The organism is Mesobacillus subterraneus (genome assembly GCF_000934845.1).
In the GTDB taxonomy this organism is placed as follows: domain Bacteria; phylum Bacillota; class Bacilli; order Bacillales; family Cytobacillaceae; genus Mesobacillus; species Mesobacillus stamsii.
This window is the reverse complement of the sequence record NZ_JXIQ01000078.1, coordinates 1-57,671: the sequence shown is the minus strand read 5'-3', so window position 1 is coordinate 57,671 and position 57,671 is coordinate 1. Positions and strand designations below refer to the sequence as shown.

Below are 57,671 nucleotides of genomic sequence, written 5' to 3'. Positions count from 1 at the left end.
TTATATGTCGGACTCAATGTTTCGACATCAAATTCGACGCTCGCATTGGTGACTCCTTCACGATTGTATCCGTATGCTTTTAACTCTGGGTAATGCGTTGTCGCAATTACCCTTGCCCCGCGTTTGTATACTTCATCCAGAATAGCGATTGCCAGCGCTGCCCCTTCCTGTGGATCCGTACCTGCGCCAAGTTCGTCGAAAAGAACAAGGCTGTGATCGTCCGCTTTCTCGAGGATTTCCACGATATGGACCATATGCGACGAAAAAGTACTCAAGCTTTGCTCGATGGACTGTTCATCGCCAATGTCCGCATATACCGATCCAAAAACAGCAACCTCCGACCCGTCTAGCGCTGGGATCTGCAATCCAGCCTGGGCCATTAACGTACAAAGCCCTACTGTTTTCAGCGTAACCGTTTTCCCTCCTGTATTCGGACCTGTAATGACAATGGTTGTATAATCACTCCCCAAACTGACACTATTTGGGACAACCTCCTCTATGGAAATCAACGGATGCCTTGCCTGAAAAAGGTTGATGCGGCCTTCGTCATTGACGATTGGCTTCGAACCCTTGATTTTGCTACCGTATCGAGCCTTGGCAAACATAAAATCCAGTTCACCCATGATGCTTACCATCACCAGTAGTTCATCATGGTGCTCGGCTGTCAGTGCAGAAAGCTCTGACAGGATTCGTTCTATTTCCTGCTGCTCTTTTACTTTTATCGTTTGAAGCTCATTATTCAACTGTACAATCGACTGTGGCTCAATGAACAGTGTCTGGCCGGAAGAACTTTGGTCATGGATGATGCCGCCGTAATGGGAGCGGTATTCCTGTTTGACGGGAATGACAAATCGTTCATTCCTGATAGTGATGATCGCATCCGATAGCATTTTTGAAGCATTGGATGAGCGAATCATGCTTTCTAATTTTTCACGTACTCTTGCTTCCCTTGCGCGTATTTGCTGTCTCAGCGACCTCAGCGCTTCACTTGCACCATCAAGTACTTCTCCGCCTTCATCGATTGCGTTCCTGATCGATTCCTCCAGATTTGCAAGGACGACGATGCCTTCAGTGTAGCTCAGCAAAATCGGCACTTCGATCAATTCCTGAAGATCTTCGATGAAACGCTTTATCTGTCTACTAGCATGCACCGTACTTGCGACCTGCACCAGTTCGTGCGAGCTAAGCATGCCGCCGATCTGAGCTCTTTTTACATGAGGCCGGATATCGTGTATGCCGCCTAATGGGATATTTCCTTTTCGTCTTAGAACCTTTGCTGCTTCATCCGTTTCTTCCTGCAAACGAAAAACCTCGGAAAAATCGACCGATGGCAATAAAGCGACTGCCTTTTCACGCCCTAATGAGGATGAAGTATGTTCCATCAGCTGGTTCCTGATTTTATCAAATTCTAATGTTTTCAAAACTCGTTGCTGCACAAAATTTCCTCCTTCTTCTTAATCGAAGAACCCCCTTATTGATTACGGTCGTGCAGGAAATCAACCAATCCATCGAGCCCAAGAGCATTCAGGACGGATGATTCCTGAATCCAGCCTTTTCTGGCGGTCGTTACGCCAATTCCCATATGTTCCAGTGTATCTACTTTGTGGGCGTCTGTATTAATGACAATTTTCACACCCTCATCCTGAGCTTTTCTTAAATATTCCGCCGCTAGATCAAGTCTGTTAGGATTGGCATTCAGTTCAAGCGCTGTATTCGTTTCCTTCGCAAGCTTGATCAGCATATCGATATCAACCGAGTATCCCTCTCTGCGGCCAATCAGTCGTCCCGTTGGATGGGCGATGATATCAACATGTGCATTCTCCAACGCTGTCTTCAGCCGAGTCATGATTTTTTCGGTCGGCTGTGAAAACGAAGAATGAATCGATGCGATGACCAAGTCCAGCTCAGCGAGCAATTCATCTTCAAAGTCCAGGGTGCCATCCGGTAAAATATCCATTTCGATACCTGTCAAAATCGTGAAGTCATCGAATTTCTTATTCAGTTCTTTCACTTCTTCTATTTGTTTTCGCAAGCGTTCAGGCGTTAATCCGTTCGCAACCTTAAGGAATTGAGAATGGTCGGTGATAGCCATGTATGTATAGCCTTTTGCTATACATTCCCTGGCCATTTCTTCCATTGAATGCCCGCCATCGCTCCATGTTGAATGCATATGAAGATCGCCCTTTATCGCGTCAAGAGTGATCAGTTTCAAATCCTTATTGTATAACTCAACCTCCGAGCCGTCTTCTCGTAATTCTGGCGGAATAAACGGAAGGCCGAAATATTGATAAAATTCCTCTTCCGACTTAAAAGTGGTGACTTTACCCGTCTCTACATTCTCCACACCATATTCGCTGATTTTCTCTCCCTTTTCCTTCGCAAGCTGCCTCATTCTCACATTGTGCTCCTTCGACCCAGTAAAATGATGGAGTGCGGTTGCAAATTCCTCTGGTTCGACAAGCCGAAAATCCACATTCACATCGTAGTCAAGCGCGAGAGTGACAGAGACTTTTGTGTCGCCTGAAGCAATGATTTCTTTGATTTTCGGGAGTTTGACCAATTCGTCCTTCACTGCGGAACGATTTGCGGAAGCGATGATAAAATCGAGATCCTTAATTGTCTCCCTCATCCTTCGCAAGCTTCCGGCTCTTGAAAATTGTTTAATACTGTCTATCTTTTGAAGATAGGATTCCATTAATTCAGCAACTGGAAGCATGTAGGCAAGCGGAAGCCTTTCCGGTCTTGTGCCAAAGTTTTCAATCGCTGCAAGAATTTTTTCTTCTGATTTTTTGCCAAAACCAGCGAGATCACGAATCTTTCTTGCCATGGCAGCTTCCTCCAGATCATGGACACTTTCTACACCGAGCTCTTTATACAGCTTGGCAATCTTTTTGCCTCCCATACCAGGCAGCTGCAAAAGTGGGATGAGGCCGCTTGGCACTTCTTCCTGCAATTCCTTTAACTCGGTCGACTGACCTGTTTCCATGAATTCCAGGATGACTGCTGCAGTACCTTTTCCAATACCTTTGAGTTCAGTAGGGTCTCCCATTTCCGACATGCTGCGTTCATCCCCTTCAAGAGCAGCAGCAGCCTTGCGAAATGCGGATACCTTAAATGGATTCTCCCCTTTTAATTCCATATAGATAGCAATCGTTTCAAGCAATCGAACGATATCTTTTTTATTAACAGACACAAATTCCACCTGCCTTTTCCATTTCTGAACCAGTTTTACAATCCTGTCTTGGCCATTGTCTCTATTTTATAGAAAACCAGCTCCACTGTGAAATTAAATGACACTTTTTCGCCGGATAAAAAAAACTTCTCCGCAAAAGAGAAGTTATGCAGCCTTGTATTCAATCCAAAGTTGTTTGATTTGTTGGGAAAATACTGGAGTATTTTTAATGATGTTCTCGGCTAGAATGGAATCGTTTAAAGGTCCCTGGATCGCCGGGATCGGCAGCAGTGCCGCAATGTAGAGAATGATAAACAGCAGCAGGTACACTTCTATAAAACCAAGGATTCCTCCTGCCCACACATTCAGCTGCTTCAGAATCGGCAGATGTGCGACAAAATCAAGCATCGAGCCGATGATTTGAAGCAGTATTTTCACAGCGAAGAAGATGATTGCGAACGCAATGGCCCGGTAATAAGCATCTTCTAAATTTGTATTCTCCAATAAAAATTTGAATGTAGAATTGCTGTCGAGATTTGGATACGGAATCCATAACGTCAGCTTGGGAGCAAGCTGCTCATAATAAACATACGCAACAACGAAAGCTGCGATAAAACCGGCCAAGTGGATGGTTTGCAGGATAAAGCCCCTTTTCAGTCCTACCATAAATCCCATGACCAATATAGCCAAAACGGCGAGATCAAGCATGCATTATTCAGTCCTTTAACCTTTTAATTTCCGCTTCGAGCGCTTCCATACGATCTTTCATTTTTATGTAATCATTAACAGCGTTCACTGCTGTTAACACAGCCAATTTACTAGTATCAAGTGACGGATTCGCTGAACCAATTTCCCGCATTTTATCATCTACCATCGAGGCAATGAGCCGGATATGGCTGGTGCTTTCTATGCCGACTATAGTATACTGCTGTCCATATATATCGACAGTCGACCGATTTTTTTGTGTGTCTGACAACATTTTTGCCCCCTTCATAAGAATCCTATTTTATACTATAACATGAACGTAAAAAGCTGGGAAGTAGTTGGCTATCCGATTCATAACTTTATCAAGGGAGTGGAGCACGATGGGAAATAGTGTCCTACAGAAAAGTCCGGAAGAAATCAGAAAGATGAAGGAGTATTACAGCAAGTTTCTGATTGAGAAGCTTCCGCCTGGCAGTGTTTTTGCCGCAAAAACACCTTCCTGTGCGATAACTGCCTATCAATCAGGGAAAGTGTTGTTCCAGGGAAAAGACGGAGAGAATGAAGCAGCAAAGTGGGGCGCGGCTACAGCTGCTTCCGCCAAAAAGAGCCCAGCGTCTGTGCCAGGGGCCCACTTACCGAAGAATATTGCAGAAATGTCAATCATCGGTTCCGATGAAGTTGGAACCGGAGACTATTTCGGTCCGATCACGGTCGTTGCCGCCTATGTTAGAAGGCAGGATATCCCTGTGCTAAAAGAGCTCGGTGTCCAGGATTCTAAAAATCTCAAAGATGATAAAATCATCGAGATTGCCAAACAGCTTGTTCCCTTTTTGCCTTACAGCCTGATGACCTTACATAATGAAAAATATAACGAGATGCAAATGAAGGGCATGTCCCAGGGAAAGCTGAAGGCGCTGCTGCATAATCAGGCAATCGGCCATATGCTTGAAAAAATCGCTCCGGAAAAACCAGAAGCGATTTTAATTGATGAATTTGCAAAAGAAGCTATCTACTTTGCCCATTTGAAAGGACAAAAGAAGATCATCCGTGACAATGTCCTATTCAGTACAAAAGCAGAAGGAATCCATCTCGGTGTTGCCGCAGCATCGATCATTGCCCGCTATGCGTTTGTCCGCCATTTCGAAAACCTCAGCAAACGTGCAGGATTCACGATTCCGAAAGGTGCAGGACCTGCTGTTGATAAGGCGGCGGCCAGGTTGATAATCGAAAAAGGTGTGGAAATACTGCCTGAATACGTCAAGCTTCATTTTGCCAATACTGAAAAAGCGAAGAAGATCGCCCGCGTGTAGCATTGGGGAAAATGCGCTGGTTTTTCCAGTTCGCGGAATTGTGGGGGATTTTCGCGGGAATGTCCGTGATTTTCGAGGAATTGTGGCACTAATTCGCGGAATCGCAGAATGGATAAACAAAAAAGGCAGCCCGGGGGCTGCCTTTTCCTGTTTATCCTCTTAAAACTGCTCCAGCTTTTTCTTCAAGTTTAGCAAGGACTTTATTATGAACTTTTGCAATGTCTTCGTCTGTTAAGGTTTTCTCTGGATCGAAGTATTTCAACGAGAATGCAAGTGATTTCTTGTCATGCTCCATTTTTTCGCCTTCGTAAAGATCGAAAACACTCACTTCCTTCAACAAAGATCCACCTGCTTCGGAGATGATCTTCTCCAGGTCGCCAGCAGCTTTTTTCTTGTCAACAACAAGTGCAATATCCCTTGTGATCGACGGGAAGCGCGGGATTGCTGTGTACTGTAATGGTGCTGTTTCTGCTTCCAATAATGATTTTAGTGATAACTCGAATACATATGTCTCTTTCAAGTCAAGCGTTTTTTGCATGGTTGGGTGAACCTGGCCGATAAAGCCGATCACATCGCCATTCAGGAAAATTTCAGCCGTGCGTCCAGGATGCAATCCATCAAGCTCCGCCTTCTGGAATCCAAGCTGGCTTTCAAGGCCAAGCTTGGCAAACAAGCCTTCCACGATTCCTTTTAGAACGAAGAAATCAACAGCCTTTTTTTCACCCTGCCATGGATGGCTTTCCCATAAGCCGGTAATTGCGGCAGCAAGGTGCTCCCGTTCTTCCGGAAGTTCCCCATCGCTGTTCTTCAGGAAGACGGCTCCTGTTTCATAAACAGCGACACTGTCGTTCTGGCGGGCATTATTGTATTTGAGCACTTCCAGTAGTTCAGGAACGATGCTCAGACGCAGATGGCTGCGGTCCTCGCTCATCGGCATCGCCAATTCCACTGGCTCGTATTTCTCCAAAGCATATTGTGTGGCTTTTTCAGCGCTAGTCAGAGAATAAGTTACAGCCTGGAAAAGTCCGGCTCCTTCCATAAAATGACGGACGAGACGGCGCTTTTTCTGGTAATTTGAAAGATGTCCCGGTGTGGACGGTCCTTCAGGAAGAGTCGTTGGCAGGTTATCATAGCCATACAGGCGGCCAACTTCTTCGATCAAATCTTCTTCTATTGTGATGTCCCCACGGCGTGTAGGTACAGTAACGGTAATCGTCTCGTTGTCGACGGATGTAGCAAACTTCAGACGGGCAAAAATGTCCTTAACCTCGTTCATTTCCAGTGTTGTACCTAAAATTTTATTGATTTTTCCAAGCGTTGTGGAAACAACTGCCGGCTTCACATCTAGAGCATCCGCTTCGACAATACCGCCAAGCACTTCTCCGCCCGCTAGTTCGACCATCAATTCGACGGCGCGTTCTGCTGCTGGACGAACTCTTTCAGGATCGACGCCTTTTTCATAGCGTGAGCTTGCTTCGCTTCGCAAACCATGGTCTTTGGAAGCCTTTCTGATTGCTCCGCCAGTAAAATAAGCAGACTCAAGCAGTATGGTCGTCGTATCGCTGCTGACTTCAGAATTCGCTCCGCCCATGACACCCGCAAGTGCCACAGGCTCTGTTCCGTTCGTAATCACCAGGTGATCCGGAGTCAAAGTCCGTTTCACATCATCAAGTGTTTCAATCACTTCGCCATTCCCAGCTCGGCGGACAAGAATCTCTTTAGACCCTAGCTTATCGTAATCGAACGCATGAAGCGGCTGACCATACTCCAATAAAATAAAATTGGTAACATCCACTACGTTATTATGCGGACGGATACCGGCAGACATCAATCTTGTTTGCAGCCATACTGGTGATGGACCGATTTTTACATTCTTAATGATCTTTGCAACATACAATGGATTGTCTTCTTTTGCTTCAACCGTTACTTTGATATAGTCGCTCGCCTGTTCAGAAGAAGTTTTCGGCTGCGGATTTGGAATTTTCACCTCTTTGCCGAGAATTGCTCCTACTTCATAGGCAACTCCAAGCATGCTCATCGCATCTGCCCGGTTTGGCGTCAGGCCAAGCTCAAGGATTACATCATCCCTGTTTAGGACCTCAAGCGCATCTTGGCCGACTTCCGTATCCGATGAGAAATTATAGATACCTTCAGCATATTCTTTGGGAGCCAGCTTGCCTTCGATCCCCAATTCCTGTAGGGAACAAATCATCCCATTTGATTCTTCGCCGCGAAGTTTCGCTTTTTTGATTTTGAAGTTTCCAGGCAGTACAGCCCCTACCGTCGCAACCGCAACCTTTTGGCCTTTGCCAACATTCGGCGCGCCGCAAATGATCTGGACAGGTTCACCGCTGCCAATGTCAACGAGTGTCTTGTTCAGTTTTTCAGCGTTGGGATGCTTTTCGCATTCCAGCACATGTCCGACAACGACACCCTTCAAACCTTCATTCAATTTTTCTACGCCTTCTACTTCAATGCCGCTCTTCGTAATCTTTTCAGCAAGCTCTTCAGCAGATATGCCGGCCAAATCGATATATTCCTGCAGCCATTTATACGATACCAACATGGTTTTTCCCTCCTACTCCTTATTCTTCAACTGAAAATTGCTTCAAAAAACGGACATCATTCGTATAGAAATGACGGATGTCATCGACTCCATACTTGAGCATCGCAATCCGCTCTGGCCCCATGCCAAAAGCAAAGCCAGTGTATTTCTTTGAATCATAACCTGCCATTTCCAGGACGTTCGGGTGAACCATTCCTGCACCAAGAATTTCAATCCAGCCTGTTCCCTTACATACGCTGCAGCCGGATCCTCCGCAAATTTTGCAGGAAATATCCATTTCGACGGATGGCTCCGTGAATGGGAAGAAGCTTGGGCGCAGACGAATTTCGCGGTCTTCGCCGAACAGTTTCTTTGCAAAAACTTCAAGCGTTCCTTTCAGGTCACTCATCCTTATATTTTCATCAACAACAAGCCCTTCAATCTGCATGAACTGATGGGAGTGGGTCGCATCGTCGTTATCACGGCGATAAACCTTGCCCGGGCAGATGATTTTAACAGGCCCTTTGCCCTGGTGCTTTTCCATCGTCCGTGCTTGCACAGGAGATGTATGTGTGCGCAACAATGTTTCTTCAGTGATATAGAAGGAATCCTGCATATCCCGTGCCGGATGCCCCTTTGGAAGATTCAGCGCTTCAAAGTTATAGTAATCTTTTTCCACTTCCGGGCCTTCTTCGACCGTATAGCCCATGCCGATGAAAAGATCTTCGATTTCTTCGATGATGCTTGTCAGTGGGTGATGACTGCCCATTTTGACAGGTCTGCCAGGGAGCGTCACATCCATTTCTTCGGCTGCCAATTGCTTTTGCACGGCTGCTTCCTCTAGCTCCTTTTGCTTTCCTTCCATTTGACCAGAAATTGCATCGCGGACTTCGTTAGCCAAGGCACCCATTTTCGGCCGTTCTTCAGCCGATAGCTTGCCCATTCCTTTCAAAACTTCTGTGATTGGACCCTTTTTCCCAAGATAGGAAACGCGAATATCATTCAATTCTTTCAGGTCAGCTGCAGCAGCTACTTTTTCTAGCGCCTCTATCTGCAGTTCTTTTAAACGATCCTGCATGGTGAATCCTCCTTCTTATTTTTCATTTTTGAACACAAAAAGACCTCATCCCATATAAAGGGACGAGGTTAAGGTTATCGCGGTACCACCCTTTTTAACAGATAATACAATTATGTATCACGTGTTCGCTTCATTAGGATAACGGCTTGTGCCGATGCATCTTTACGCTTCTGTAAAAGCGGTCCCGATGCCAACTCTGGAGGTGAACTTCGCTCGTCTGTTCCATAAAAATGCTTTCAGTCATTGGCATTTTCTCCCTGAATGGCCATCTTCAAGCTACTTTTCTCCGTCATCGTTTTTAAAATAGTAAGTTTGCTGTTTATTATATTATAATCTTGGCGCAGTATCAAATGGTTTTAGAGCCTATTTTTAAATAATAGAGCAAAATACCTGCGGCGACAGCGACATTCAGGGATTCACTCTTGCCGTATATCGGGATATAAAGGTTTTGTGTTGTTTTTGCCAGCAGCTCCTTGTTTACTCCGCTTCCTTCATTCCCCACCAGCAGTGCAAAGGACTCCTTGCTTTCAGCCTCTGTAAAAATCACCCCATTTTCAAGTGACGTCCCATAAACAGGGATGTTGTCGGTTTGTAGTTTTGTAATCCACTCATGAAGATCGCCGTTTAAAACCGGCAAGTGGAAGTGACTGCCCTGGGCTGAACGCAGCACCTTCGGGTTAAACAGATCGACGCTGCCTTTGCCGACTATTACAGCATCCATCCCGGCTGCATCAGCTGTCCGGATCATCGTGCCTAAATTTCCTGGATCCTGTACAGCATCAATCAGCAGAAAGGTCCTTCCATTGGCAATATTCTGTTTTGACTGGCGACAAACAGCAAAAATGCCTTGAGTAGTTTCGGTATCGGCAAGCTGGAGGCTGATATCATCGGTCACAACCGTTACAGAGATCGAACCGTAATCCATGCCGGGCGGTAATTCCGTTTTTTCGCTTAAAATGATTTCTTCTACATCTTCTTTTTTTGTAAGTGCTTCTTCTACTAAATGAATGCCTTCAACAAGAAACATTCCGGATTTATCGCGTTCTTTTCTCGTCTTTAACTTCTTCCATTGTTTGACTTGCGGATTTTTATCAGATTGAATGTACTTCAATTCTGGCTCTCCTTTGTTATGGCTTGTTCCATTTTCCAATTATAGCGCAAAACGGATACATAATAAAATCAAAATAGTTAATCCTATAACGGACATTGGAAAGGAGTTTGATCAAGAATGAACCTAAACCTTAGAAACGCTGTCATATCAAATGTAGCAGGGAACACACAGGACGAGTTGAAGGACACCATCGTCGACGCAATCCAAAACGGCGAAGAAAAAATGCTTCCAGGACTCGGAGTGCTGTTCGAAGTAATCTGGCAAAACGCATCCGAAGCGGAAAAGCAGGAAATGCTGGATGCTTTGGAATCAGGATTAAAGGGAAAATAGCTTTTTTGGAAGGACTCCTTATATATAAGGGGTTCTTTTTATTATATCTCATTCTTGTTTTTTCTATTTTATGGAAAAAATAGAGATTATCGTTCATTTGGGAGAGATTATACCTATTTTTGGAGAAATTATCGTTCATTTGCGAGAGATTATGGCTATTTTTCGAGAGATTATGATTCATTTCGGAGAGAATATGGTCATTTGTCATTCATTCCGTAGTGATACCAGTCCAAAATGTAGGGATGAAAGAGAATTGCCGTTTATAGGAACAAAAAAATTGTCCAGAAAACATGTTTCAGCTGTTTTCTGGACAATTTAATCTTATTTTTTATTCATACGTAAGTTTTTCGACTGTGTCTTTGTCAAGACGCTTGATGACTTCCACGATCAGCTTTACAGCGTTTTCGTAATCGTCACGGTGAAGCATCGCTGCATGTGAGTGGATGTAGCGAGTCGCAATTGTGATAGACAACGCCGGTACACCACGATGTGTTAGGTGGATCGCCCCTGAGTCTGTTCCGCCGCCAGCGACTGCGTCGAATTGGTATGGAATATGGAGCTCGTCGGCCAAGTCGGTTACAAAATCACGCAGACCTTTGTGAGACACCATAGATGCATCATAAATGATGATTTGCGGACCTTCCCCCATTTTGCTTAAAGCTTCTTTTTCTGTGACGCCTGGAGTGTCGCCGGCAATACCTACATCAACGCCGAAACCGATATCAGGTTCAATCATCTGGGCAGACGTTTTTGCCCCTCTAAGGCCTACTTCTTCCTGAACTGTTCCAACGCCATATACTACATTCGGATGCTCTGTATCTTTAAGTCCCTTCAAGACATCGATGGCAATCGCACAGCCGATTCGGTTATCCCACGCTTTCGCAAGCAGCATTTTTTCATTGTTCATGACAGTGAATTCAAAATAAGGAACGACCATGTCTCCAGGTGTGATCCCCCATTCCTTCGCTTCATCCCGGCTTGATGCACCGATATCAATGAACATGTCCTTTATATCGATCGGCTTTTTGCGCACTTCTGCAGAAAGGATGTGAGGCGGCTTTGAGCCAATGATTCCTGTAATTTCTCCTTTGCGAGTTACAATTGTTACGCGCTGTGCCAGCATCACCTGGCTCCACCAGCCGCCGACTGTCTGAAAGCGGATGAATCCCTTGTCATCAATGCTTGTCACCATGAAACCTACTTCATCCAGATGGCCGGCAACCATGATTTTCGGCCCATTTGCATCTCCAACTTTCTTGGCAACAAGGCTGCCTATTCCATCCGTTGTAACTTCGTCAGCGAATGGAGTTATGTATCTCTTCATTACTTCTCTTGGCTCACGCTCATTGCCGGGAATGCCTTTGGCATCGGTTAAATCTTTTAACATCGTCAATGTTTCATCTAATTTAGCCATTATTTCGACTCCCTCAATATATATTTTTGCTACTTAATTATACTAGATATCTACTACAATGTACAAAAAATTCTGCCTAATATCCTGATCGCTGCCTTTGATAATTTACTTCATTTTTCGCAATATATGCCTGTTCAATTTGCGTATCATTTAAACCAAGCAGCTGGGCAAGCTTTATATAGCCTTGAAATAATTCTAGATAGGAGTCCCTGCTGCGGCTGTTCCTGAATTTTTGGACAGAGTCGTAAATTGCCAATAGCTGTCTAGTTGCTTCGGTTTCAGTTGATGTGCCTGGCAGAATAGATTCCATATCATCAAAACCACACTCAATCCCGAGCGACAGGATAAAATGGACACCATCCACAAATTCCTCCAGTATCACTTCTGTTTCTGCCGCTGGTTTCACACTCCAAAATTTAAAGCACCTAGTCTCATTCGCAAGCTCTCCTATTTCCACTAGCAATGCAAGCAGCTTGCGGTCAAATAAATCATCATTCTCTAATTGATGGTGCCGCTCAATATAGCTGTCAAGTGCTTTTTGCATCTGAAATAGTTTGTTCGTATTCATAATTTGGCTTCACCTCGTATTTTTTTTACCCAAAAAAAGTATAGATCAATTATCAATTGGTTGAAACTATTTTGAATCTCATCCGTAAATAAGGAAATTCCGTATTGGAGGGGCAGTTATGATTCTGCTTTTACGTCTTATTTTCTTGCTACTATTCCTTTTCCTAATCTACAGTGGAGGGAAGTATGTATTCCACCCGAAACGGAAGCTGGAGCTTGCACATGAGCAGAAGCGCTTCTTTTTATTGGATGACCAAACCAATGCCCGCAAAAACTTTTTGGTGACTTACAAAGGGGTTTTGTTTGAGGGAGAGAAGTATGTAAGTATAACTTCGTCTGCACTCGAAGTCGTTTCCATTTTCATCTGGCCCAAGGAAACTTCTTCCTTAAAGAGACTCGTGCTTGAAGACTTCCAGTTTATCGAACAAAAAATCCGTGACAAGTATCCCGACGCTAAAATCGACTGGAAAAGCCCAGTTAAGGAATTTATGGCAAACGATAAATGATGAAATGGAAAAGCGTCCGGCCCTATTACGGACGCTTTTGCTATCTTAGGCGGCCCAAAGCATCTCAGGGGGGCAAGAAGTCTGTCCGATAAAAATTTTTTAGCGTATAATTCTGCGAGAATGCTTCCTATTCATCCGTTTTATTGTATAAAAACATTCATTTTAAATAAAAATACGTGGATTTCACTCCGCCGGACAGACTCCTAGACGCTGGAGCTAAATGAAACATCTTTGCACTATTATCCGAACAATGTAAATAAATAGGCAAAGATACCAATCTCGATCACTGCAAGAATCGGCATGCCATACGCAAATTGGCTATGCTTCGTCTTATGCCTAAAATACTTCATTCCTGTTGTTGCCCCAACCGCTCCGCCAAAGAAGGCAATATACCAAAGTGTTTTTTCCCTTATTCGATATTGATTGTGTCTTGCTCGCCGTTTATCCAATCCCATGGTCAAAAATGCCCCTAGATTCATCACAAAAATCAAGCCAGCAAAAATTTTTTCCATAACCCCACGTCCTCATAGTAAAAGAAAAACCACCCTCCAGTGAGAATGGTTGTCTTCCTTACTTGTTTAATTGTTGCTTTGCTGTATCAGCCAACTGAGTGAATGCTTGAGCATCGCTTATTGCCAATTCAGCAAGCATCTTGCGGTTTACTTCGATACCAGCAAGCTTAAGGCCGTGCATTAACCGGCTGTATGAGAGACCGTTCATGCGTGCTGCTGCGTTGATACGAGCGATCCAAAGTTTGCGGAAGTCGCGCTTCTTCTGACGACGGTCGCGGAATGCATACATTAGGGATTTCATAACCTGCTGGTTAGCAACTTTGTATAATGTATGTTTAGAACCATAATAACCTTTAGCTAATTTGATGACTTTTTTACGACGCTTGCGCGTAACTGTACCGCCTTTTACACGTGGCATGTAATTTCCCTCCTATATAAATCGAGATTTCTCGAGTTTACTTAATGTTGTCAAGCATGTGACGAATACGTTTGAAATCGCCTTTGGAAACCATTGCAGATTTGCGAAGCTTACGCTTAGCTTTTGTAGATTTGTTTGCGAATAAGTGGCTAGTGAATGCGTGTGAACGCTTAAGCTTGCCAGTTCCAGTTTTCTTGAAACGCTTGGCTGTGCCGCGGTGTGTTTTCATTTTTGGCATAGGGACTTCCTCCTCGTTACTTTTCAGTTTTGGGTGCTAGTACCAGGAACATGCTTCGGCCATCCATTTTTGGATGCGATTCGATTGTCGCTACTTCTTTGCATGCTTCTGAGAAGCGATCAAGAACACGCTGACCGATTTCCTTATGAGTAATAGCACGTCCTTTAAAACGGATGGATGCTTTTACTTTATCGCCTTTTTCCAAGAACTTGATAGCGTTGCGAAGCTTCGTGTTGAAGTCATGCTCATCAATTGTCGGGCTAAGACGGACTTCTTTTGTTGTGATGATCTTTTGGTTCTTACGTGCTTCTCTTTCTTTCTTTTGCTGTTCGAACTTGAATTTTCCGTAGTCCATAATTCTGCCTACAGGAGGCTTCGCGTTCGGAGCAACAAGCACAAGATCAAGATTGACGCGCGTTGCGATCTCAAGAGCCTCAGCTTTGGATTTAATTCCTAATTGCTCGCCGTTTTGATCAATCAGACGAATTTCGCGAGCGCGAATTCCCTCGTTTAATAACATCGCATCTTTGCTAATAATTAGCCACCTCCATGGTTTTATCGAATACATTGTTAAGGAGAAGAAGTATATTGCAAGGACAAAGCCTTTTATCTTGCTCACCCAATAAGAGTCCATTTTTATTTTGCAATAAAAAAAGTGCAGGCAATGACACCCACACTTACGGAAACAAAATAATCAGACGTTTACGTATTACCTGCCAACAGCTGTGAATGCGTCAGCCAGGTGAGAAGCGGGTGCTTCTTCTTTCCTAAAACTTGTATTCAGTTCACTCTTGCTAATATAGCATAATGTATTTGATGTGTCAAACGAATTAACTGCAACAAAAGGTATTTTAGCAGATAGCCATACAGGCTGCAATCTTTTTTTTACATAAAAGCCGATTGAATACGAACTTGTGATCAAAGCCTTTCCTATATCTTCGCGTCCTTCCTGAATAATTCAAGGAATTCATCGAAGGAGATAGTCTCGGAATTCTGTTCGCTGTATGGACGGACGTTGACTGATTTGTCGGCAACTTCCTTGTCTCCGACAACCAGCATATAAGGAATTTTCTGCATTTGCGCTTCCCGAATTTTGTAGCCAATCTTCTCATCACGGCCGTCCAACTCGACGCGGAAGCCTTCTGCTTTCAGCTTTTCCTGGATTTCCCTTGCATAATCATAGTGAACAGCAGGTGAAACCGGGATGATTTGAGCCTGAATTGGAGCCAGCCATGTCGGGAAAGCTCCCTTGTATTCTTCGATCAAGAAGGCAACGAAACGTTCCATAGTCGAGACAACACCACGGTGGATAACAACTGGACGATGCTGCTTGCCGTCTTCCCCGATATAAGTCAGGTCAAAACGCTCAGGAAGCAGGAAATCGAGCTGAACAGTGGACAATGTCTCTTCTTTGCCAAGCGCAGTCTTGACCTGCACATCCAGCTTTGGTCCGTAAAATGCCGCTTCCCCATCTGCTTCAAAATAATCGAGTCCCATTTCATCCATCGCCTCTTTAAGCATGGACTGAGCCTTTTCCCACATTTCATCATCATCAAAATATTTCTCTTTGTCTTCTGGGTCGCGGTAGGACAGACGGAACGAGTAATCAGTCATATCAAAATCAGCATAAACTGCAAGCACAAGTTCAACGACACGTTTGAACTCTTCTTTTATCTGATCCGGGCGAACAAAAAGGTGAGCATCGTTGAGAGTCATTCCTCGCACACGCTGGAGGCCAGCCAATGCGCCGGACATTTCATAACGGTGCATCGTTCCAAGCTCAGCAATCCTGATCGGCAGCTCCCTATAGCTGTGGATGCTGTTTTTATACACCATCATATGGTGAGGACAGTTCATCGGTCTCAAGACAAGCTGTTCATTGTCCATTTCCATGACCGGGAACATGTTTTCCTGGTAGTGGTCCCAGTGGCCGGAAGTTTTGTAAAGCTCGACACTGCCCAAGACTGGTGTATACACATGGTCATAGCCGAGGCTGACTTCTTTATCGACAATATAGCGCTCAATGATACGGCGGATCGTCGCGCCTTTCGGAAGCCAAAGCGGAAGCCCCTGACCGACCTTCTGCGAGTTTGTGAACAGGCTCAGTTCTTTGCCAAGCTTGCGGTGGTCACGTTCCTTCGCTTCTTCAAGCAGTCTTAAATGCTCCTTCAGATCCTCCTTGTTGAAAAAGGCTGTACCGTAAATACGTTGAAGCATTTTGTTGTCACTGTTGCCGCGCCAGTAAGCACCGGCGATGCTCAGCAATTTGAATTCCTTCAGCTTGCCAGTAGAAGGCACGTGTACTCCACGGCAAAGATCGACAAAGTCTCCCTGTTGATAAAGAGTGACCTTCTCATCTGCCGGAATCGCTTCAATCAACTCTAGCTTATAAGGATCGCCAAGGTCATTAAAAAAGCTAACTGCTTCTTCACGGCTTACTTCTTTGCGGACAATCTCCAGATTCTCGTTGATGATTTTCTTCATTTCCTTTTCAATCTCCGGCAAATCTTCCGGAGTAAGCGAATGCTCCATGTCGATATCGTAATAAAAGCCGTCTTCAATTACTGGCCCTACCCCGAGGTTTACCCCTTTATACAGGCGTTTGACTGCCTGTGCCATTAAGTGAGCGGTACTGTGTCGCAGGATTTCAAGTGCTTCTGGGTGATCCGGAGTGACAATTTCGATCGCCGCATCTTCCTCGATCGGTCTGCGGAGATCATACGGCTTTCCATTCACCATTCCGGCAATGGCCTTTTTTTTAAGCCCCGGACTGATTGAACTGGCGATATCTTCTGTAGTAATGCCTGCCGGAAAATCCTTCACTGCTCCATCTGGAAACGATATTTTTAACATGTCTGCCATTGGCTTTTCCTCCTATTCCTATGTGGCGCAATTTTTGCGCAAAAAATAAAAAACCCGTCCCTAAAAACAGGGACGAGTTTGATCACACGTGGTTCCACCCAATTCCCATTCCTGCGCAATACTCATGCATGAATGGCTCTGGTTGCGATAACGGCTTCTGCCGCCAGCCAATACTTGCCCTAAAGGCGTTCACAGCTGGAGTTTAGAGGTGGTAAGCGTTTCTTTTGTGTTAGGAAGTTTTCAGCCGCGCCTTCCCTCTCTGCAAACCTTTCAAGAATGCCCATATCCTCATCATTACATTTACTATTCGTTTAGTATGTAGGTAATTATAGTTTGTAATGTTTTGAAAATCAAGTGGGCTATCGGATGTTTTCATGATCTTCATTCAAAAAATTTACTCTTTCCTGTTCGAAAGTGGAAATTGGGTTGATTTTCACCCGTTCCTCAAACAAGTTAATGATCGTTCTCACTAACGGCTGATGCGCATCATCAGTGTAGAGGAAAATCGTTTGCGGTGCGATCGACAGCAGCGGCGCAATCGTTCCGGAATCGACGTAGACTGGGTGATTGACAAGCAGTCTTCGGTCAATCGTTTTAACCAATTCATTCCGCTTCATTTCCGTAAACTCCTGATTAAAGAAGGCCATATTTTCATCGATGACCAAATATAAATAAGGCATTTGCGGGCTTCTGTCTTTCAAAAAACTTCGCAATGTATGAAGAAACACCTGATACTCCTGTTCCATTTTATACTCATCAATGGCGATTTCTATCCATTTGGTAAGCTGTTCAAAATAAGCCTTCAGCCTGAATACGACAAAGGAATCAAACGAAAATGAGATCCGCTCATCAAGAATATCATTGATTGACTTTTTAATGTCCCCTGGTTCTTCGACACCTTCGATAAAAGTGGCCAGTTCCTTTCGGTTCCCTTCGAGGACTGAATAGAGGATATCCAGGATTTGATCCTGTTCTTCCCTTTCTGTGTAAAAATAAGATTCTGCTAGGATGCTTCTTAGCCAGTCATCCCGTTTCAGTTTCAAGATAAAATCATGCAGGCATATCTTCAATTCCGCTAATTTTCCTGTCGCAAAAAACGCTTCTGGAATCAACACTCTATTTTGATCTTCATTTAGAAGAATGGAACTTTTTTCCTGCAAAGAAGCAAGTCTGGTAACTAAATATTGGTATAATTTCCAGGCATCCTCGTTTTTTTGGAAGATGATTTCAATCAACCATATCCCCCCTTTTAAATAATCCCTGATTATATATATGGGGGACTTAGACAATTTAGAAGTCTCTAGATGGCCTGAGAAAAAGTAAAGAACAAAAAAAATAGGCTACAGCCTTCTCGCTGCGCCTACTTTTACACTCTGCGGTTCTTGCCCTCTACTTTAACCGGCTGAGCAAGGTATTTGATTCGTTCCATAATTCTTGCCGCCTTTAGCTGCTCTTCTTCTCCTCGTTGGCTGTGTGTCAGATGGTGTTCAAGCCCGGGAAGATCGTAGTTGGAAGTAAAAAAGGTAGGTAAATTTTCAAGCATGCGAAATTGCAGAATTGTTCCAAGGATTTCATCCCTGACCCAGCTGCTCATCGTCTCCGCTCCAATATCATCAAGCATCAGGACATCGGCCTTTTTGATCGCTTCCAGCTTGTCGTTGACCGAATGATCCCCAATCGCATTCTTCATTTCTCTGAAAAATTCCGGAACATATACAATCAAAGAACTGATCTGCTTTTGGGCCAATTCGTTGGCAATCGCACCAAGAAGGTATGACTTGCCCGTTCCGAACGGTCCATGCAGGAACAAACCTTTTTGTTTCAGGCCAGGTTCATAGTTTTCAACAAAATCCTTCGCCAATTTTATCGCTTTGAATCTCGCCGCGTCATCCAGTTCAATTTCCCCAAAGGATGCTTTAAGGATTTCCTTCGGCACATAGATGCTGTTGATCAGCCGAGCGTTCTTTTGCTGCTCATCATACATGACCTTCTTTTTACAGCGATCGTATTTAACATCAATGTATTTGCCTTTAATAAAAAGCTGAGGTTCATAGCCTTTGATCATATTTTTGCAAGCTGTGAGACTTTCACAATTTTTACAATTCTTGCTCTGGTTGGAATACTCATACAGCTTGGACATGCTGCCATCAAGCATTTCCCTGGTGATAAAGTCTGCATTTTCATCGAGGAATTGTTTGATGGTCTGATCTTGCATGACCTGTCTTTTGAGTGCCACATACCGGTCCTGAAAGCTTTCGTTATTAGCGAGCTTTTTCAGCGTTTCGTTTATGTTTTGCAGCTGAATCACCTCCCGGATTTAAATTTTTTCAGCTCTTCCTCCAGCTTTTTCTTCTCTATTTCAAAGTCAGGATCTTCTTGATTTTGCGGTTGATCCCGTCCATTCTCGCTCTTTTTCTCAAACCAGTCCGGCAACACTTCCTTGCGGACAGATTTCCGTTTTCCTGATGCAGCTGGCGTTTTCTTTCCTTCTGCCCAATCGAGGTATTGTCGATGTTCACTTTTCGCCAGCTCCATGGCATCCGTTACCGTCGAGATTTTTTTCCTCGACCAGTGGCTGGCGATTTTCTCGATATATGCTTTTGTCAGCTTCATATTTGTTTTGATCATAACATATTGGACCAAAACATTCACGACACCCGGAAGCAGCTTTTGCTTGAACATGACTTCTTCAATGATCTGCAGATCAGATTTGGAAGGTTCAGCACCGCCTGATAAATCAATCAACAGTTGTCTAGGAGATGTTTTTTCAAAATAATGAACCAATTCTTCTTCTTTCGTTTTTGGCTGATCGATCCCAGCTTTGTGCGGAAAAGGCTGAGTTCGGTCCAATAATGCCGGCAGTTGGTCCTGGTATTCAAATTGGTACCAGTCTCTGGCCGCCTTTCTCAATTCCTCGATATCGATTTCACTATCATCTGTAACCGCACTCAAGACGATATTTTTCATCTTTATTGCATCAATTCCGTACAGGAAGGCAAGATTGCTGATTGCTTCTTTCACCTTTGTCGTAAAAGCCTTTTTAGGGATCAAGGAATCCTGAATCCCTCCGACTAACAGATCGAAATTAAATTCTGCCGTGTTTATTTGGATTTTGTTAGATTCCTTCCTGCCGATGAAGGTTTGCGTTTCCGCTTCAGTAAGATCGGCGGCTGAATCCTCATTATACAAGAGAGCCTGTGGCGGAACAGAAAGAAACACATCTTGAAAAGCCTTGGTAATCTCAGAATATCCTGGCTCTGCCTCAGGCAGCTTGTCACTAAAAAACTGCTTCAGTCTCAAGAACTGATTTTTTCCGATTTTCCGATATAAATACACATTCAACATACCATCCAGAAAAAATTGTTGCGGACTAAGCGGCGGCTGTAATTCATAAATGAAGGAACGGCCATCTTCACTATTTTTCACATACGTCTTCAGCAACCCCATGCCTTCAAGTTTTTGGCGGGCATGAAAAATTTCCTTCAAATTCAGATCCATGATTGCCATCAGGTTATGATGTGTACCAGACTGCGACCAAAGCCGATTTTCTTCAATTTCAGCCCACAAGGTCATATACAAGCTTAAGCAAGTCGGACCAATCAGCGGCTGGTACAAAAAGGTGAGCACCTTGCGATCATAATCATGCAGCAGGCCGCCGGCTGCAACATGATACCGGTCAATAGGCACGGTCTCTTGCCAATGCTGCGTCATCCTTTTCCCCCCCACTCTGTCCATTACAATCGATCACAATTTCCCTATATGTTATTGTTCTTTTTTCAACAGCTCTTTCAGTTCATCAATGAAAACATTGATATCCTTGAATTGACGGTAAACGGAGGCAAAGCGGACATAGGCGACTTCATCAATTTTGGCCAGCCGATCCATTACCGTCTCACCCACTGCCTCACTCTTGACTTCTGATACCCCATGGCTTCGCAGTTCTTTTTCCACCTCGGAGATTAAATCCTCCAGCTCTTTTAGGGCGACCGGTCTTTTTTCACATGCCTTCAGTAAACCGCGAAGGAGTTTCTCCCGATTGAACTCCTCACGAGTACCATCTTTTTTCACAACAATCAATGGGATTTCTTCTACTTTTTCAAATGTGGTAAAGCGAAAGCCGCAAGCTTCACATTCCCGTCTTCGGCGAATGGATCGGCTGTCGTCCACCGGTCTTGAGTCAAGTACCCGAGTGGAATTATTTTGGCAAGTTGGACATCTCATCTCGATCAGCTCCGAATAGTTAAAATAGAGAATATATGAGCGAAGGACCATTCGCTTTATCCACCAAAAAGTCCATAAGCAATCTTTATCTCTTTATCTTATAAAAAAGCAGCATTTGGAACAAGAGAAACTATTGATTTCCATATTTACCTGCTCCAATGAAGGGAAATGTTTTACCTAACTTTTCGTATATCTTGAATACTTCTTGTCTCAATGCAGGATTCATTCCTGCCAATGAAAACCTTTCTGTAGAAATATGTAGGTCGACCGCTGTCTCAAATGGTTTTGTCGTGATAATGGTTACGGTTAAAAAACTCTGAATCCTGCCGTTTAGCTCCGCCGAGATTTCCCCATGTTCCTTTGATACGCTTGTAATTCGAGCTGTGGGATCAACTTTCAGCAGATCCTCGACTGCCTGGAATACCTGATTGAAATTTGCTTTATAATAACGGGTACGCAATTGTTCATCGCTGTTATTTTCACTCGTTCCACTGTATTTCTCGTATCGCCTAATGATCGATTTTAAAAAAGACATCGATAATCCTCCTGCACCTTTTTTCTATCTACAGTTTACCTTACTTTTGCCACAAATAAAAAGAGGTGTATCGCTACACCTCTTGAAATTTTTCATTTTTTTAATTATAGAGCCTTCGCTTGTGCTTGTTTGACATGCACAGGACCCATACCGCGTGGAATTTCAATATTTTCACGTGTTTGTGCACCTAGAGCTTCAGCAATATAGTCTGCTGCAATATTAGGATCCAGATCGCCGCATGTGTAAACATCAATGCTGGCGTATCCGTGCTCCGGAAAGCTGTGAATAGTTAAATGAGATTCAGAGATAATGACAACTCCGCTCACACCCTGCGGCGCAAATTTATGAAAAGCAACTTCGCGGATTTCAGCACCTGATTTCAAAGCAGCTGAAACGAAAGTTTGTTCAATAAAATCCATATCATTCAATTTTTCAAAATCGCATCCCCAAAGTTCAGAAATTACATGACGACCTATTGTTTCCATATTCAATTTCCCCCTCTAACAATATTAGAATGAAATTCCTATTTTCAATGGTATCTTAACTACCACGGGGGAAAGTTAGTCCAAAGAGGTCCTAACCCTTTAAGTAGCCAATTGGTACCGCTATTAAGAAGTTCACGATGACTAGTATACTTCGTTTATATTTATTTTGCAACATATGAAATTAAATTTTTCTGTTACGAACAAAAGCCTGCCGATTTGGCAGGCTTTTCTGTATGGTTCCTTATCCAGCCTTTAAAGCTGCTGAGATGGACATTGCCTCGGCAACGTGTTTAGTCAAGTCTACTACCCTGCTTGAGTATCCCCATTCGTTATCATACCACGCAAGTACCTTGACTTTGTTGGCGCCAATTACCATTGTAGACAATCCATCAATGATTGCTGAGTGTTCATTTGTATTGAAATCGATGGATACGAGGGGATCGGTTGTGATGTCCAGTATACCCTTAAGTTCCCCTTTTGCAGCTGCATAGAACGCATTGTTCACTTCATTGGCAGTTACTTCTCGCTTCAAATCAACAACCAAATCTACAAGCGAAACATTTGGTGTCGGTACCCTTAGTGCCATGCCGTGGAGTTTTCCCTGCAACTGTGGAAGGACGAGTGACAGCGCCTTTGCTGCCCCTGTTGATGTAGGGATGATGGATTGGCCGCAAGCCCGCGCACGGCGCAAGTCTTTGTGTGGGTTATCAATATTATTTTGATCATTTGTATAAGCATGCACAGTTGTCATCAAGCCATTTTCGATTCCAAAATGGTCATCCAGCACTTTTGCGACAGGTGCCAGGCAATTCGTCGTGCAAGAAGCATTGGAAATGATGTCATGCTCACCAATGTTTAATGCATTTTCATTCACGCCCATCACAATCGTAACATCTTCATTTGTGCCTGGTGCAGTGATAATAACCTTCTTTGCGCCTGCTGTTAGATGAAGTGACGCCTTGTCACGTGAGTTGAATTTTCCTGTAGCCTCGATGACAATATCAACTTTCATTTCTTTCCACGGAAGCTCAGCAGGATTGCGATTGCTTAATAGTCTGACAGCTTTTCCATTTACCATCAAGTGACCATCAGCTGAGTCAATCTCTCCTTGAAATGGACCATGAATTGAATCATATTTAACCAAATGCGCCAGTGTTTCAGCTGGATAGCTCGCATTAATCGCTACAACCTCAAGATTTTCCTCAAGAATGGCTTTCCTGAATACCATTCTGCCAATTCTCCCAAAACCGTTTATCGCTATTCTCGCCTTCATAGTACGGCCCCTTCCAAAATAGTGTCATACTTATATCCCGTTGTTATGGTATTAGTATAACATATTTTCCTTTTCCGCGAGATATAAATGCACACATTATAAAATTTAAAATAATTCTGATATTCATTATCAGGGAATATGGCCTAGGATAGGAACGAGGCAAAAGAAAAAAGAGCCTATTCAGCTCTTTAGATTGCCCATTTATCCAAAATTTTCATTAATTGCTCTCTTGATTGCTCGATCGTACCGTTATTATCGATCACTTCGTCAGCCAACACAATCTTATCCTTCAAGGGCATCTGTGATCTGATTCTTGTAATTGCTTCCTCTTCGCTAAACCCATTCCTGCCTATCAGCCGATCTAGCTGTGTTTTCTCATCGACATAGACAACGATGATTTTTTCAACCAAGCCTGTTAGCTTGCTTTCAAACAGCAATGGAATATCTAGAACCACGGCTTTTTCATTAGAAGCTACCGCTTGCTGCCTTTTAATCGCCATTCGCTCGCGCACTGCAGGATGGACGATCGAATTGAGCTTCAGCCTTTTTTCCTCGTTGGCAAAAATAATGGATCCGAGGGCGGAACGGTTAATGCTGCCATTCTGTTCTAAAATTCCCGGACCGAAATGACGGACAATTTCCTGATATGCTTGTTCTCCTGGTTCAACAGCAAGCCTTGCCTCTATATCGGCGTCGATCACAGTGATGCCAAGCTCAGTGAACATCGCCGATACCGTGCTTTTCCCGCTCGCTATCCCTCCTGTTAATCCAATGATTAGCGTCATCTACTTTTATCCCTTCATCCAGTTTGCTAGAGCTTTAGCAGTCCAATGACGATCAATAAAATTCCTGGTACAAATGAAAACTTCTGCAACCAGCTACTCTCTGAAAAATAACTGCCCATTCTCATGCCGGCGTAGACGAACAAGGAACTCATGAACGCCACCGTCAAAGCAAGATACCCAGGCGAAAAGCCCAATAAAGCCGCACCAATCCCGGCTCCGAATGCGTCAAGAGAAAGAGCAAGACCAAGCATGACTGCTTCCATTCCATTGATGGTTCCCGATTGGTCAAAGTCAGCCGACATCGGTTTTCTTAAAATATTGATCACAATGCCTAGTGATTTAATTTCAAAATTCAGGATGATTTTTTCATGACAGTCCAACTCTGACTGGTCCTCGCGGAAAAACTGAAATAATACCCAGCCACCCAATACGATCAAGACCATACCACCTAGCATCTCTGCCAATTCAGGTGAAAAAAAACTCTCGAGAAAATGTCCGATCAACATTGCAACCATCAGTACAGCTGCTGAACAGAGCGCAATGACAGCAATCGATTTAACCGGAAATTTCATTTTCCGCAGTCCATACGTTAGCCCTACACTGAAACTGTCAATACTGACAGCGAATGCAAGTAAAAGCAGCGAGATTATTTGTGCCATATCAAAGCCCCTTCCTGTCAATCGCTACGTTAGTATATGGAAGGAGCCTAGATATGGTGAGAAAATCAACAGGCGATTATAGTTTTACAGTTTTTGGCATGTTGGACAAAAGTGGGTCCCTCGTCCACCGACGACCGTTTTTTCCAATAGTGTGCCGCACACTTGGCACGGTTCATTTTTGCGTCCGTACACGAGCAGCTGGAGCTGGAACATGCCAATCTGGCCCTGGGAATTGACATAGGAGCGGATGGTGCTGCCACCCTTCTCCACAGCCTCCGAAAGCGTACGGACAATTTCCCTGTAGAGGACAATTTCTTCTTCCTGAGACAATGAATTAGCAATCCGTTCCGGGTGGATTTTCGCCCGAAAAAGCGCCTCATCGACATAAATATTCCCAAGGCCGACAAGGATCTTTTGGTCAAGCAGCGCAGGCTTTATTTTCCGAGTGGTCCTTTTAAGCTTTTCCGACAGCCATTCTACTGAGAAATCGGCTGAAAATGGCTCAGGCCCCAAATCAGCGAGTGGCTGCGAATCAAATTCCGTCCCTTTGGCGTAAAGGTGCATCGTCCCAAATTTGCGGACATCCCTATAGCGCAATTCTTTCGCGTCGGTAAAATGAAAAATGACATGTGTATGTTTTTCAACAGGTTCTTCTGCGCTGAACAAACCGTACTTCCCTTCCATCCTAAGATGGGAGACAAGTGCATAGTCATCGGTGTAAAAGATCAGGAATTTGCCTCTTCTGCCGATTTCGTTGATTGTCTGTCCGCGCAGGGCATCCGAAAATTGTTCCACTTCATTTGGCTTTTTAATCATCTTTGGCCAAAAAACGGATACTTGGGCGATTTCTTTTCCCAAAGCGAGCACCTCAAGCGTGCGTCTGACTGTTTCTACCTCTGGAAGCTCAGGCATCCTATCCCGCCTTTCCTCTTCTTACTTTATTTCGCATCGTACCATGTTGGCCCGTAGGAGAAGTCCACCTTCAAAGGTACCTTTAAATCGATTGCGTTTTCCATTACTTCCGGAACTATTTTTTTCAAGCGCTCTATTTCATTCTGCGGCGCTTCAAAAATTAATTCATCGTGCACCTGAAGGAGCAGCCTCGTCTTTAGCCCTTCTTCACGCAGCCTTTCCGCCATATCGATCATCGCCTTCTTGATGATATCAGCCGCGCTTCCCTGTATGGGTGTATTCATCGCCGTCCGTTCAGCAAAACTTCTCAGATTGAAGTTGCGCGCAGTAATTTCCGGTATGTATCTGCGACGGTGCAGCAGTGTCTGGACATACCCCTTCGCCTTCGCATCTTTCACGATTTCATCCATATATTCTTTTACACCTGGATAGCTCTCCAGATAGCGTTCAATAAATTCCCCAGCTTCTTTTCTTGAAATGTTCAGGCTTTGTGATAGGCCATAATCGCTGATTCCGTACACGATTCCGAAGTTAACCGCCTTCGCATGGCGGCGCATATTCGAAGTAACCTCCTCTTTGCCGACATGGAAAACTTCCATCGCTGTCTTTGTATGGATATCCATATCATTGCGGAATGCATCGATCAGTTTTTCATCCCCGGCAATATGGGCGAGGACACGCAGTTCAATTTGCGAATAGTCGGCCGCAAAAATCACCCAGTCTTTTTCTGAAGGAACGAATGCCTGCCTGATTTTCCGCCCTTCCTCCAGGCGAATAGGAATATTTTGCAGGTTAGGGTCCGTTGAACTGAGCCTGCCGGTAGCAGTCAACGCCTGGTTAAACCTTGTATGGACTTTATTTGTCTCCTTATTTACAATCTTTTGCAACCCTTCAATATAGGTTGACTGTAGCTTGCCAAGCTGGCGATAATTCAGTATTTCTTCGATGATTTTATGCTTCGATGCCAATTTTTCCAGGACATCTGCAGAAGTGGAAAAACCGGTCTTCGTTTTTTTAGCAACAGGAAGACCGAGTTTTTCAAACAGAATTACTCCCAATTGCTTCGGTGAATTGATATTGAATTGTTCTCCTGCTAGCTCAAAAATTTTCGTTTCGATTTCAGCAAGCCTGGATTTGATTTCTTCACCCATATTTTCGAGGCGAACCGTGTCTAACTTGACACCCTGGTATTCCATATCTGCCAGCACCAGCGATAATGGCATTTCCAAGCTGCTGAACAAATCATGCTGATCATTATCCCATAGATCCTGCTCAAGCTTTTCCTTTAAGGCTACAAGAACATCTGCCTTGCGCACCAGGTGCTCCGCTAGTTTGGTTTCTTCGGGAATCTTACGTTTGGCACCTTTTCCAAAAACCGCTTCGTCGGATTGGACAATCAGGAAGCCATGCTGCCTGGCGATGGCAGCCAGATCATCCGGCGATTCGGAAGGATTTAGGATATAGGATGCCAGCGCGACATCGAATTCAGCACCTTTAAGATGGATGCCATGATGGCGCAATGAAACCTCAGAACGCTTCGCATCGTAGACTATCTTTTGGCTGGACTCATCTTCAGCCCACTTTTTGAATGCTTCCGATGCCAGCGCCGTTTTTACAGGCAGATAGTAGTGTCCAGTTTCATTCACAATCGCAAAACCGACGATATCAGCGTAGTGATAGTTATCCTCAAGGATCTCGACGTAAAAGCCGTTTTCTTTCGCAAAAATGTCTTGGTCAACTGTGTCAATCTGCTTATACTTCATGTCTTCAAGCTCGATCGTTTCCGTCACATCCGTGTCAAGCTTGTCCAATAACGAGTTAAATCCGAGTTCTTTAAACATTTTCACCAGCTTCTCGTTCTCTGCGCCTTCATATTCCAGTTCACTCAACTCGATGACTATCGGCGCTTGACGATTGATGGTTGCAAGTTCCTTACTCATGATCGCCTGGTCTTTGAATTCTACAAGCTTATCCTTGAGTTTTTTTCCACTAACCTGGTCAAGCGATTCCATCAGCTTTTCTAGCGAACCGTATTCCTTCAACAGCTTAATCGCTGTCTTTTCACCTACACCAGGAACTCCTGGGATATTATCTGAGGCATCCCCCATGAGGCCTTTCATGTCAATAATTTGTATAGGGGTCAGCCCGTATTTCTCCTTAATATGATCAGGGGTATACTCCTCGATATCCGTTATCCCTTTCCGAGTGATGTTGACAATCGTTTTATCTGAACTCAATTGAGTTAAGTCCTTATCACCGGATATGACCTTTGTATCAAAACCTTCTTTTTCTGCTAGCAAACTGAGGGTCCCGATAATATCATCGGCTTCATAATTTTCGAGTTCATATTGGGCAATTCCATAAGCTGTCAGCAATTCACGGATAAAGGGGAATTGCTCAGAAAGCTCTGGCGGCGTCTTTTGCCTGCCACCTTTATATTCACTGAAGGTTTTATGCCTGAAGGTTGTTTTTCCTGCATCAAATGCAACAAGAATATGGGTAGGCTTTTCCTCCTCAAGAATTTTCATCAGCATCATCGTAAATCCGTAAACTGCATTTGTATGTATTCCTTTTTCATTATTCAGCAGTGGCAAAGCGAAGAACGCACGATAGGCGATACTGTTGCCGTCAATCAATACAAGCTTCTTGGACATGCCATCCCTCCTCCAGGATCATGAGAATTTTCTTCCTATTTTATCACGAGAGACGATAGAAAGAAAAAAATAAGAAAAAAGCACAAGCGGGGTCTGCTTGTGCTTTTTTCGGTTCCTTGGATGAAGGGGTTTTCACTAATGATGATACCCGTAAAGTGTTAAGAGAAAATAAACCTCTTGTTAAGTCTATGTAAATTTGGAAAACTTCTCTCAACCGTTCCCTTCAAAAAACCTTCTTTTCGTCTGTGTTGAAATTTAAGTCCCTTCTCCGTTCTCAAAAAGCCACTTGATCATCTGCTTATCGAGGCATCTTCTTATAGAGTTTAATCGTGAAGGTGGTTCCTTTCCCGACTTGACTGGTTATCTCTATTTGTCCTTTATGGGCTTCCACGATGTGTTTGACGATGGCAAGGCCCAGGCCCGTTCCTCCTGAATTCCGGCTCCGCGCCTTATCGACTCGATAAAAGCGTTCAAAGATCCTTGGAACCTCGCTTTTTTCAATACCAATACCTGAATCCTTTACCAACATAGAAACTGTGTCTCCGTGGTCAATTAAATTGACCTCCACTCTGCTGCCGTTTTGAGAATAAGTGATCGCGTTGCTGACGAGATTGATCAGTACTTGCTTTAGCCTGTTCGCATCTCCTTCAATGACCACCTGTCTTTCTGGCTCTTCAAGCAAAAGCGTAATGCCCTTTTCTGCAGCTTTTCCTTCTAACATTTCCATCACTTCCACTGCTTGCTGGCGGAGATCCACATCTCCAGCTGACAGATGGAAACCATGCTGTTCAATTTTGGAAAGGTCTAGCAATTCCTGAATCAACACTTGAAGCCGGTCACTTTCTTTCAAGATGATTTCAAGGAAAGCTGCCAGTGTAGCTTTATCATGCATCGCGCCATCCAGAAGTGTTTCAGAAAAGCCCTTGATGGAGGTAATTGGTGTTTTTAGCTCATGCGAGACATTGGCCACGAAGTCTTTCCTCATCTGTTCAAGTTTTTTCAACTCGGTAATGTCATGGAATACAAGGAGTATTCCTTTCCAGACATTGCTCGTACCGATGATTGGCACTCCATACACTTCGAAATGACGCCTTTCAATTTCAATCGGAAGGACGACTTGCTTCCTTACTTTTTGCTCGGTCATGAAAATTTCTTCCACCATTCGGATGATTTCCTCATGTTCGATCACTTCATAATATAGTTTATACAAATATTCAGAAGGCTCCACATTGAAGATTTCCTTGTAGGGCTTGTTAATCAAGTTAATAAATCCCCTGCTGTCAATCAAGATCAGACCGCTGCCCATATTTTCGATCAATGTCGTCAGTCTGTCCTGCTGAGATTCCTTCTGCCTCATCAATTCCTGAAGGTTCCTGGCAAGGATATTGATGGACGAACTCAGCATACCCGTTTCATCTATGTGATCCTCATAGGTCCTTGCACGATAGTTTCCTTTTGCCAGCTCAATCGCTACATTTGTTGCAGATTCAATTGGTTTCGTGTAGCGGTTCGTAATCCTTGTAACGAGGAGGATGATCACTACCATTGCCATGCCTAGACTAAAGGTAAGAATCCACCAAATTTGGCGATATGCTTTCTGAACTTCATCAATCTTTGTTGTTAGAAATACATAACCTTCTTTTTCACCGGTGTGAAGGAGGGGATTCCAATAATAATGAAGATCAAAGGCGCCGTTAACTTCAAGATCGTTTTGCTTATTAGGCGTCTTTTTCACAATATTGCTAATAATGTCTTTATGTTTGCTGATTTTTGTGCTGGATAGCTCCCCTGTATCATAATGGATCTCACCATTTAGGTCTACGATCGTGATTCTGGCGTTTAGCAATCGGCTCATCGTTGAAATTTCTTCTCGATCCAGTGAGCCAAGCCCTCCATTTTTTTCAATATTAGAGGTTAAAAGATTGATTTCAATCTTTAATCGTTCGTTAAAAGAATTGATATAATAATTTTTAAATAATTGCCCTAACACAAGACCGAGGCCTATTAGTACGATGATAATCAAGGTAATAAGGGCAAATAACAGCCTTGTCCTGTACTTTGTCATTCTCCCTTCGGTTCCTCCAGCTTATAGCCAAGTCCGCGGATTGTTTTGATATAGGACGGCTTTTTTGTGTTTTGTTCCACTTTTTCACGTAAATGGCTTATATGTACATCGACAATTCTTGTGTCCCCAGCAAAATCATAATTCCAGACCGCGCTTAATAGTTGATCCCGCGTCAAGACCCGGCCTTTATTCCTCGCAAGATAGAGAAGCAATTCGAATTCCTTCGGGGTTAAATCGAGCATATTCTCCATGAAATAAGCTTCATAGAAATCAGGCATAATCCTCAGTTCGCCAATATTGATCTGGCCCTCATCCTCCAGTTTTCCCTCAGGATCCGGCACTGCCTGCACCCTTCTTAGGATGGCTTTTACCCTTGCGACAACCTCTCGCGGGCTGAACGGCTTTGTCATGTAATCGTCTGCACCCAGCTCTAGGCCAAGCACCTTGTCAAACTCGTCATCCTTTGCTGTCAGCATTAAAATGGGAACATTGACTTTCTGCTGCCTGAGTTGCTTGCAAACTTCCATGCCGTCAAGCTTAGGGAGCATCAAATCCAGGACCATCAATTCGGGTTTTTCTTCTACAGCAAGGCGAATCCCTTCCTCCCCGTCCATTCCGGTCACAACTGAGTAACCTGCCTGTTCAAGATTATACTTTAACAATGTCACAATAGATTGTTCATCATCCACAACCAATATTTTCTTGTTCATGTAAGCCTCCAAAAAAAGTTATTACCCCTGATTCACCCAATTCGTTCTATCTCCATTATACTATCAATTCATAAAGGAAAATCAAATTAAAAAAAGAGCGGATTTTTTTCTTCCGCTCCAACTCTTATTTTATACAGTCCACTCTGAGTGCATCAAACAATCAGGTACATCGAATACACTAAAAATTTTCCAATGCCTTTCCATCCATTTGCTGAACTGGGTATGGCGGACAGACAAGCAATTGTCCCTTTACCACTGTCTCCTCCTCTTCATTTTTTCCAGTAACTGCAATCACAATATGGTGCTTGCTTCTGATGACCTCGGTCACTTCAAACAGGAATTGTACTGTTCCATAATGATAGACTGGTTTTACATATTCGAGATCTTGCTTAAGAATATGGCTTCCAGGTCCTGGAAGGTACTTGGAAATAGCCGAAGTAATAATCCCATTCAGCATGATCACAGGAACAATTGGCTTTTCATATGGTGTTTGCGATGCATAATCATGCTGGATATACAAAGGATTCGCATCATTGGTCAAGCCTAAATACAGCAGCAGGTCTTTATCTTCGATTTTTTCTGTAAGTGTTAATTTTTCTCCGATAGTGATTTCTTCTATTTTCCTGCCAAGCTTACGTTTTCTACCAAGCAACAATTTGCATCTACCCCTTTGCAATCGAAGTGTAAAAAAATCGGGGAAAATTCCCCGATTTCTTAAAGCGAGATATCAGCCTTACGCTAGCACAGCCATTACCTTGCGGACTGCCTCCGCAGATTGATCTAGTGCAGATTTTTCTTCCGCCGTTAATTCAAGCTCAATAACTTTCTCAATTCCACCGGCTCCCAGAATTGTCGGAACTCCTAGGTAAATTCCTTCATATCCATATTCCCCTTCAAGATAGGCAATTGCTGGAAGAACACGGCGCTGGTCTTTAAGGATCGCTTCACACATTTCTACTAGTGAAGCTGCAGGCGCATAATAGGCACTCCCATTCCCAAGAAGGTTGACAATTTCTCCTCCGCCTTTGCGTGTACGCTCTACAATCGCTTCCAGACGTTCTTTTGGAATTAATGTCTCAAGCGGAATCCCTCCTGCATATGAATAACGCACTAGTGGCACCATATCATCTCCGTGTCCTCCAAGAACAAAACCTGTTATATCTTTTACAGAAAGATTCAATTCCTGGGCTACGAATGTACGGAAACGAGCAGTATCCAACACTCCAGACTGGCCGATTACTCTGTTTTTAGGAAAACCAGATTCCTTGAAAATAGTATAAGTCATCGCGTCTACAGGGTTCGTCAATACAACAATGAAACTGTTTGGGGAATGCTTGGCTATTTCCTGGGCGACATTTTTCATGATTTTCTGGTTCGTCTGGACAAGATCATCCCGGCTCATGCCGGGCTTGCGGGCAATACCTGCAGTAACAACGACGATGTCTGAGTCTTTCGTATCTTCATAGCTGGATGTACCGGTAATATTGGCATCGAATCCCTGCACTGGGCTCGCTTCCAGCATATCAAGCGCTTTGCCCTTTGTGGCGCTTTCCATTTGCGGGATATCGACCAATACTACATCCCCGAGTTCCTTCTGTGCCAGTAAGAATGCAGTTGTTGCTCCTGTGAATCCTCCACCAATGACTGAAATCTTTTTGCGTTTCAATGACATCAGGCTTCCTCCTCAGATCGAATAAAATTTTATGTAAAGGCTACCCGTTAAATGGATAGCCTTTCCTACCTTTTCAGCCCATGTTCTTGATCAGTACATCGCCAAACTCAGAAGTTTTCACTTCTGTGGCGCCATCCATCAAACGAGCAAAATCATATGTTACAACCTTTGAAGCGATCGATTTTTCCATTGATTGAACGATCAAATTCGCTGCTTCAATCCAGCCAATGTGTTCCAGCATCAGGACGCCGGAAAGGATGACAGATGAAGGGTTCACCTTGTCCAATCCAGCATATTTCGGTGCCGTTCCATGTGTAGCTTCGAAAATGGCATGACCTGTTTCATAGTTAATGTTAGCCCCAGGAGCAATTCCGATTCCGCCTACTTGTGCAGCAAGCGCATCAGATATAAAGTCGCCATTCAGGTTCATCGTTGCAACCACATCAAACTCCTTTGGACGAGTAAGAATTTGCTGAAGAAAAATATCTGCAATCGCATCTTTTACAATGATTTTGCCTGCCGCTTCTGCATCAGACTGTGCTTTATTCGCTGCATCTGTTCCTTGTTCTTCCTTGATCCTGTCATATTGAGCCCAGGTGAATACTTTATCGCCAAATTCCTTTTCAGCAAGTTCATAACCCCAGTTTTTGAACGCGCCTTCTGTGAATTTCATGATATTGCCTTTATGTACTAGTGTTAAAGATTTGCGGCCTTCTGCGATAGCGTACTGGATTGCTGCACGTACGAGGCGCTCAGTTCCTTGTTTGGAAACAGGCTTAATGCCAATACCTGAAGTTTCAGGGAAGCGGATTTTATTTACTCCCAATTCATTTTGCAGGAAGTCAATAAGTTTCTTGACGTCATCAGAACCGCTTGCATACTCGATGCCAGCATAGATATCCTCTGTATTTTCACGAAAAATAACCATGTCAGTATCTTCAGGGCGCTTAACAGGTGATGGCACACCTTCGAACCAGCGAACAGGGCGCAAGCATACAAACAGGTCTAACTCCTGGCGCAGTGCAACGTTCAGAGAACGGATTCCTCCGCCGATTGGGGTTGTCAGTGGACCTTTGATTGCGATCAGGTATTCTTTGATCAACTCTAATGTTTCGCTTGGAAGCCATTCGCCAGTTTGGTTAAATGCCTTTTCACCAGCAAATACCTCTTTCCAGACAATTTTCCGCTCGCCTTTGTATGCTTTTTCAACCGCTGCATCAAGAACGCGGACAGAAGCTGCCCAGATATCCGGACCTATGCCGTCACCTTCGATAAAAGGAATAACTGGATTGTTTGGTACGTTTAAAACTCCATCTTTGACTGTGATTTTTTCACCTTGCATTGTTTTCTCTCCCTCCAAAATCCTCGTTTCAAAATCAAAGGTTAGCAGCCCTTATACCTCTAACCTTTGCTCTTCGGAAGCCAGGCATTGATGACTGACTTCCCTCACTCTCCTATTACAGCAATTTTTCACTAAAAAGTAAAATATTGCAGCTTCTTTTTATATTCCTCTTCTTTCAATGGCAACATATTCCTGCTTTCCTGGACCGATATAATCGGCGCGAGGACGGATCAGGCGATTGTTGTCATATTGCTCAAGGATATGGGCAAGCCACCCGGATACACGGCTTACGGCAAAAATTGGTGTAAACAGATCATGATCAATGCCTAGACTGTGATAGACAGATGCAGAATAGAAATCTACATTTGGCGGCAGGTTCTTTTCCCCTGTTACGATTTCTTCGATCTTAGTGGACATATCGTACCAGTGTGGTTCACCGGTAAGCACAGTCAGCCGTTTAGACATTTCTCTTAAGTGCTTTGCACGAGGGTCTCCCTGGCGATAGACACGGTGTCCGAAGCCCATGATCTTTTCCTTGTTCGCAAGCTTTTGACGGATTGACGGCTCCACATTTTCAAGCGTGCCGATTTCAGTCAGCATTTTCATCACCGCTTCATTTGCTCCTCCGTGTAGCGGTCCCTTCAACGCACCGAGGGCAGCGGTAACACCTGAATATACATCAGAAAGTGTCGCAACACACACGCGTGCAGTAAAAGTGGAAGCATTAAGTTCATGGTCGGCGTGAAGGACAAGCGCCTTGTTCATCGCTTCTACCGCTATTTGTTCAGGTTCCTCGCCTGTCAGCATGTAAAGAAAGTTCGCTGCGAAATTAAGGTCTTCTCTTGGCGGTACTGGCTCAAGACCTTTTCGGACTCTAGCGAATGCCGCAACGATTGCTGGCATTTTCGCCTGCAGACGGACCGCCTTTCGATAATTCGCTTCTTTTTCCATTACATCAGCTTCATCATCATATAATCCTAAAAGTGACACAGCCGAGCGGAGGGCAGCCATTGGATGGACTTTATCGATTGGATACATCTTGAAATGCTCGAGTACTTCCTTAGGCAACGCTGCATTTTCTGCAAGCTGTGTCTTCAATTCTTCCAATTCTGCCGCTGTAGGAAGCTTGCGATGCCATAATAAGTAAATTACTTCTTCGAAACTAGCATTTTCAGTTAAATCATCAATATCATAACCAACATACGTCAGCGTATCATCGATGATCGAACTGATTGAAGATGTTGTAGCCACTACCCCTTCAAGACCACGTGTTACTGTCATACAAATCTCTCCTTTGTCGTTTAAATTCCCCATACCCCATCATTTGTCTGTAAATGAATTGCTGTACAAGACAGCGATCAGAAAAAAGTGATTTTCTGACATATTTTCGAAAAGCCGAACCATACGCCGGCGACAGACCGATCTTACTAATTTTGCCATTATAAGCTGTTTTCGAGCGCTTGCTCAAGTAACCGGCAAAAAAGAAAATGCTTACATTTTTGAAAAATAAAAACAATGAATTCCTGCATCTCTCCAATGCCTGCGCATAATTGGAAGCAGTTACAAGTCCTATTATAAACAATTATCTGATATTTGTGAATGAAAACAACTTAATTCAGAGGAAAATATTATTTTAAAAAAAGGCTATTTAAAAAGATCAAAGATTTTCATTGCGGCGTAGGCAATCCCTGCACCTATCAGCGGACCAACGGCTACTCCTTTAAAAATGGAAACCGCCAAAATCGTGCCTAGGACGAGCGCAGTTGTGATATGGGGATCTTCCGCCAGCAAAGTCACACCGCCTTTTGCAAGCAGCGCAACTGCCATTCCCGAAAGAAGAGCTATCCATGCATATGAAGATTTGAACGCGCCAGATAAATCCTTGAAGCCGATATCACCGCTAGCAATCGGGGCTAACACAGCTATGGTGATGACCGTCACTCCCCAGTTAATCCCCTTTCCCTGGATAAACGAAAATGTTTTTGCTTCTACACCGGCAAGCTTCATCACCAGAAGGACCAGCACGGCAATGATTAATGATTGATTTTTGGCCGCGAAGGCAATCACCAGCAAAGTCAGTAGAAATATCAAAGGTTGAAACATCAATTTGTCATCCTTCCACGGTTAAAACTATTTTAACATAATTATAAATAAGACTCTTCCACTTTTCCATTTTCTACTATATTCCACAGAAACTTGTTCGTATTCCCTTATTTATTGTTCAGCTACTTGAGGTTTTTAAAGGAATTATCAGAAGAAAGGCGAATCTTTTTTATAGACAGACTGTATATTGTTGCAGCATAACATTTCAGGAACACCGCCACGACTTGCAAGTTAGTCAATAAGATTGATCCTGTCAGAATGGCGATTCCAAAAGGAGGAACCTGCTTGAATCCCATCTATCTTCATCGAACCCTGCGCTTTTTCCTGGTCATCAGCGTGATTATCGCAGGAATATTTGCGTTGTTTTTTGTCTCAAAAGTCACTTATCCATTTATCATTGGGTTCCTGATTGCATTTATGATGAATCCAATGGTCAACTTTTTTCAGGAACGGCTGAAAATGCCGAGATCACTGGCAGTGATCATTGTCCTTGTCTTAATCCTATCTTTGTTTGCGGGGCTGATTACATTGCTCATTGTCGAAATTGCTTCCGGAGCTGAATATCTCGCAAACGTTGTTCCTGAACACCTTGTTACCCTGATTAATTACATAGAGCACTTATTTGCTGCGCAGCTCATTCCACTCTATAACCAACTGGCAGGAATGTTCCAAAGCCTTGATACAGGTCAGCAGGACACGATTATGAACAATATTCAAAGTGTCGGCGCCAACATTGGGACGACAGCAGGCAATTTCATTAAGAATTTTTTCGAAAAAATCCCGAATATCCTTACATGGTTCCCTAATGCAGCTACCATTCTCATTTTCTCCTTATTGGGAACTTTTTTCATCAGCAAAGACTGGTACAGATTGTCAGCAATCAGTAATAAGCTGCTGCCAAAACGAGCAAGAACAAGCAGCCGTACGGTGTTTATCGATTTAAAAAAGGCGTTATTTGGATTCATAAAGGCTCAGGCTACCCTTGTATCACTTACTACAGTTATCATCCTGATTGGCTTGCTGATCCTTCGTGTCGATTATGCGATCACGATTGCCCTTGTTGCCGGGATTGTCGATATTGTTCCCTATCTTGGCACGGGAGTTGTCTTTGTTCCATGGATCATCTATGAAGCAATTGCAGGTGACACCGCTTCCGCAATTGGTTTGGGCGTTTTATATATTGTGGTGCTTGTCCAAAGGCAGGTCATGGAGCCGAAAATTTTATCTTCCAGCATCGGCCTTGATCCGCTCGCCACTTTGATCGCTCTATTTGTAGGATTTAAAACCATTGGCTTTCTCGGTCTGATTGTCGGTCCAGTCATCTTGGTTGTCATCAACACCCTGCAGCGTGCGAACGTTTTTCACGATGTATGGACATTCATAAAAGGAAAAGAAATCATTAAATGACAGTGGATTTTGCTGACTATCCTCTGATCCCGGTTCCTTTGCATCTAAAACAGCATACAAAACGCCAACCATCAAAAGTTGGCGTTATAAAGTCAGCGGATTACTTTGATGGTTCCTTTATCAATCCAGTTACGGAACTGTTTCAGCATCAAAGCTTTGAAAAACTTTCTGGTAGGAGGAGCCAGGAGCAAGAACCCTAGAATATCAGTGATAAACCCAGGCGTCAGAAGGAGGATTCCTCCAGTTAAGATGCTGATTCCATCCAAAATCACATCTCCTGGCATCATCCCTCTCCTTACTATTTCCTGTGTTTTTCTGATGGTTTCCAAGCCTTGTTGCTTCGCTAGAAAAGCTCCAAGGAATCCAGTCAAGAGAATGAGAACGATCGTCGCCGGAATGCCAATGGTCTGTCCGGAAAACATGAGTATCCCAATTTCTGCAGCCGGAACTATCACTAAAATCAAAAAAATATATTTCATGTTACACCTCAATTTGTTAGGAGATTGCGTGTCTTTCTCTTTTATTATATGTGCCGAATTGAGCAGAACACAACTTATTTGGTTTTATGACTTCACACATGCCTTAACAATAAAAGGATGGAGAGCATGCCTCCATCCTTTTATCTTATCTTTTTAAAGTACGCTTGCGTGGCCTTTGTAAATGACACCTCTTGCAGAATCAACGGTGATTTCCTGACCGTCATTAAACAGAGTCATTGCATTCTCCACTCCGACGATAACTGGGATGCCTAGATTTAGTCCGACTACAGCTGCGTGGCTTGTCAAACCGCCCTCTTGCGTGATTAATGCACTGCACTTTTCAAGCGCAGGCACCATGTCGCGGTCAGAACCAATTGTAACAAGAATACTGCCTTGTTTTACCTTGCTGATGGCTTCTTGTGCATCTTTTGCTAAGACTACTCGTCCGTATGCAGACTTGCGGCCAATCCCTTGTGCTTTTGCCAAGATACCGCCGACTACATGGATTTTCATCAAATTGGTTGTCCCAGCTTCTCCTACTGGAACACCTGCAGTAATGACTACGAGGTCTCCATGGGAAACATGTCCGCAATTGACACTTTCTTCAACGGCACTCGCAAGCATTTCATCCGTCGTTTCTGCCTTTTGCCCTAGCTGAGGATATACTCCCCATACAAGCGCAAGGCGACGGACAACATGATCGTTAGATGTAACCGCGATGATCGGTGCCTTTGGGCGATACTTTGAAATCATCCGTGCAGTGTGACCACTTTCGGTTGGAGTAATGATCGCATTCACTTCTAGGTTAAGTGCTGTATGCGCAACCGATTGTCCGATCGCATCGGTAATATTGTGTTCTGTCTCTTTGCTGCGCAATGACAGCAATTCCTTATGATTTAATGCACTTTCTGCACGTGAAGCAATATTATGCATGGTTTGTACAGCTTCTACAGGGTATTGTCCAGCTGCTGTTTCGCCTGAGAGCATGATGGCGTCACTTCCATCGAAAATTGCATTCGCCACGTCGCTGGCCTCCGCACGGGTCGGGCGCGGGTTGCGCTGCATAGAATCTAGCATCTGTGTAGCAGTAATAACCGGCTTTCCTTGTGTATTGCATTTTTTGATCAAATCTTTTTGAACAAGTGGTACCTCTTCTGCAGGAATCTCCACTCCAAGATCTCCACGCGCCACCATGAGGCCATCAGAAACTTCTAGAATTTCGTTGATGTTATCAACGCCTTCTTGATTCTCAATCTTAGGGATGATTTGGATGTACGATCCATTGTTTTCTTCCAAAAACTGGCGGATTTCCAATACATCCGTTGCGCGACGGACAAATGATGCTGCAATGAAGTCTACCCCCTGCTCAATACCGAATAGAATATCTTTCCTATCCTTCTCGGTAATTCCCGGAAGGTTTACCGAAACACCAGGCACATTCACACCCTTTTTGTTTTTAAGAATCCCAGCATTTAGAACTTTTGTTTTAATTTGATTTTCTTCCTTGTCGATGCTGGTTACTTCCAGCCCAATCAAGCCGTCATCTAGGAGAATTTTTGCCCCTGGATGGACATCGTCAATTAGCTGGTCATATGTTACAGAGAATTTCTCCGATGTTCCTAAAACTTCGTTCATGGAAATGATGCATTCCTGACCTGTTTTTAATTCAACCGCACCATTTTCCATATCGTTAGTGCGGATTTCAGGGCCTTTCGTATCGAGAAGGATGCCTATCTTTTTCCCTGTTTTTTCTGCAGCCACTCTGATATTTTTGATACGCGCAGCATGTTCTTCGTGATTTCCATGCGAGAAATTCAAGCGAGATACATTCATTCCAGCTTCAATCAATTGAGTTAATTTTTCTACACTTTCACTTGCGGGACCAATCGTACAAACAATTTTCGTTTTACGCATAGATTGCCACCTCCTGGTTTACTGAAAAGCAATTAAATAGAAAGCTCTTGTGATAATTTATATAAGTTCATGTCAAGCGTGTGTTCTTTTCCTAGTGCTTCAATAATGTCATAATCCACTAGCTGATTCTTTTCCATCCCAACAGCTCGTCCGCCTTTTCCTTCTATAAGCAGCTCCACTGCACGTGCGCCAAGACGGCTCGCGAGTACCCGATCAAATGCAGTTGGGGACCCTCCACGCTGGACATGTCCGAGAACCGTAACCCTTGTATCGAAATCTGTCTCTTCCTTTAATTGCTTCGCAAATTCATAGCCGCTTACGACGCCTTCAGCCACAACAATAATGCTGTGTTTCTTGCCTCGTTCATGTCCTTTTTTAAGCCGGTTAGCAATATCAGTCATATCATAATGGTCTTCTGGTATTAGGATCGTTTCAGCTCCGCCTGCTAAACCTGCCCACAAGGCAATATCTCCTGCATTGCGTCCCATTACTTCCACGACAAACGTTCTTTCATGTGATGATGCAGTATCGCGGATTTTGTCGATCGCATCAATTACTGTGTTGAGTGCAGTATCAAAGCCAATGGTAAACTCTGTGCCAGGAATATCATTATCAATGGTACCTGGAACGCCAACACAAGGGAAACCTTGTTCGGTCAAAGCCTTTGCTCCCCGGTAGGATCCGTCACCGCCAATGACGACCAGACCGTCAATGCCGAATTTTTTCAGTTGTTCGATTCCTTTTTGCTGACCTTCTTTCGTTTTGAATTCTTCACTGCGTGCTGAATAAAGGAATGTTCCGCCACGATGGATAATGTCACCAACTGAACCAAGCTCCAGTTTTTCGATCTTTCCCTTCATCAATCCAGCATACCCACCAATTACACCATAAACCTCGATATCATGAAAAATCCCTTTTCTTACTACAGCACGAATCGCAGCATTCATTCCAGGTGCATCCCCGCCACTCGTTAAAACTCCAATTCTTTTCATTTTCATTCACCTCATTCGGTATTATCTATGTACTTTGCTGCTTTTCCAATCGTTCCTTCCTGAATAACATGAAGAAACAGCAACGAAACTGGAAAAACATCACTCAAACTAATTACTGGTTATCCTGTTAGCATCTCTTATTATAAACCAGAATACCCGGGAATATTTCTAAAATAACATGTATGGGGGCGCTATCTCAATAGAATCCTCCATATTGACAATAAGTTGGAATTATCATGTAATTGCAAGCGCTTTTTTTATGAGGTTACTTTAAAAAATAAAACGTGCACTTTCGCACGTTTTATTTTACCCCGATCCGTTCGGTTGGAAACGAAAACTCGCCAATTCGTTTATATTTCTCATATCGCTGGTTCAACAATGTCTCTTCATCTAGCACTTGCAGCTTTGACATGGAGTCTATTAAAATTTTATCGATATACTTTGCTTGCTGCTGCAAATCTTTATGCGCTCCACCCTTTACTTCTGGAATGATTTCATCTATAATTCCCAGTCCTTTAAGGTCGGGAGCGGTGATTTTCATCGTTTCAGCTGCTTTCTTCGCCAACGAGGAATCCTTCCAAAGGAGCGCTGCTGCGCCTTCAGGAGAGATGACTGAATAGGTCGAGTTCTCCAGCATGTGAATATAATTTCCAACTCCGAGCGCCAGTGCTCCACCACTTCCGCCTTCGCCAATGACGACACAGATGACCGGAACCCTCAGGCCAGCCATTTCGAACAGATTGCGGGCAATTGCTTCGCTCTGTCCTCTTTCTTCTGCCGCTTTTCCAGGGTAAGCGCCTTTTGTATCAATGAACGAAATGATCGGCCGCCGGAATTTTTCAGCCTGCTTCATCAAACGCAGTGCTTTCCGATAACCCTCCGGATGGGGCATGCCAAAGTTCCGGCGTATATTCTCCTTCGTATCTTTGCCGCGCTGATGGCCAATAACCGTTATTGGATAGCCGTGGAACTTGGCGATCCCACCAACAATTGCTTCGTCATCTCCAAAAGTTCTGTCCCCATGACATTCGAAAAAGTCTGTGAACAGCAACGAGATGTATTCAAGTGTTGTTGGGCGATTAGGATGACGAGCTATCTGTACCCGTTCCCACGGTTTCATGTTCCCATATATTTCTGTTTCAAGCTTTTGCAGTCTGGCCTCAAGCTTATCGATTTCAGATGTTAGATCCACGTCGGTATTTTTCATGTATTCCTTAAGCTCACTGATTTTCTTTCTTAATTCCACTACCGGTTTCTCAAATTCTAGTTCTCCTGCCATTCGAACGTCCCTCCTGGCTGATGAATGTCAAGTATTGCTGCAATCTTTTCCTTCATATCAACTCTCGAAATCACAGCATCGAGCTGCCCTTGCTTTAGCAAAAATTCTGCTGTCTGAAAGTCTTCCGGCAGTTCTTCTCGAATTGTCTGTTCAATAATCCTTCGGCCAGCAAAGCCAATCAGCGCTCCAGGTTCGGCGAAATTGTAATCTCCAAGACTGGCAAAGCTTGCAGAAACTCCTCCTGTGGTAGGATGCGTCATAACAGAGATGATCAATCCGCCGTGATCGCTGAATCTTTTTAGCGCAACGCTTGTTTTCGCCATTTGCATCAGACTCAATACACCCTCCTGCATCCTTGCTCCACCTGACGCGGTAAAGATAATGAATGGGATGGACAATTCATCAGCCTTCTCAATCGCTCTTGTAATCTTTTCGCCTACCACTGATCCCATGCTCCCCATTCTAAAATGGGCATCCATGATCGCGATCGCAGCTTCATATCCTTTTACGGTGCCTATGCCAGTAACTACTGCCTCATTCAATCCTGTTTTTTTGCGGTCTTGTTCGAGTTTTTCTTCGTACCCGGGGAAGTCGAGCGGATTGCCTGAAACCATCTCCCGGTCCAGTTCCCGAAAGCTTTCGAAATCCAAGAAACTATTAATTCGTTCAGCTGAATTCATCTGGAAATGATACTCGCATTGTGTGCATACTTTGTAGTTCTTGTTTAGTTCTTTTGTATACAAGATTTTTTTGCAGTTCGGGCATTTGGTCATGATTCCTTCAGGAACATCCTGCTTCGCCGCTTTAGAAGGAATGGTTGCGTACTTTTTCGGTTTTGTTTTCGTTTTCGTAAAAAGTTCCTTAAGCAATATGTAACCCCCTCCGAATCATACTGGTTGATTTGTACTATTCTCCATTTGTTAGGAACTGCTTCTGCTTATTCTTTCTATTCTGAATGTACTGCCCAACGGTGGTCAGGCCACCACAGCCAAAAAGAATGAGAAACTGGCATCCTAGGCATATCCACAAGTATAAAACAGCCTGCCTTCAAAAGATGTTGCTTTCTGTCGTCATTTCATCGACATATTCCGTAAGATACGATGCCTATTCAAAATCAGTTCTCCGTTTTTTGTAACAAGGGCATCTACCAGCAAATGGTATTGCGCCTTTTCAGCTTTGCTTGTTTTCATCTCAAGTGCCTTGTAATAATCGTTTAATATACACCAAATTCGATAAAAAAGGTGATTATCAGCAAGTTTAGCCATTTTCCTAAAAAATTCCTCGTCTTCAAAATGATCGTCATCTATCAAGATTTTTAATCTTTTGATGTCTTCGTCCTGAATCTTTTCAGCTGCCAAAAGCAAACAATCTGCTTCGATCATGCTTTTTGTTTCGACCACATCATCTTTGGCTTTTTTATCTTGCAGGATAAAGGTGCTTAATAATTGGACTAGCTGGTTGCCGCGGAAATCCCTGATGAAGGTTCCTTCTCCCCTTCTCGTCTCAATCAGCCCTAGAAGCTCTAAAGCCCGCAACGCTTCGCGAACAGAAGAGCGCCCAGCATTTAGGCGCTCTGAAAGTTCACGTTCGGAGGGGATTTTATCCCCGGGCTTCATGCCGCCTTTATTAATCATATCCCTGAGCTGCCTGACTATTTCCACATATACTTTCGTGTTTTTTTCAGGCTGTTCCACTCCATCACTCACCTTTTCCGATCAATGCAAGGCGTTCAGTACGCTCCTTGACCTCCTGAGGATCGACCTTGATTCGAGCAACTCCGGTTTCCATCGCCGCTTTTGCAACAGCTGCAGCAACAGCCGGCGCTACCCGCGGATCGAATGGACCAGGGATCACATAATCGCTGGATAGCTCTGATTCCTCAATTAGGCCTGCAATTGCCTGTACAGCTGCCACTTTCATTTTTTCATTGATATGGGTTGCCCTTGCGTCCAATGCTCCGCGGAAGATTCCAGGGAAGGCAAGAACATTATTCACCTGGTTCGGGAAATCAGAGCGGCCAGTACCTATGACCGCTGCACCGGCATCCTTCGCTTCGTCCGGCATGATTTCCGGCACTGGATTGGCCATCGCAAAAATGATGGAATCAGGATTCATCGTCTGAACCATTTCTGCCGTCAGTGCTCCAGCTACTGAAACGCCAATGAACACATCTGCCCCTTTGATTGCATCAGCCAGCGAGCCTTTTACATTGTCGCGGTTAGTGAATTTCGCCACTTCTTCCTTGATGGAATTCATGCCGTTCGAGCGTCCTTCGTAAATCGCGCCTTTTGTATCACACATGATGATGTCACGGACTCCGTATGAGTATAGTAGCTTGATGATGGCAATGCCAGCCGCTCCCGCTCCGTTCGCAACCACCTTGATTTCATTCATTTTTTTCCCGACAATTTTCAGCGCATTGACGAGCCCTGCCGCGGTGACTATTGCAGTTCCATGCTGGTCATCATGGAATACAGGGATATTCGTCTCTTTTTTCAAACGTTCTTCAATTGCAAAACAGTTTGGTGCAGCTATATCCTCCAGGTTCACGCCGCCAAATGTCGGTTCAAGGAGCTTCACGGTTTCTACAATTTTATCTACATCCGTTGTATTTAAACAAATGGGAAATGCATCGACACCAGCAAAGCTTTTGAACAAGACTGCCTTTCCTTCCATTACAGGAAGTGCGGCTTCCGGACCAATATTGCCAAGCCCTAAGACAGCAGTCCCATCGGATACAATTGCCACCATATTGCCCTTCATAGTATAATCATAAACTGTTTCCGGCTTATCATATATCTCCTTGCAAGGCTCTGCAACTCCCGGAGAATAGGCAAGGCTTAAATCTCTAGCATTCATGACAGGAACTTTCGATTTCGACTCTAATTTCCCTTTATTCACACGGTGCATGTGCAAAGCTTCTTCACGTAAAGTCAACTCAGGTCCACTCCTCATTTTTGGGCTCTCTGCGACACGATCATTGCATTCATCCTATCCCGTACTACAGCTTGATTCTCTACGGTGAAAAATACGAGAGATCAACAGCAACAATATAGGCGAACAGCCTGATTATTTACGAACACTTCCTATTTTAGTGGTCTGACCACGCATCCTTTTCCAAATATAACACATCTGCTCTGCTTGATAAAGAACTAATTTTTCAGAATAACGTTCTGATTCCCCAAGACTTTCTTAAATTCGTTCACACTTCTCAGCTCTGTGCTCACATTGAATTCATTTGGTAACAGCACGGATTTCCCGGTCTCTTCGTTATACACAATAACCGGCACTGTCCCGTGATGTATTTTCAATAAAGCTTTCAGTTCATCTATTCGGTCGTTGCTGCCCGCTCCTTTTGCGATCCGCAAGTACAAAACCGTCTTTTCCTGCCCGTTTGGTGGTGCTGCTGCTGCTTCAAGATCAAGCACTTGATGCACGATAAATTGACTCCTCCCATCCCGTTCCTCAAACTTTCCTTCCAGCAGCAATATTCCTCCTTGTTTCAGAACATGTCCAAATTGCTTGTAAACTGCCGGGAATACAACCGCTTCTGTTTCACCGCTTGCGTCACTAAGAGTCAGGAAGGCCATTAATTCTCCTTTTTTTGTACGGATTTTCTTTTGTTCTGTTAGATAGACCCCGAGCCTTATTTTGTTTCCGGGGGCCTTCGATGCAATCTTTTTCACCCCGGCTTCCTCGAATTCTTTCTCATGGATGGAAACAGGATGCCTGGAGAGATATACACCGAGCACCTCTTTTTCAAGCCTGAGCCTGTCTTCTATTCGCATTGGGTCCACCTCGATATACTTTGGCTTCAAGGAGAATTCTGCTTCTGTAAACATATCGATCTGGCCGGAGTCATCGGGTGCTACTAGCTGTGCGTGTTCAATCGCCACATCAATGGTTGCTAAAAGGACGGCGCGATCCTTGCCAAATTCATCGAAAGCTCCAGAGTAGATTAGGACTTCCAGCACTTTTCTTGTTGCAGCCTTATGCGGCACACGAATGCAGAAGTCAAAGATATCCTTGAACTGCCCGTTTCTTCTCGCCAGGAATATTTCCTTGAGCGACGCGATTCCCAGCCCTTTGATTCCTGCCAGGCTGTATCGAACACTATCTCCTTCCGGCTCAAAGCCAAATGCGCTTTTATTGATAGATGGCGGCTTGAGCTTAATTTCCATTTGTTGCAGTTCCCTTGCATACTGGGCGATTTTTGCATCGTTGCCAATAGCAGATGTTAAAAGAGCCGCCATAAAGTAAAGCGGATAATGGGTTTTGAGGTAGGCCAGCTGATAGGTAATCATGCTGTACGCTACGGCATGACTGCGGTTGAAGCCATAATTTGCGAAACGGATGATCAGTTCATAGACAAGCTCCGCAGTCTGGTGATCGTACCCCTTCCTTAACGCGCCAGTCACAAAATGTTCCCGTTCGCTTGCAAGGACCTCCTTCTTTTTCTTGGATACCGCCCTTCGCAGCAAATCCGCTTCTCCGAGAGAGAAACCAGCCATCTTGGAGGCAATTTGAATAATTTGCTCCTGGTATACGATGACACCATATGTATTGCGCAAAATGGATTCAAGGTCCTGATGATAATAGTCGATCGGCTGTCTTCCGTGCTTGCGATCAATGAACAGTGGAATATTCTCCATTGGACCAGGACGATAAAGTGCATTGACGGCGACAATGTCTTCAAAGCGGGTTGGCGCAAGCCTTGTCAGCACTTTTCGCATTCCTTCAGATTCAAGCTGGAAAATTCCTGTCGTCTGTCCCCTGCCAAGCAATTGAAACGTTTCGGTATCTTCACCCGGAATATCCTGGACTCGAAGCTTTTGGCCTGTTTTCAGCCGGATCGAGCGAAGGATCGAATCAATTAATGTCAGATTCCGCAAACCAAGGAAATCCATTTTCAATAATCCCAATTCTTCCAGATGGTCCATTGAATATTGAGTCAGGAACACTTTCGACTGACCTGTTTGGATCGGTACAATATTGGTAAGCGGTTGTTCGCTTATGACAACTCCTGCAGCATGTGTGGACGTATGGCGCGGCAAGCCCTCTAGTTTCATTGCCGTTTCAAGAATTCGTTTATTTTTAGAAGTTTCTTTTATAAATTCCTTGAGCCCGTCTGATTCACTGATTGCATCCTTCAAAGTAATTCCCAATCGGGATGGAACTAGCCTGGAGAGCCGGTCGAGTTCCTTTGTATTCAAACCGAAAACGCGCCCTACATCCCTGACCGCTGCCTTGGCAGCAAGCGTACCAAAAGTAGCAATCTGTGCGACATGAAGTTCCCCGTATTTTGCCGCAACATATTCTATTACCTCATCCCGGCGATTATCAGGAAAGTCGATATCGATGTCGGGCATTGATATCCTCTCCGGATTTAGAAATCTTTCAAAGAGGAGATTATGTTCAATCGGATCCGCATCGGTAATGAACAGCACATAGGATACAATCGACCCGGCTGCCGAACCACGTCCAGGGCCGATCAAAATCCCCTTTTCCCTTGAATATTTAATAAAATCCCAGACAATCAGGAAGTAATCGCTGAAGTTCATTTTTTTAATGATCGATAGTTCATATTCAAGTCTTTCTACATGCTGCCGCGATGGTTTTCCGTACCGTTTTTCCAGTCCATGAAAACAAAGCTCCTCCAACATTTCATCAGCACTTTTTCCCGTAGTGACCGGAAATTTCGGCAAATGTCTCGTACCAAAGTCAAGCATCACATTGCACTCTTCAGCCATTTTTAAGGTGTTTTCCAAGGCTTCTGGATACTCTGATAACAGCTCAGTCATTTCTTTTGCTGTTTTCAAGTAAAATTCGCTGCTGCCAAGCTTTTCTCGACCATCATCTTGGAGTTTGTCCCCATTCTTGATCGCAAGCAGGCACTCGTGGGCAAAAGAATCCTCTTTTTCCAAATAATGCACCTGATTGGAAGCTGCCAATGGCGTATTGGTATCTGACCCTAGATCGTTCAGCTGTTTTATCAGCTCTCTCTGACCTGGGAGGCCATGGTCCTGTATCGCCAGATAAAAGTTTTCCTTCCCAAAAATTTGTTTATAAGAATCCACAGTAATTGCTGCTTTTTCTCTTTCTCCATTTGCCAAATAATATTCGATTTCACCGATTTTACCTGGTGTCATCGCAAATAGTCCGGCGGCATAATGCTTCAGCCACTTTATCGGAATTCCCGCGGGGGATTTTGTCTGAACAGCACTTGAAATTTTAATCAGATTCTGGAAGCCAAGATTGTTTTTCGCAAGGAGAACAAGCGGGAAGGATTCATTTTCCAAAGAGGAACTGACGACATCAACTGTTAAGCCCAACAATGGCTTAATCGAATGCTTCAGGCATTCTTTATAAAACGCAACCGATCCATACATCACATTATGATCGGTCAGTGCGAGTGCGGAAAAGCCTTTTGCCTTTGCATCGCGGACAAGCTGCTCGACAGTGGCGGTACTGGTGAGCAGGGTGAATGCACTATAGACATGGAGGTGAATAAACGGCATTTCTCTCACACCCTTTAAAGATAAGATTTATCTCATTCATTATAATCTTTTCAGGAAAAAAAGAAAATATGTTCTCCTTTGTTTTACGTAACTTTACACATATTGACGACGGATTGTCCATATAGTGAAGTACAAGCAAAAAATCGATTTAATACGAGGGTGAAAACAATGAACCAGCCATTTATTCCGGGGTTGTTTGAAGCATATTTCATTGCGCTAGGTGTTTTGCTTGGCGGCTCTTTAATCGGAGGATTGGCCTCTTTTTTAACAGGACAGCCGTTAATGACGGAAATCGCCCGCTTCTCCAGCTCGATCCGAATTTGGGCCATCATCGCGGCAATTGGTGGCACGTTTGATACAGTCTACAGCTTTGAAAAAGGACTTTTTCACGGGGAAACAAAGGATATTTTCAAACAGTTTCTATTGATCCTCACTGCCATAGGCGGCGCTCAGACTGGGGCTCTTCTTATTGACTGGCTGACACAGGAGCATATCTAACATGAGGATCCCTCCATATTATCGAAGACCAGAATGGCAGCGATTTTTTTCCGGTGCAGCAATTGGTGCACTCGTCAGCTGGATCTTATTTTTATATTTAAATGGTGAATGGATGGAAATCCACGCGAAAACGATCGAGAAGCAAAAAAAGGAAATCGCTGATTTGAAAAGTGACATTGAAATTTGGATGGAGGATTATGAAGAGTTAAACAAAAAAAACCAGGAAAAGTTAACCGTGCAGGAGATTAAAGTGAAAATTGTCAATGCGAAAAAGTATAAACAGTTAGATACCCTAAGCATCTACGAAATGGAAGAGGAAATGCAAGGCCAATTAAATATGCTTCTTGCAAAAGACCTCGATTCTGTTTTTCAAAGCCGGGAACTAATTACAAGAGTGATTGAAAACAAATCAATTGGAATCGGCGATAAACACTACAAACTGAAAATCAAGTCCATGGTCATTTATACTTCAGTAAGCATTTTGGTAGAAATTACTCTGGAATGAACTGGTTTTGGTTATTTTTTTTCAGTAAGAAAGGTGCGTTTCGAAGAGACGCACCTTTTTATCATTCTCTGCAGGCTTCGATAAGGTCTTCCAGGACACGGTCGACTTCATCCCATGAGTAGATCGATGCTCCAGCGGCGAGCGGATGACCGCCGCCATGATATTTTCTGGCAATCGTATTGATGACAGGGCCTTTAGAGCGGAGGCGCACACGAATTTGGTCCTCTTCTTCGATAAAGAACACCCATGCTTTTATTCCCGCTACATTGCCGAGTTCACTAACAAGCAACGATGCTTCTGAAGGCTTTACAGCATATTTGTTCAGCAATTCCTGTTTCATTTCAACCTTCGCTGCACCGTTTTCGAGCAGCTCAAAGTTTTGAAGGATGTATCCGTTGAGCTTCACCACATTCGGTGGAAGCTCATACATTCTGTCATATAGCTCTGTACGTGAAAAATTGTAATGGATCAATTCTCCGGCATAGGCAAATGTTTTATTGGTCGTGCTTGGATAAAGGAATCTGCCTGTGTCGCCGACAATTCCGGCATATAGCAATCTGGCCGCTTCATCAGACATCCTAAGTCCCCGATTCTTGAAAGTTAGAAAAAATTCATAAATCATTTCACTCGTAGAACTTGCAGAAGTATCCACCCACTGAAGATCCCCATATGGATCTTCATTCGGATGGTGGTCCATTTTCACAAGCTGTTCCCCTAGGCGATAACGCTCATCACAAATCCGCTCGGCATTTGCGGTGTCACAAACAATGACAAGAGCCCCTTTAAAAATTTCATCCTGCACGGAGTCTAGCCTCCTCAGGTAATGAAGGGAAGGTTCCTCTGCGCCAACGGTGTAAATATTCTTTTCTGGATAGGAGGTCTTCAAAATTTCCGCAAGTCCTCCCTGTGAACCATATGCATCAGGGTCTGGCCGGACGTGGCGGTGGATAATGATGGTCTGATAATTTTCAATTGCCTCAAATATTTTCTCTTTCATCAAAATGCTCCTTCACCTTTTTTCCTATCTCAATTATGAACATATTTTTTGGAAAAGAAAAGTATGAACATCTATTGGCAGATTTTCTCCTTATGATTGGCAATCTTCTTTGATAAGCTGTAAAATAAAATGGATTATTGAATTTGGAGGAATTGCAATGCCTTTGCTCGTATTATTAATCGTTCTTTCTTTCGTCTTTTATATCTTTTACAAGATTAAATATGTCCGCAGTAAAAGACCTGCTGAACGAAGCTGGCTTTCTGCAAAATCCAGCATTGCCCTTGGACTTTTCATTGCGTTATTCGGGATGAATCAGTTATTCCTGTTCCCGACGACTGTCACCTACATTGTTGGTTCGATCTTCATTGTCATCGGAATATTGAGTGTATGGGGCGGAATCAAAGCCTATAAATTCTACCTTCCACATGCCATTCAGGAAGCTAAGGAAAATTACCGTTAAAAAAACCGGATCCTGCCTTGGACCGGTTTTTTCATTCTATTAATGCCTGTCAATCAGCTGGCACATCATCATCGCCTTCCCAACTAACACATCTTCATTGAAGACTTCAATGTCGACCTTCCCAAACTTTCTCCCTACCTCGAGCACCTTCGGGTAGATTTCGATGACACTGTCCATTTGTACAGGCTTGATAAAATAGATCGTCATGTTTTCGACGACCAGATCTCCTTTTTTATACCCTCGCAGCACACGGTTGGCCGCTTCTGTTACGATGGTTGTAAAAACACCATAGGAAATCGTCCCGATGTGGTTCGTCATCTGCGGAGTCACCTGGCAGCGAAAACTGTCTGCATCCTTTGTTTTTCCTTTTGTCAGGACCATTTGGCTTGTCACCGTATCATCCAGCGTCTCTCCTACCTGCGGCTGGCGCTGTACCATCTGAAGCGCCTTCAACACGTCTTGTCTGCTGACGATGCCTTGAAGCTTGTTCCCGTCATCAACAACCGGCAATACCTCAATCCCTTCCCATACCATCATATGGGCAGATGAAGCAACACTTGTCAATCCGCTGACGGTCATCGGATTTTTCGTCATTATTTTCTCAATCAAGGTATCCTGTTCATGCCCCATGACATCCTTCGAGGTAATCATCCCGATCACTTTCATATTGTGATCAACGACAGGAAAACGGCTGTGCAGCGTTTCGTCCTTATGACGATACCAATCTGAAACAGTATCATTCGCTTTGAGAAAAACTGTTTCTCCTACCGGGGTAAGAATATCCTCAACAAGAATGATTTCTTTTTTGATCAGTTGATCATAAATAGCACGATTGATCATGGTTGCGACTGTGAAGGAATCATAACTGCTTGAGATAATTGGCAGCTGTAATTCATCTGCCAGCTTTTTGACATGGTCCAAAGCGTCAAAACCGCCTGTTACCAAGACAGCTGCTCCGGCTTTTAGCGCAAGCTCGTGCGCATTATCGCGGTTTCCGACGATCAGTAAATTTCCCGCACCTGTATAGCGCATCATCGCCTCCAGTTTCATGGCGCCAATGACAAATTTATTCAATGTTTTATGAAGACCAGCGCGGCCCCCGAGGACCTGCCCATCGACGATATTCACCACTTCTGCAAAGGTGAGCTTCTCGATGTTCTCTTTCTTTTTCCGTTCAATCCTGATGGTGCCGACACGTTCAATCGTGCTGACATATCCTTTGTTTTCCGCTTCCTTTATGGCTCTGTATGCTGTTCCTTCGCTTACGTTAAGCGCCTTGGCGATTTGGCGTACCGAAATTTTTTCCCCTATTGGCAATTCGTCTATATATTGAAGTATTTGTTCATGCTTAGTTGCCAAGACCTTCACCCTTTATGATATTTTTCCGTTCCATGCAGTTCTATCCATTCTTCATTATAAGGTTTTAAAGGGCTTGATTCAATTGTCTTAGGGTCCAAGAGTTAATTTTGAGGAACGATCCGGGTAAAAAAGAAATTTTTGTGAACGAACTCAGCCAGTGTAGGAACGTGATTTTCTTTTCTGAACGCTTTCCATTTTCTGGTTTCCTGTTCGGATCTTCCTTTGCGAAGCGTATAAAAAAGCGGACAGATTTCCGGCAAAAACTAGCAGCGCAAGAAACAGCCATGAGCCTGCAAATAGAGCTTCCGTTCCTCCCGCCTGTAGATTGAGCTCAGGCAATGCGATGTAAAGCATCACACCGCATAACAGCAAATACAATAAATAACGGTTATTCTTCATACTTCCCCTCCTAATAGGTTGTCTTACTACATATTTATGCTTACGGGTTCAAAAAAAGCAGCAAGAATCAGAAAGGCTGCACAAATTTTGTGCAGCCTTTCTGATTATAAATCGATTACTTCTCCTATCTCGAGGACTCTGCCTTGATTGTTTTTCAACAATCTCACAAATGCATGCGGATCCTGCTTGATTGGCGGGAATGTATTGAAGTGGATCGGTACCACTTGCTTTGCACCGAGGAATTCTGCTGCCAGTGCGGCATCCTCCGGTCCCATTGTAAAATTGTCGCCGATCGGTAAGAATGCAAGGTCAATTGGATGCCTCTTTCCAATTAACTTCATATCCGAAAATAGACCAGTGTCACCTGCGTGGTACACGGTTTTTCCTTCTGCCATGAACAGGATTCCCGCAGGCATGCCACCATAGATGATTTCATTGTTTTCAGTGATTATTCCGGTTCCATGAAAGGCCTGGGTCATTTTGACCTTACCAAACTCAAATTCATAAGCTCCGCCAATCGACATGCCATGGGTTCTTAAGTCCTTCCAGCTTAAATAGGTAGCTACTTCGAAATTAGCAATTACAAGCGAGTCATGTTTTTTCGCCAGTTCAACCGTATCTCCTAGATGGTCTCCATGTGCATGGGTGAGGATGATCACATCTGGTTTCACATCCTCCAGCTTCAGATCAGTCAAATGATTTCCTGTGATGAATGGATCAATCAAGATGGTTGTACCATTCGTTTCCATTTTTACAACAGAGTGGCCGTGATAAGAAACTTTCATAATCCTGCTCCTTCCAGTCTAGGCTTTTTCCCCCCTAATATTACCTAATTTCAACACCTTTTGGAAATGTCCTGCTTCGACAACCCCATCCGTTAAAAGTTTTACTTTTTCTCTAGTAATTGCTACTCTCAAAGTGTGTACCTATGGAGGAGGAATAGCTATGACAGAAAGATTGACCGCGTTAGCCGATTGGATGAAGGACAATGATGTTGATGTCACTTTTATCACATCTCCCGACAATGTATTTTATTTGAGCGGTTTTTTAAGCGATCCACACGAAAGGCTGCTGGCTGTTGTTGTGTTCCAGGATGCTGAACCTTTCATGATTTGCCCGGCAATGGATAGGGAAAACGCCAAAAACGCCGGATGGGAGCTAGAAATGATCGGTTACAGTGATACGGATGATTCAATGGAACTTTCCATCCATGCAATGAAAAAGCGTGTCCATGCATTGAAGAAAATGGCAATCGAGAAGGAACAGCTGAATGTCGAGCGTTATGAAAAGCTTGCCGGACTTTTAGGCAATGTTGCATTCGTTTCAGCAGAGGAAAAACTGCGCCGGATGCGAATGGTGAAAACAGAAACAGAATTGCAATTGATTCGAAAAGCATGTGAGCTGGCTGATTTTGCAATTGAGACAGGAGTCAGTGAAATCAAGGAAGGCAAAACCGAGCTGGAAGTTCTCGCTTCCATTGAGTATGAATTAAAGAAAAAAGGCGTTACAGAAATGTCCTTTTCAACAATGGTCCTTACTGGTAAAAATGCCGCAGCACCACATGGCACACCAGGGCTGACGAAAATCCAAAAGGGTGACCTCGTCTTGTTCGACCTTGGCGTCGTGGTTGATGGCTACTGCTCTGACATTACCAGGACCGTTGCCTACGGCGAAATCAAAAAACAACAGGAAGACATCTATCACACTGTGTTGAAAGCCCAATTGAAAGCTTTAGAAACTGCTCGTACCGGGGTATCCTGCTCAGAGGTTGACATTGCTGCACGGAAAGTAATCGAAGAAGCTGGATACGGCAACTACTTCCCGCACCGCCTCGGCCACGGACTCGGAGTCAGCGTCCACGAGTATCCATCCTTGACAGGCTCGAATCCTTTACTAATGGAAGCAGGGATGGTATTCACTGCTGAACCAGGAATTTATGTACCAGGTGTAGCGGGCGTAAGAATAGAGGATGATGTAGTCATCACCGAAGATGGAATCGAAATTTTAACGAAATACCCTAAGGATTTGGTATTTGTATCATAAACGAGGCAGGCAGTTTGTTGTTTCTACATATGTTTATTACGAAATTTACATATGTTCCCGCGCCTGATATATTATTCAAGTAAGTATCACACAATAACTTTGATAGAAAAAAGCGTCGATATTTTTACAGGAAAGGGTATGTTGAGCATGACGAATGATTTAGCGAGGATGATCGATCACACATCGCTTAAAGCAAATGCAACGGAAACAGAGATTGTAAAATTGGCAGAGGAGGCAAAGGAATATCAATTTGCTTCTGTATGTGTTAATCCTACATGGGTAAAGACGGCTGCTGAAATCCTGAAGGAGGCGGATGGAGTAAAAGTTTGCACCGTCATTGGCTTCCCGCTTGGAGCGACGACTTCTGAAACAAAAGCATTTGAAACGAAAAATGCGATTGAAAATGGGGCAACGGAAGTAGATATGGTCATCAATATTGGTGCTTTGAAGGATAAGCAGTATGACTTTGTTGAACAAGATATCAAAGCAGTTGTAGCCGCAGCGAAGGGCAAAGCATTGACTAAGGTAATTATCGAAACATGTCTGCTGACTGACGAGGAAAAAGAAATGGCTTGCAAGCTCTCTGTTCGTGCTGGGGCGGATTTCGTCAAGACCTCTACAGGCTTCTCAACCGGCGGAGCAACTGTGGAGGACATCCGTTTGATGAGAAAAATAGTCGGCCCAGAGATCGGCGTGAAGGCATCTGGTGGCGTGAGAAGCCTTGAAGATGCACAAAAAATGATCGAAGCTGGCGCAACAAGAATTGGCGCAAGCTCTGGAATTGCAATTGTTAACGGCTTATCATCAGACTCTTCATACTAAGCAACAAACAGACAATTGGGGGGCTGAGTGATGGATAAAAAAACGCTTATTAACCTAGCTATCGATGCAAGAAGCAAGGCATACGTTCCATACTCTAAGTTTCAGGTTGGGGCTGCGATTATTACAAGCAATGAGAAAGTGTATCTCGGCTGCAATATTGAAAATGCCTCTTTCGGACTGACAAATTGTGCCGAAAGAACTGCCATTTTCAAAGCCGTTTCTGAAGGAGACACCGAAATCAAGGCAATTGCAGTAGTTGCAGATACGCAAGGTCCGGTTTCGCCTTGCGGTGCCTGCCGCCAGGTTATTGCCGAATTTGCGACTAAGGATACGAAAATTTACCTATCAAACCTGAATGGTGATGTAAAGGAAACAACAATTGATGAAATCCTTCCAGGCTATTTCACCTCAAAGGATATGGAAAGGGCCGATCGGTAAGGCTGCAAGCGGAAATTGCTTGCAATGATTTCTTCCAAAAAAATCAAACAAAAAAAACCGTCCATGCGAGGACGGTTTTTTTTGTTTTGCGTTATTATTTTGCCAGTACGTTTGTCAGTACTGGCACAACCTGCTTCTTGCGGGAAACAATGCCTTTAAGTGTCGCAGTATTGTCTTTTAACGTAACACCGAAGGCTTCTTCGACTGCAGAAGCCATTTCCCCAATCGCAATCGCAGCAGAATCATTTGTTAAAATGTCCGTGATGACCAGCAAGAATAAATCAAGTTTCTTTTCAGTCACTTTCTTGATCAATGCATCCTCCAGTTCCACCCTGCGCAAGAGAACATCATCGACGTCCACCGTATTGACTTGAGCGATTTCAACCTTATGATCTCCCATCTGGAATTCCTTCGCATCAAGGGAAACTAACTCTTCAATGGTTTTGCTGCTAAGATCTGCGCCAGCCTTTAGCATTTCAAGACCGTATTTATCTGCATCCACCCCTGCTATTTCAGCCAGTTCACGAGCAGCTGCCACATCCTGATCTGTGCAGGTTGGAGATTTGAACAGTAAAGAATCGGAAATAATTGCAGACAGCATCAGTCCAGCAATATTCTCTTCAATTTCGATATTGTTTTCCTTGTATAACTTTTTCAGGATTGTCGCTGTGCATCCTACAGGCTCCACACGAAAATAAAGCGGATCGCTTGTCTCAAAATTGGCAACGCGATGATGGTCAATGACTTCTACTATTTGCACATTCGCAATATCCTCTGCGCTTTGCTGACGTTCATTATGGTCGACAAGAATGACCTTCTCCACTTCTTCAGAAACCCTGCCAGCAAGACGAGGCGCTTCCGCGTGGAAATAATCTAATGCAAATTGAGTTTCCCCATTGACTTGGCCTAGACGTACAGCTTCTGCATCGACACCTAGCTTTTGCTTTAAGTTTGCATACGCAATCGCCGAGCAGATTGTATCTGTATCAGGATTTTTATGCCCAAAAACAAGTACTTTTTCCAATCACGACACTCCTCAGGTTAAAATTTCACGGAAATTCTATCAGAGAACCCGTATCCAATAAATAATATACGCTAAAACCGAAAGATTTTAAACAGATTTGAGAAAAACCGGGCAAAAACCGCCCGGTCCTTTTTGGTTTGGCCGATCATCGATTTCCACTCCAGACACTCGCTTTCCGCGGGGCGACAGGTGAGCCTCCCCTTGCTTCGCTCAAACCTATTACGATCGCAACCGAGCCAATCACCATCCAAATAAGTAATTTCACCCCAAACCTGTAAAAATAATAGGGGTTTCTTGACAACTTTTCGCTCTACACCCTCAAACCTGTCAAAATAACGGGGCTTTCTTGACAA

The 57,671-nt window shown here is 43.8% G+C and carries 55 protein-coding genes and 2 other annotated features (1 of these 57 running past the window's edge); of the genes, 10 read left to right on the top strand and 45 right to left on the bottom strand.

What is annotated here, in order from left to right; genetic code table 11:
* The 4 genes from UB32_RS10140 to zapA form a co-directional block, all read right to left on the bottom strand.
* Window positions 1–1,436 carry the 5' portion of an endonuclease MutS2 gene (locus UB32_RS10140; protein WP_044393469.1) on the bottom strand. The gene continues 919 nt to the left of window position 1, outside the view, so the window shows 1,436 of its 2,355 coding nt (coding positions 1–1,436); it begins with the start codon at window positions 1,434–1,436; the stop codon falls past the left edge of the window.
* 35 nt (window positions 1,437–1,471) lie between these two features.
* The gene (polX, locus tag UB32_RS10135) at window positions 1,472–3,193 is read right to left on the bottom strand and encodes a DNA polymerase/3'-5' exonuclease PolX (protein ID WP_044393468.1); all 1,722 of its coding nucleotides are present in this window, start codon (window positions 3,191–3,193) and stop codon (window positions 1,472–1,474) included.
* 144 nt (window positions 3,194–3,337) lie between these two features.
* Window positions 3,338–3,880, bottom strand: coding sequence for a CvpA family protein (locus UB32_RS10130; RefSeq protein ID WP_044393467.1), 543 nt, complete (start codon window positions 3,878–3,880; stop codon window positions 3,338–3,340).
* 7 nt (window positions 3,881–3,887) lie between these two features.
* Window positions 3,888–4,148 (bottom strand): cell division protein ZapA, encoded by a 261-nt coding sequence (gene zapA / locus UB32_RS10125; protein WP_044393482.1) that lies wholly within the window; start codon window positions 4,146–4,148, stop codon window positions 3,888–3,890.
* Between the two features lie 109 nt (window positions 4,149–4,257).
* Between zapA and rnhC the strand changes: the two genes are divergently transcribed.
* Complete coding sequence (rnhC, locus tag UB32_RS10120) at window positions 4,258–5,187, top strand: ribonuclease HIII (protein ID WP_044393462.1); 930 nt, start codon at window positions 4,258–4,260, stop codon at window positions 5,185–5,187.
* 151 nt (window positions 5,188–5,338) lie between these two features.
* Here rnhC and pheT read toward each other — a convergent pair whose 3' ends face one another.
* From pheT to UB32_RS10105, 3 genes are all read right to left on the bottom strand, one after another.
* On the bottom strand, window positions 5,339–7,753 hold the full coding sequence (gene pheT / locus UB32_RS10115) for a phenylalanine--tRNA ligase subunit beta (protein WP_044393459.1): 2,415 nt from the start codon (window positions 7,751–7,753) through the stop codon (window positions 5,339–5,341).
* A gap of 19 nt (window positions 7,754–7,772) precedes the next feature.
* Window positions 7,773–8,810: a phenylalanine--tRNA ligase subunit alpha gene (pheS, locus tag UB32_RS10110; RefSeq protein ID WP_044393458.1), complete on the bottom strand. Its 1,038-nt coding sequence runs from the start codon at window positions 8,808–8,810 to the stop codon at window positions 7,773–7,775.
* A 55-nt stretch (window positions 8,811–8,865) separates the two neighbouring features.
* Window positions 8,866–9,112 (bottom strand) — a binding site (T-box leader).
* Window positions 9,113–9,156: 44 nt separating this feature from the next.
* Window positions 9,157–9,921 carry a TrmH family RNA methyltransferase gene (locus UB32_RS10105; RefSeq protein ID WP_044393457.1) on the bottom strand — a complete coding sequence of 255 codons (765 nt, stop codon included), beginning with the start codon at window positions 9,919–9,921 and terminating at the stop codon, window positions 9,157–9,159.
* A 117-nt stretch (window positions 9,922–10,038) separates the two neighbouring features.
* On the opposite strand from UB32_RS10105, the gene sspI reads away from it, so the two are divergent.
* Window positions 10,039–10,251, top strand: a complete 213-nt coding sequence (sspI, locus tag UB32_RS10100; RefSeq protein WP_044393456.1) for a small acid-soluble spore protein SspI — start codon at window positions 10,039–10,041, stop codon at window positions 10,249–10,251.
* Between the two features lie 328 nt (window positions 10,252–10,579).
* On the opposite strand, the gene UB32_RS10095 is transcribed toward sspI, so the two are convergent.
* Both UB32_RS10095 and UB32_RS10090 read right to left on the bottom strand, forming a co-directional pair.
* On the bottom strand, window positions 10,580–11,665 hold the full coding sequence (locus UB32_RS10095) for a M42 family metallopeptidase (RefSeq protein ID WP_044393454.1): 1,086 nt from the start codon (window positions 11,663–11,665) through the stop codon (window positions 10,580–10,582).
* A gap of 76 nt (window positions 11,666–11,741) precedes the next feature.
* Window positions 11,742–12,233 carry a dUTP diphosphatase gene (locus UB32_RS10090; RefSeq protein WP_044393452.1) on the bottom strand — a complete coding sequence of 164 codons (492 nt, stop codon included), beginning with the start codon at window positions 12,231–12,233 and terminating at the stop codon, window positions 11,742–11,744.
* A 118-nt stretch (window positions 12,234–12,351) separates the two neighbouring features.
* Here UB32_RS10090 and UB32_RS10085 point away from each other — a divergent pair, with 118 nt between their 5' ends.
* Window positions 12,352–12,738: a hypothetical protein gene (locus UB32_RS10085; protein ID WP_044393451.1), complete on the top strand. Its 387-nt coding sequence runs from the start codon at window positions 12,352–12,354 to the stop codon at window positions 12,736–12,738.
* A gap of 239 nt (window positions 12,739–12,977) precedes the next feature.
* On the opposite strand, the gene UB32_RS10080 is transcribed toward UB32_RS10085, so the two are convergent.
* The 23 genes from UB32_RS10080 to UB32_RS09970 form a co-directional block, all read right to left on the bottom strand.
* A complete protein-coding gene (locus tag UB32_RS10080; protein WP_044393449.1) occupies window positions 12,978–13,250 on the bottom strand; it encodes a DUF1294 domain-containing protein in 273 nt (90 codons plus the stop codon).
* Between the two features lie 58 nt (window positions 13,251–13,308).
* Window positions 13,309–13,668: a 50S ribosomal protein L20 gene (gene rplT / locus UB32_RS10075; RefSeq protein ID WP_044393448.1), complete on the bottom strand. Its 360-nt coding sequence runs from the start codon at window positions 13,666–13,668 to the stop codon at window positions 13,309–13,311.
* 37 nt (window positions 13,669–13,705) lie between these two features.
* The gene (gene rpmI / locus UB32_RS10070) at window positions 13,706–13,906 is read right to left on the bottom strand and encodes a 50S ribosomal protein L35 (protein WP_044393446.1); all 201 of its coding nucleotides are present in this window, start codon (window positions 13,904–13,906) and stop codon (window positions 13,706–13,708) included.
* 16 nt (window positions 13,907–13,922) lie between these two features.
* Window positions 13,923–14,426, bottom strand: a complete 504-nt coding sequence (gene infC / locus UB32_RS10065; protein ID WP_044393445.1) for a translation initiation factor IF-3 — start codon at window positions 14,424–14,426, stop codon at window positions 13,923–13,925.
* Between the two features lie 123 nt (window positions 14,427–14,549).
* Window positions 14,550–14,677 (bottom strand) — a sequence feature (ribosomal protein L20 leader region).
* Between the two features lie 159 nt (window positions 14,678–14,836).
* Window positions 14,837–16,768, bottom strand: a complete 1,932-nt coding sequence (gene thrS, locus UB32_RS10060) for a threonine--tRNA ligase (protein WP_044393439.1) — start codon at window positions 16,766–16,768, stop codon at window positions 14,837–14,839.
* A gap of 359 nt (window positions 16,769–17,127) precedes the next feature.
* A complete protein-coding gene (gene ytxC, locus UB32_RS10055) occupies window positions 17,128–18,003 on the bottom strand; it encodes a sporulation protein YtxC (protein ID WP_044393438.1) in 876 nt (291 codons plus the stop codon).
* Window positions 18,004–18,134: 131 nt separating this feature from the next.
* Window positions 18,135–19,067, bottom strand: coding sequence for a primosomal protein DnaI (dnaI, locus tag UB32_RS10050; RefSeq protein WP_044393481.1), 933 nt, complete (start codon window positions 19,065–19,067; stop codon window positions 18,135–18,137).
* 5 nt (window positions 19,068–19,072) lie between these two features.
* Window positions 19,073–20,479 carry a replication initiation and membrane attachment family protein gene (locus UB32_RS10045; RefSeq protein WP_044393432.1) on the bottom strand — a complete coding sequence of 469 codons (1,407 nt, stop codon included), beginning with the start codon at window positions 20,477–20,479 and terminating at the stop codon, window positions 19,073–19,075.
* Between the two features lie 51 nt (window positions 20,480–20,530).
* Window positions 20,531–20,989 carry a transcriptional regulator NrdR gene (gene nrdR, locus UB32_RS10040; protein ID WP_044393479.1) on the bottom strand — a complete coding sequence of 153 codons (459 nt, stop codon included), beginning with the start codon at window positions 20,987–20,989 and terminating at the stop codon, window positions 20,531–20,533.
* 130 nt (window positions 20,990–21,119) lie between these two features.
* Window positions 21,120–21,524 (bottom strand): hypothetical protein, encoded by a 405-nt coding sequence (locus UB32_RS10035; RefSeq protein WP_044393431.1) that lies wholly within the window; start codon window positions 21,522–21,524, stop codon window positions 21,120–21,122.
* A gap of 104 nt (window positions 21,525–21,628) precedes the next feature.
* Window positions 21,629–22,009, bottom strand: a complete 381-nt coding sequence (speD, locus tag UB32_RS10030; protein WP_044393430.1) for an adenosylmethionine decarboxylase — start codon at window positions 22,007–22,009, stop codon at window positions 21,629–21,631.
* A gap of 241 nt (window positions 22,010–22,250) precedes the next feature.
* A complete protein-coding gene (locus UB32_RS10025) occupies window positions 22,251–23,282 on the bottom strand; it encodes a glyceraldehyde-3-phosphate dehydrogenase (protein WP_044393429.1) in 1,032 nt (343 codons plus the stop codon).
* Between the two features lie 188 nt (window positions 23,283–23,470).
* A complete protein-coding gene (gene coaE, locus UB32_RS10020; protein ID WP_044393427.1) occupies window positions 23,471–24,067 on the bottom strand; it encodes a dephospho-CoA kinase in 597 nt (198 codons plus the stop codon).
* A 26-nt stretch (window positions 24,068–24,093) separates the two neighbouring features.
* Window positions 24,094–24,726 carry a sporulation membrane protein YtaF gene (ytaF, locus tag UB32_RS10015; protein ID WP_044393425.1) on the bottom strand — a complete coding sequence of 211 codons (633 nt, stop codon included), beginning with the start codon at window positions 24,724–24,726 and terminating at the stop codon, window positions 24,094–24,096.
* Between the two features lie 84 nt (window positions 24,727–24,810).
* Window positions 24,811–25,638: a DNA-formamidopyrimidine glycosylase gene (gene mutM / locus UB32_RS10010; RefSeq protein WP_044393421.1), complete on the bottom strand. Its 828-nt coding sequence runs from the start codon at window positions 25,636–25,638 to the stop codon at window positions 24,811–24,813.
* A 26-nt stretch (window positions 25,639–25,664) separates the two neighbouring features.
* Complete coding sequence (polA, locus tag UB32_RS10005) at window positions 25,665–28,292, bottom strand: DNA polymerase I (RefSeq protein WP_044393420.1); 2,628 nt, start codon at window positions 28,290–28,292, stop codon at window positions 25,665–25,667.
* Between the two features lie 298 nt (window positions 28,293–28,590).
* Window positions 28,591–30,357, bottom strand: coding sequence for a two-component system histidine kinase PnpS (pnpS, locus tag UB32_RS10000; RefSeq protein WP_044393417.1), 1,767 nt, complete (start codon window positions 30,355–30,357; stop codon window positions 28,591–28,593).
* Window positions 30,354–31,067, bottom strand: a complete 714-nt coding sequence (locus UB32_RS09995) for a response regulator transcription factor (RefSeq protein ID WP_044393414.1) — start codon at window positions 31,065–31,067, stop codon at window positions 30,354–30,356. Before UB32_RS09995 ends, pnpS begins: the two co-directional genes overlap by 4 nt.
* Before the next feature lie 178 nt (window positions 31,068–31,245).
* Window positions 31,246–31,722: a MaoC/PaaZ C-terminal domain-containing protein gene (locus UB32_RS09990; RefSeq protein WP_044393412.1), complete on the bottom strand. Its 477-nt coding sequence runs from the start codon at window positions 31,720–31,722 to the stop codon at window positions 31,246–31,248.
* A gap of 78 nt (window positions 31,723–31,800) precedes the next feature.
* Window positions 31,801–32,739 carry a malate dehydrogenase gene (mdh, locus tag UB32_RS09985; RefSeq protein ID WP_044393410.1) on the bottom strand — a complete coding sequence of 313 codons (939 nt, stop codon included), beginning with the start codon at window positions 32,737–32,739 and terminating at the stop codon, window positions 31,801–31,803.
* Window positions 32,740–32,812: 73 nt separating this feature from the next.
* Window positions 32,813–34,081, bottom strand: a complete 1,269-nt coding sequence (gene icd, locus UB32_RS09980; RefSeq protein WP_044393408.1) for an NADP-dependent isocitrate dehydrogenase — start codon at window positions 34,079–34,081, stop codon at window positions 32,813–32,815.
* Between the two features lie 159 nt (window positions 34,082–34,240).
* Window positions 34,241–35,362: a citrate synthase gene (gene citZ, locus UB32_RS09975; protein ID WP_044393406.1), complete on the bottom strand. Its 1,122-nt coding sequence runs from the start codon at window positions 35,360–35,362 to the stop codon at window positions 34,241–34,243.
* A gap of 363 nt (window positions 35,363–35,725) precedes the next feature.
* Complete coding sequence (locus tag UB32_RS09970; protein WP_044393404.1) at window positions 35,726–36,184, bottom strand: DUF441 domain-containing protein; 459 nt, start codon at window positions 36,182–36,184, stop codon at window positions 35,726–35,728.
* 285 nt (window positions 36,185–36,469) lie between these two features.
* On the opposite strand from UB32_RS09970, the gene ytvI reads away from it, so the two are divergent.
* Complete coding sequence (gene ytvI / locus UB32_RS09965; protein WP_044393402.1) at window positions 36,470–37,591, top strand: sporulation integral membrane protein YtvI; 1,122 nt, start codon at window positions 36,470–36,472, stop codon at window positions 37,589–37,591.
* A 92-nt stretch (window positions 37,592–37,683) separates the two neighbouring features.
* Here the strand turns inward: ytvI and UB32_RS09960 are convergent, their stop codons facing one another.
* The 8 genes from UB32_RS09960 to dnaE all read right to left on the bottom strand — a co-directional run bounded on the left by UB32_RS09960 (window position 37,684) and on the right by dnaE (window position 48,773).
* Entirely contained in the window at window positions 37,684–38,070 is a 387-nt protein-coding gene (locus UB32_RS09960) for an FxsA family protein (protein ID WP_044393400.1), read from the bottom strand.
* A 153-nt stretch (window positions 38,071–38,223) separates the two neighbouring features.
* Window positions 38,224–39,984: a pyruvate kinase gene (gene pyk, locus UB32_RS09955; protein WP_044393398.1), complete on the bottom strand. Its 1,761-nt coding sequence runs from the start codon at window positions 39,982–39,984 to the stop codon at window positions 38,224–38,226.
* 32 nt (window positions 39,985–40,016) lie between these two features.
* Window positions 40,017–40,976, bottom strand: coding sequence for a 6-phosphofructokinase (gene pfkA / locus UB32_RS09950; RefSeq protein ID WP_044393395.1), 960 nt, complete (start codon window positions 40,974–40,976; stop codon window positions 40,017–40,019).
* 301 nt (window positions 40,977–41,277) lie between these two features.
* The gene (gene accA / locus UB32_RS09945) at window positions 41,278–42,255 is read right to left on the bottom strand and encodes an acetyl-CoA carboxylase carboxyl transferase subunit alpha (protein ID WP_044393393.1); all 978 of its coding nucleotides are present in this window, start codon (window positions 42,253–42,255) and stop codon (window positions 41,278–41,280) included.
* Entirely contained in the window at window positions 42,240–43,124 is an 885-nt protein-coding gene (gene accD / locus UB32_RS09940) for an acetyl-CoA carboxylase, carboxyltransferase subunit beta (RefSeq protein WP_044393392.1), read from the bottom strand. The genes accA and accD overlap by 16 nt, the downstream gene beginning before the upstream one ends.
* Window positions 43,125–43,325: 201 nt before the next feature.
* The gene (locus tag UB32_RS09935; protein WP_044393478.1) at window positions 43,326–43,889 is read right to left on the bottom strand and encodes a FadR/GntR family transcriptional regulator; all 564 of its coding nucleotides are present in this window, start codon (window positions 43,887–43,889) and stop codon (window positions 43,326–43,328) included.
* Between the two features lie 64 nt (window positions 43,890–43,953).
* Window positions 43,954–45,192 carry an NAD(P)-dependent malic enzyme gene (locus UB32_RS09930; RefSeq protein WP_044393391.1) on the bottom strand — a complete coding sequence of 413 codons (1,239 nt, stop codon included), beginning with the start codon at window positions 45,190–45,192 and terminating at the stop codon, window positions 43,954–43,956.
* Between the two features lie 215 nt (window positions 45,193–45,407).
* Complete coding sequence (gene dnaE, locus UB32_RS09925; protein ID WP_044393389.1) at window positions 45,408–48,773, bottom strand: DNA polymerase III subunit alpha; 3,366 nt, start codon at window positions 48,771–48,773, stop codon at window positions 45,408–45,410.
* Window positions 48,774–48,941: 168 nt separating this feature from the next.
* On the opposite strand from dnaE, the gene UB32_RS09920 reads away from it, so the two are divergent.
* The gene (locus UB32_RS09920; protein ID WP_044393387.1) at window positions 48,942–49,271 is read left to right on the top strand and encodes a YtrH family sporulation protein; all 330 of its coding nucleotides are present in this window, start codon (window positions 48,942–48,944) and stop codon (window positions 49,269–49,271) included.
* A 1-nt stretch (window position 49,272) separates the two neighbouring features.
* A complete protein-coding gene (gene ytrI / locus UB32_RS09915) occupies window positions 49,273–49,776 on the top strand; it encodes a sporulation membrane protein YtrI (protein WP_044393385.1) in 504 nt (167 codons plus the stop codon).
* 61 nt (window positions 49,777–49,837) lie between these two features.
* On the opposite strand, the gene UB32_RS09910 is transcribed toward ytrI, so the two are convergent.
* Complete coding sequence (locus tag UB32_RS09910; protein WP_044393383.1) at window positions 49,838–50,773, bottom strand: DHH family phosphoesterase; 936 nt, start codon at window positions 50,771–50,773, stop codon at window positions 49,838–49,840.
* A gap of 157 nt (window positions 50,774–50,930) precedes the next feature.
* Between UB32_RS09910 and UB32_RS09905 the strand changes: the two genes are divergently transcribed.
* Window positions 50,931–51,233 carry a YtpI family protein gene (locus UB32_RS09905; RefSeq protein WP_044393381.1) on the top strand — a complete coding sequence of 101 codons (303 nt, stop codon included), beginning with the start codon at window positions 50,931–50,933 and terminating at the stop codon, window positions 51,231–51,233.
* 39 nt (window positions 51,234–51,272) lie between these two features.
* Here UB32_RS09905 and UB32_RS09900 read toward each other — a convergent pair whose 3' ends face one another.
* From UB32_RS09900 to UB32_RS09890, 3 genes are all read right to left on the bottom strand, one after another.
* Window positions 51,273–52,592, bottom strand: a complete 1,320-nt coding sequence (locus tag UB32_RS09900) for a CBS domain-containing protein (protein WP_044393379.1) — start codon at window positions 52,590–52,592, stop codon at window positions 51,273–51,275.
* 150 nt (window positions 52,593–52,742) lie between these two features.
* Complete coding sequence (locus UB32_RS09895) at window positions 52,743–52,991, bottom strand: hypothetical protein (RefSeq protein WP_044393377.1); 249 nt, start codon at window positions 52,989–52,991, stop codon at window positions 52,743–52,745.
* Between the two features lie 104 nt (window positions 52,992–53,095).
* Window positions 53,096–53,776, bottom strand: a complete 681-nt coding sequence (locus UB32_RS09890; protein ID WP_044393375.1) for a metal-dependent hydrolase — start codon at window positions 53,774–53,776, stop codon at window positions 53,096–53,098.
* 160 nt (window positions 53,777–53,936) lie between these two features.
* On the opposite strand from UB32_RS09890, the gene UB32_RS09885 reads away from it, so the two are divergent.
* The 3 genes from UB32_RS09885 to UB32_RS09875 all read left to right on the top strand — a co-directional run bounded on the left by UB32_RS09885 (window position 53,937) and on the right by UB32_RS09875 (window position 56,294).
* Window positions 53,937–55,034 (top strand): M24 family metallopeptidase, encoded by a 1,098-nt coding sequence (locus UB32_RS09885; protein WP_044393373.1) that lies wholly within the window; start codon window positions 53,937–53,939, stop codon window positions 55,032–55,034.
* 147 nt (window positions 55,035–55,181) lie between these two features.
* Window positions 55,182–55,856 (top strand): deoxyribose-phosphate aldolase, encoded by a 675-nt coding sequence (deoC, locus tag UB32_RS09880; protein WP_044393371.1) that lies wholly within the window; start codon window positions 55,182–55,184, stop codon window positions 55,854–55,856.
* A 30-nt stretch (window positions 55,857–55,886) separates the two neighbouring features.
* Window positions 55,887–56,294: a cytidine deaminase gene (locus UB32_RS09875; protein WP_044393369.1), complete on the top strand. Its 408-nt coding sequence runs from the start codon at window positions 55,887–55,889 to the stop codon at window positions 56,292–56,294.
* A 94-nt stretch (window positions 56,295–56,388) separates the two neighbouring features.
* Here UB32_RS09875 and UB32_RS09870 read toward each other — a convergent pair whose 3' ends face one another.
* Entirely contained in the window at window positions 56,389–57,318 is a 930-nt protein-coding gene (locus UB32_RS09870; RefSeq protein WP_044393367.1) for a manganese-dependent inorganic pyrophosphatase, read from the bottom strand.
* Between the last annotated feature and the right edge of the window lie 353 nt (window positions 57,319–57,671).

What these genes read in the sequence shown, in the direction of transcription:
- UB32_RS10085 (WP_044393451.1), top strand. Translation starts at nt 12,352, where the DNA reads ATGATTCTGCTTTTACGTCTTATTTTCTTGCTACTATTCCTTTTCCTA.
- rplT (WP_044393448.1), bottom strand. Translation starts at nt 13,668, where the DNA reads ATGCCACGTGTAAAAGGCGGTACAGTTACGCGCAAGCGTCGTAAAAAA.
- coaE (WP_044393427.1), bottom strand. Translation starts at nt 24,067, where the DNA reads ATGACGCTAATCATTGGATTAACAGGAGGGATAGCGAGCGGGAAAAGC.
- UB32_RS09890 (WP_044393375.1), bottom strand. Translation starts at nt 53,776, where the DNA reads ATGAAAGTTTCTTATCACGGCCACTCTGTTGTAAAAATGGAAACGAAT.
- mdh (WP_044393410.1), bottom strand. Translation starts at nt 32,739, where the DNA reads ATGTCATTGAAACGCAAAAAGATTTCAGTCATTGGTGGAGGATTCACA.
- infC (WP_044393445.1), bottom strand. Translation starts at nt 14,426, where the DNA reads ATGTTATTAAACGAGGGAATTCGCGCTCGCGAAATTCGTCTGATTGAT.
- UB32_RS10045 (WP_044393432.1), bottom strand. Translation starts at nt 20,479, where the DNA reads ATGACGCAGCATTGGCAAGAGACCGTGCCTATTGACCGGTATCATGTT.
- UB32_RS10035 (WP_044393431.1), bottom strand. Translation starts at nt 21,524, where the DNA reads ATGTCTTTTTTAAAATCGATCATTAGGCGATACGAGAAATACAGTGGA.
- rpmI (WP_044393446.1), bottom strand. Translation starts at nt 13,906, where the DNA reads ATGCCAAAAATGAAAACACACCGCGGCACAGCCAAGCGTTTCAAGAAA.
- UB32_RS09935 (WP_044393478.1), bottom strand. Translation starts at nt 43,889, where the DNA reads ATGATTAATAAAGGCGGCATGAAGCCCGGGGATAAAATCCCCTCCGAA.
- UB32_RS09970 (WP_044393404.1), bottom strand. Translation starts at nt 36,184, where the DNA reads ATGTTTCAACCTTTGATATTTCTACTGACTTTGCTGGTGATTGCCTTC.
- deoC (WP_044393371.1), top strand. Translation starts at nt 55,182, where the DNA reads ATGACGAATGATTTAGCGAGGATGATCGATCACACATCGCTTAAAGCA.
- thrS (WP_044393439.1), bottom strand. Translation starts at nt 16,768, where the DNA reads ATGGCAGACATGTTAAAAATATCGTTTCCAGATGGAGCAGTGAAGGAT.
- UB32_RS10130 (WP_044393467.1), bottom strand. Translation starts at nt 3,880, where the DNA reads ATGCTTGATCTCGCCGTTTTGGCTATATTGGTCATGGGATTTATGGTA.
- UB32_RS10095 (WP_044393454.1), bottom strand. Translation starts at nt 11,665, where the DNA reads ATGGCTAAATTAGATGAAACATTGACGATGTTAAAAGATTTAACCGAT.
- ytaF (WP_044393425.1), bottom strand. Translation starts at nt 24,726, where the DNA reads ATGGCACAAATAATCTCGCTGCTTTTACTTGCATTCGCTGTCAGTATT.
- pheT (WP_044393459.1), bottom strand. Translation starts at nt 7,753, where the DNA reads ATGTTGGTATCGTATAAATGGCTGCAGGAATATATCGATTTGGCCGGC.
- dnaE (WP_044393389.1), bottom strand. Translation starts at nt 48,773, where the DNA reads ATGCCGTTTATTCACCTCCATGTCTATAGTGCATTCACCCTGCTCACC.
- rnhC (WP_044393462.1), top strand. Translation starts at nt 4,258, where the DNA reads ATGGGAAATAGTGTCCTACAGAAAAGTCCGGAAGAAATCAGAAAGATG.
- UB32_RS09885 (WP_044393373.1), top strand. Translation starts at nt 53,937, where the DNA reads ATGACAGAAAGATTGACCGCGTTAGCCGATTGGATGAAGGACAATGAT.
- UB32_RS09875 (WP_044393369.1), top strand. Translation starts at nt 55,887, where the DNA reads ATGGATAAAAAAACGCTTATTAACCTAGCTATCGATGCAAGAAGCAAG.
- speD (WP_044393430.1), bottom strand. Translation starts at nt 22,009, where the DNA reads ATGGAAACAATAGGTCGTCATGTAATTTCTGAACTTTGGGGATGCGAT.
- polA (WP_044393420.1), bottom strand. Translation starts at nt 28,292, where the DNA reads ATGTCCAAGAAGCTTGTATTGATTGACGGCAACAGTATCGCCTATCGT.
- UB32_RS09920 (WP_044393387.1), top strand. Translation starts at nt 48,942, where the DNA reads ATGAACCAGCCATTTATTCCGGGGTTGTTTGAAGCATATTTCATTGCG.
- UB32_RS10090 (WP_044393452.1), bottom strand. Translation starts at nt 12,233, where the DNA reads ATGAATACGAACAAACTATTTCAGATGCAAAAAGCACTTGACAGCTAT.
- nrdR (WP_044393479.1), bottom strand. Translation starts at nt 20,989, where the DNA reads ATGAGATGTCCAACTTGCCAAAATAATTCCACTCGGGTACTTGACTCA.
- UB32_RS09895 (WP_044393377.1), bottom strand. Translation starts at nt 52,991, where the DNA reads ATGAAGAATAACCGTTATTTATTGTATTTGCTGTTATGCGGTGTGATG.
- pyk (WP_044393398.1), bottom strand. Translation starts at nt 39,984, where the DNA reads ATGCGTAAAACGAAAATTGTTTGTACGATTGGTCCCGCAAGTGAAAGT.
- icd (WP_044393408.1), bottom strand. Translation starts at nt 34,081, where the DNA reads ATGCAAGGTGAAAAAATCACAGTCAAAGATGGAGTTTTAAACGTACCA.
- UB32_RS09910 (WP_044393383.1), bottom strand. Translation starts at nt 50,773, where the DNA reads ATGAAAGAGAAAATATTTGAGGCAATTGAAAATTATCAGACCATCATT.
- UB32_RS10025 (WP_044393429.1), bottom strand. Translation starts at nt 23,282, where the DNA reads ATGAAGGCGAGAATAGCGATAAACGGTTTTGGGAGAATTGGCAGAATG.
- UB32_RS09960 (WP_044393400.1), bottom strand. Translation starts at nt 38,070, where the DNA reads ATGAAATATATTTTTTTGATTTTAGTGATAGTTCCGGCTGCAGAAATT.
- citZ (WP_044393406.1), bottom strand. Translation starts at nt 35,362, where the DNA reads ATGACAGTAACACGTGGTCTTGAAGGGGTAGTGGCTACAACATCTTCA.
- pheS (WP_044393458.1), bottom strand. Translation starts at nt 8,810, where the DNA reads ATGCAGGATCGTTTAAAAGAACTGCAGATAGAGGCGCTAGAAAAAGTA.
- ytrI (WP_044393385.1), top strand. Translation starts at nt 49,273, where the DNA reads ATGAGGATCCCTCCATATTATCGAAGACCAGAATGGCAGCGATTTTTT.
- UB32_RS10080 (WP_044393449.1), bottom strand. Translation starts at nt 13,250, where the DNA reads ATGGAAAAAATTTTTGCTGGCTTGATTTTTGTGATGAATCTAGGGGCA.
- UB32_RS09995 (WP_044393414.1), bottom strand. Translation starts at nt 31,067, where the DNA reads ATGAACAAGAAAATATTGGTTGTGGATGATGAACAATCTATTGTGACA.
- pfkA (WP_044393395.1), bottom strand. Translation starts at nt 40,976, where the DNA reads ATGAAAAGAATTGGAGTTTTAACGAGTGGCGGGGATGCACCTGGAATG.
- sspI (WP_044393456.1), top strand. Translation starts at nt 10,039, where the DNA reads ATGAACCTAAACCTTAGAAACGCTGTCATATCAAATGTAGCAGGGAAC.
- mutM (WP_044393421.1), bottom strand. Translation starts at nt 25,638, where the DNA reads ATGCCTGAGCTTCCAGAGGTAGAAACAGTCAGACGCACGCTTGAGGTG.
- UB32_RS09905 (WP_044393381.1), top strand. Translation starts at nt 50,931, where the DNA reads ATGCCTTTGCTCGTATTATTAATCGTTCTTTCTTTCGTCTTTTATATC.
- pnpS (WP_044393417.1), bottom strand. Translation starts at nt 30,357, where the DNA reads ATGACAAAGTACAGGACAAGGCTGTTATTTGCCCTTATTACCTTGATT.
- accA (WP_044393393.1), bottom strand. Translation starts at nt 42,255, where the DNA reads ATGGCAGGAGAACTAGAATTTGAGAAACCGGTAGTGGAATTAAGAAAG.